Origin of the sequence: Streptomyces sp. NPDC048612 (assembly GCF_043199295.1) — a bacterium.
Lineage (GTDB): Bacteria > Actinomycetota > Actinomycetes > Streptomycetales > Streptomycetaceae > Streptomyces.
In genome coordinates this window covers 1-53,776 of the sequence record NZ_JBICVV010000036.1, presented here as the reverse complement: position 1 = coordinate 53,776, position 53,776 = coordinate 1, and the positions used below count along the sequence as shown (strand labels likewise).

The following is a 53,776-nucleotide window of genomic DNA, read 5'->3' as shown; positions in this document are numbered from 1 at the left end:
ACCCCCGCTTCCGCGCCGTCGGCAGCAGATTGTCCTGCCCCAGCAGACACGGCGTACGCGCCCCCACCAGCTCCTTGCCGTAGTCGAACGGCAGCTCCTCGATATCGCTGAACCCGGTGTTCGTCCGCCACTTGGTGACGAAGTCCATGGCCTGGGATATCTCCGAGTCCCACTGCGCGGGCGTCCAGTGCGCGACGGAACCGGAGGCGGTACCGCAGAAGTGACCGTTGAAGTGGGTGCCTATCTCATGGCCCTCCAACCAGGCCGCACGCAGGTTCTTGAGCGTCACCCTGATGTGGTCGTCACTCAGGTACGGGATGTCGGAGGCACCAACCGGATTGTTCGGCGGACGGTACAGCCGCTTCTTCGACTCGGGCAGCAGATACAGCCCCGACAGAAAGAACGTCATCGACGCGTTGTGATCCCGCGCGAGCTTACGAAACCGCGGAAACAGCCCGTTGCCGACCTCGCCCGCCCCGTCCCACGAGAACACCACGAACTGCGGCGGCTTCTGCCCCCGCGCCAGCCGCTCGGGCTTGCCGGGCTGCTTCGGCTGCTTCCCCGTATACGCCGTCGACCCGTCCCCGATCGGCTTGCTCTTCCTCGTCTGCCCGGCCCCGGTCCCGACCTTGTCGGAGCCCGACGACCCGAGGCCCGAACACCCGGCAACGGAGAGCGCGGCCGCCGCTCCTACCCCGAGTCCACATATGCTCCGGCGGCTGAATTCACGCATAACGATCCTGATCGCATTCGCTCGAAGTTCCTGGTACGCGAGACGCCAGAAAAAGGGAAAGACCCACCGGCCCCACCCACACACAACGCCCTTGCTCACCAAGACCCTCACGGAGATCGCTAGCGCACCGGTAACGCCTCACTAACAGCACTCACCGCGCCGCCCCTCGGCTACGCCCCCAGCAAACAGCCGAAGCAACAACCGGTGGCCCTCTTCACCTCTGCCGCAGCCACCGGCCGATCTCGGCATAGTCGTCATCCGTCAGCCCACGGCGGGCATCAACTCGATGAAGCAGAGCACGTCCCGGGTGATGCGCGGCGACCCACGCCCGGTCGGCCTCAGTAACCTCGTCATCGACCCAGACGAACGACCGCCCCGCCGCCCACTCGACAAGAGCACGGGTCTTCCAGTGCAATCCGTCGCGTTCGTCCTGCACATCGGCCTCGCCCGGCTCCGGCCAGACCACCACGGCCAGCCGCGGAAGACCGATCAACGGAGCGATGCACTCGTTCGCGTCATCCATCCACGTAGTGGCCCAGACCACCTCACACGGAAGCGCAGCCAGCCTGGCCCCGTGCCCAGGATCAACCCTGCCCAACAGCGGATTCGCATCAACTGCACGACCGACCGCATAGGTCGGACACCCCTCCGCCCCCGCCCCGAACGGAATAAGCGGCCCGTCAACATCAAGAAACAACAGCGGAAGCCGCACAGAGCCAGTCACAGCAACAAGATTAACGACGCCCGCTCACAGAAAACCCGTTCCCCCACTGGCAATTGCTGATGTCATCGCCGGAAGAGTTCAGGATGCGGACACTCCTCCAACGACTGACCGAGACCATCGGCCCACCCCCACCAGACGTGCCCCTGCTCGCACCGCCACAGCCCCCGGCAGGCCCGCTCACCGTCGCCCTCACGCCGGCCGAGCACAAACCCACCCGACTTCAACGGACGACGGCACCCGGGACACACCGGCGGCAAGACAGCCGCCGCACCGCACGAGTCACCCCCCATCCCGGCACCGTACCCGCCCGTCACACGACCGGGACCGAAAGTGACCGGAGGCAAGCGGAACACCCACGACGACGCGACACCCTGCCCCCTCCGCTCACCGCGACCCACCGACGCCATCCCCCCAGACGCCAGAAGCCCCAGGCCGCCACCGGCCCAGGGCTTCGTCGCTCTTCGAACTCAGAGCCCCCTGTCGGATTCGAACCGACGACCTTCGCTTTACAAGAGCGGTGCTCTGGCCAGCTGAGCTAAGGAGGCGTGCGTGAAGCAGTGTACCCAGGTGCGTCGGATGCCGGTTCCCATTTCGTGACTGCAGGGCTGCTGACACCGGGGCGGGGCGCGGGTAGCGTCACGGAGAGTCCACATGTCAGTGGACCACATCACTCCTTTTACTCGGATCGTCCGGCACGTTCCTGCCGGTGAAGGGACTTTTCACCATGGCTACGGTCACGTATGACCAGGCAACCCGTATCTACCCGGGTTCCGACAAGCCCGCCGTCGACAAACTGGACATCGCCATCGAAGACGGCGAATTCCTTGTCCTGGTCGGCCCCTCCGGATGCGGCAAATCCACCTCGCTGCGGATGCTCGCGGGGCTGGAGGACGTCGACGGAGGCGCCATCCGCATCGGGGACCGCGATGTCACCCACCTTCCGCCCAAGGACCGGGACATCGCCATGGTGTTCCAGAACTACGCGCTGTATCCGCACATGACGGTCGCCGACAACATGGGCTTCGCGCTCAAGATCGCCGGCGTGCCGAAGGCCGAGATCCGGCAGAAGGTCGAGGACGCGGCCAAGATCCTGGACCTCACGGAGTACCTGTCCCGCAAGCCCAAGGCGCTGTCCGGCGGCCAGCGGCAGCGCGTCGCCATGGGCCGGGCGATCGTCCGGGAGCCGCAGGTCTTCCTGATGGACGAGCCGCTGTCCAACCTGGACGCCAAGCTGCGCGTCCAGACCCGTACGCAGATCGCGGGGCTCCAGCGCCGGCTCGGGATCACGACCGTCTACGTCACGCACGACCAGGTCGAGGCGATGACGATGGGCGACCGGGTCGCCGTGCTCAAGGACGGCCTGCTGCAGCAGATCGACTCGCCGCGGAGCATGTACGACCGGCCGGCGAACCTGTTCGTGGCGGGCTTCATCGGCTCGCCCGCGATGAACCTCGTCGAGGTGCCGATCACCGACGGCGGCGTGAAGTTCGGCAACAGCGTCGTCCCGGTCAACCGTGAGGCGCTGGCCTCCGCCGCCGACAAGGGCGACCGGACGGTGACCGTGGGTGTTCGCCCCGAGCACTTCGACATCGTCGAGCAGAACGGCGACGCCGCGAAGTCGCTGTCCAAGGAGGCCGCGGACGCCCCGGCCGGCCTGGCCGTCACGGTCAACGTCGTCGAGGAACTCGGCGCCGACGGCTATGTGTACGGCACCGCGGAGGTCGGCGGCGAGGTCAAGGATCTCGTCGTACGGGTCAACGGCCGCCAGGTCCCGGAGAAGGGCAGCCGGCTGCACGTCGTGCCGCGCCCGGGTGAGACGCATGTCTTCTCCACCTCGTCCGGGGAGCGCCTCACCGACTGAGGAGGAGCGAGGCGCACTTAGCGCCGGCCGTCGCGGCGGCGGTCCCGGGACGCCCGGGGCCGCCGCCGCGACGCTTCCCCCGGCCTCAAGTCCCGTGAGGCGACGCCGAGTCGTCTCCATGACGCCGCACCGCCCGCCCTACCCACGCACCCTCCACCCATGACGCGAAGCGGGAGTCAGTGGGACATAACCCGACTTTCCACACCAGTGCGTCAACATCACAACCGCACCGACGAGCCATTGCGTCCCCCGATGAGGTGACCAAATGTCGCCAAATCATCACTCCTCGCTACGATCTCGACGTGAACTCCGCAGCCCGCCGCATCGGCAGAACTTTCGCCCTCGTCCTTCCCGTCGTCCTGGTGCTGTCCGGGACCCTCGCGGTCACCCGCGTCCCGTGGGCATCGACGGCCACCGACTCCCAGGTGCTGACCGCGTCCTCCGGGACGGCCACCACCAAGACCGCCGCCCGCGCCCCCGAGGAGGTGCTGCGCAAGCGCCTCCTGATCGAACTCCAGGAGAAGGACCCGGGTGTCGCCCTGACCCACCTCCAGGAGGCGACCACCAAGCGCCCCTCACTGGCCAAGCACTGCGTCTCCATCGCCCGTGACCTCGGCCGTGCCGCGGTCGCCAAGTACGGCGCCGCACACCGCGCCCAGGCCTTCTCCCGCCCGGTCTGCGACACCTCCTTCGCCACCGGCGTCGCCGGCGCCCAGTGAGCCCCGTTCGCACCGCATAGGGTGCGATCCATGACAGGTGCCCAGCATCCATATCCCACGCAGGCCGTGGTCCTGGCCGGCGGCCAGGGCTCACGTCTCCGCCCATACACCGACGACCGCCCCAAGCCGATGGTCGAGATTCCCGGCACCGGGACCCCGATCATCGGCCACCAGCTGAACTGGCTGGCCGAGGAAGGCGTCACCGACGCGGTCATCTCCTGCGGGCACCTCGCCGGCGTACTCCAGGACTGGCTGGACCGCTCCACCCTCCCGCTGCGCGTCACGACTGTCGTCGAGACCGAGCCGCTCGGCCGCGGCGGCGGGCTCAAGTACGCGGCCGGCTCACTGCCCCGCCCCGACGAGCCCTGGTACGCCACCAACGGCGACATCTGGACCCGCTTCCCGCTCCGCGAGATGGCCGCCTTCCACCACGAGCGCGACGCCGAGGCCACCCTCGCGCTGGCCCGCCCGCACATCCCCTGGGGCGCCGTGGAGACCGACGCGTTCGGCCATGTGCTGGACTTCATCGAGTCCCCGCCCTCGCCGTACCTCATCAACGCCGGCGTCTACGTCTTCTCCGCCGCCTTCACGGAGCTGCTCCCCGACCGCGGCGACCACGAGCGCACCACCTTCCCGCGCCTCGCCCGCGCACGCCGACTGGCCGGCTTCCCGCTCCCCCAGGGCGCCTACTGGCGCGCCATCGACACCGCCAAGGACCTCACCGAGGCCGCCAAGGAGCTGAGCGCCCAAGGGCGTTGAGCGGTCACCGGGGGCGCGGCGCGGCATCGTACGCCCGCTAGCGCGGAAGGCCCGGGAGCGGAGAGACCGGGACCCCGGGGGACCGGGAAGCCCAGTACGCCGGCCATCCCTCCCTCTCCCCGCTACGTCCTCTCACCCGCCGCACCGCCCCGGCCGTCCCCACCGCACCCGCAGCCGCCCGGCATCCGCTCCTCGGGCCTGCAGCCGGGCACGCCCCAGCTCTCCTCCCCCAAAAAACAACAGCCCCCGACCGCTCCCCTCCCCACAACAGCCGGTGCAGAAGAGCTGTGTGGGGAGGGTGGGGCGGTCGGGGACGGGGGGTGGGGCGGCGGTCAGCCGAGGAGGCCGCCCAGGGTGTTGCTGCCGCGGCCGGAGTCGCCTCCGGAGTCGCTGCTGCTGCCGCTGCTTCCGGTGGTGCCGCCGCCGGTGCCGCCGGCCGAGGGCGGTACCCGGCTCGGCAGCGGGGCCCGTCGGGTCGGCACGGTCTGCTGCGGTGCGCTGGTGGTCGCGCCGGGCTGCTCGGCGAGGCCGCTGCTGCTGCCCGTCGACCGTCCGGCGCCGGGGGTGGAGGCGGACGGGGTGCCGGGCTTGCGGGCCTTGTGGGAGGCGCCCGCGGTGGGCTTGCCGGGACGCGGGGCGGCGCTGCCGGTGTGCCGGTGGCCGGGCTTGGCGGTGCGCTTGCCGGGGCGGGGCAGCGGGGAGCCGGGCAGGTTGTTGATCGCGGGCTCACCGGGGCGGGGAACGGTCGCGACCGTCGCGGAGCGTACGGCGCCGCCGAGCAGCGAGCCGATGATCAGCGTCAGCCCGGCCACCATCGCGGTCATCACGGCGCCGCGGCGCAGCACCCGGCGCCGCAGGTCGGCCACCTCGACGCGGGGGCCGAGACGCCGCCAGGCCTCGCCGGCCAGCCGTCCGTCCACGGAGTAGACGGGGGCGCCCGCGATGATCAGCGGGCTCCAGGCGGCGAGGTAGATGATGTCGGGGGCGTCGTAGGCGGGGACCGTGCGCCAGGTGACGGTCATCAGCAGCGCCGCGGACAGCAGCGCGCCGATCGACGCGGCGACCCGCTGCCACAATCCGCAGATGGTCAGCACGCCGACGACGACCTGGAGGAAGGCGACGGTCAGTCCGGCGCCGACCGGGTGCGAGACGGCGAAGTCGCGCAGCGGCACCGCCAGCTCCCAGGGGTCGAGCGACTGCAGCCACTTGACCATCGAGCCCCGCTCACCGCCGTCGAAGTAGACGGGGTCGCAGAGCTTGCCCATACCGGCGTAGACGGAGATCAGGCCGAGGAAGATGCGCAGCGGCAGCAGGACGACGCCGAGGTTCATTCGGCGGCCGGGGTAGTACGCGTGCCGCACGGTGTCGGCACCGCGCCGCCTGCCGCTCGGGTCGTAGGGGTCCCGGGCCTCGAAGGGGTCGTCGTCGTAGCCGTCGTCGAGCGGCTCGTGGCCGCCGTACGAGGTGTTCCGGTGGGTGTCGCCGTACGCGCTGCCCACCGGGCGTACGCCGCGCAGCAGCTTGCTGTCGTCGGTGGGGCCGCGCTGGCCGATCACGGTCTGGGCGGGGGGCGCGTCGCCGAGGCGGACCCGGGGCAGGACCTGGGTCGTGCCGACGTCCTCGCCCGGGCCGCCGTCGAGGCCGATGCCCGCGTCGCGCACCGCGTGCAGGAGCTGGGTGGTGGCGCCGGCCGTGCCGCCCGGGGCGGTGCGGCCGCTCCACACCACGGGCGCCCGGCGTCTGGCACCGGCGGCCGAGCCCCGGACGGCGGGGATGTGCGCGGTGTCGGCCATGGCGCGGGCCGCCGTGGGCGTGGCGAGCTGTACGCGAAAGCTGGCGTGGTTGACGATGACCTGCGCGGGATCGCACGGCACCTTGACCGAGCTCAGGCCCGGCTCGTCATCGAAACCCGGCGAGCGTCCCCCCGTAGGCGTGCGGGGTGTTCTGGTGTCCACGCTCATCTAACCGAGTGACTCGCGTATAAGACACTGCCTTGACCGGGTCGATCTGTCCGAGACCCGTCAAAAGATCACGGGATACGGCGAAGACGTACGCAGGGTCAGGCCTTGCCCCGGGGTGGCACGGCGATGTGCCGGCCGCCCCGGGGCAGCGGGGCTCAGGCGCGGCGGCGGGCCGCCTCCCACAGGACGACACCGGCCGCGACACCGGCGTTCAGCGACTCCGCGCCGCCCGGCATCGGGATGCGGACCCGGACGTCGCAGGTCTCGCCGACCAGCCGCGACAGGCCCTTGCCCTCGCTGCCGACGACGATCACGACCGGGCCGTCCAGCGCCTCGACGTCCTGCAGCTCCAGCTCGCCGTCCGCGGCCAGGCCGACCACCGTCAGACCGGCCTTCTGGTACGACTCCAGGGTCCGGGTCAGGTTGGTGGCGCGGGCGACCGGCGTACGGGCCGCGGTGCCGGCCGAGGTCTTCCAGGCACCGGCCGTCATCCCGGCCGCCCGGCGCTCCGGCACGACCACGCCGTGGCCGCCGAAGGCACACACGGAGCGGACCACGGCGCCGAGGTTGCGCGGGTCGGTGACGCCGTCGAGCGCGACGATCAGCGGGTCGTCGCCGTTGTCGAAGGCCGCCGCGGCCAGGTCCTCGGGGTGCGCGTAGTCGTACGGCGGGACCTGGAGGACCATGCCCTGGTGGTTGAGACCGTTGGTCATCCGGTCCAGCTCGGGGCGCGGCGCCTCCATCAGATGGATGTCGCCGCGCTCCGAGGCGACCTGGAGTGCGGCGCGCACCCGCTCGTCGGTGTCGATGAACTGCTGGACGTAGAGGGTCGTCGCGGGCACGCCGTCGCGCAGCGCCTCGAAGACCGGGTTACGGCCGACGACCAGCTCGGCCGTGCCCTTGGCGCCGCCGCGGCGCGGAGCCGGGCGGCGCGAGGCGGCCTGCTTCGCCTTGGCGTTGGCAAGGCGGTTCTTGACGTGTCCCTTGCGTTCGGAGGCGGGCGGGGTCGGGCCCTTGCCCTCCAGGCTCCGGCGCCGCTTGCCGCCGCTGCCGACCTGCGCGCCCTTCTTGTTGGACGTGCGGCGGTTCCTGCGCTGGCTGTTGCCGGCCATGGGTCACCTGTTTCTTCACTGCTCTCGACGTCTCGCGACGTGGAGTGGGTACGTACGTATGGAATGAGTGTCGCCCGCGGCCACCGGGACGGTCGAATCCGGGTGGCCGGCGGCGAGCGGGACGGGGGTCAGGACAGCGACCAGCGCGGGCCCGACGGGGTGTCCTCGATGGCGAGTCCGGACTGCTGGAGCTGGTCGCGGATGGCGTCGGCGGTGGCGTAGTCCTTGCGGGCGCGGGCGGCCTGGCGCTGCTCCAGGACCAGGCGGACCAGGGAGTCGACCACGCCGTGGAGGTCCTCGCCGCGGTCCGTGCCGCCGCCGGACCAGCGCTCGTCGAGCGGGTCCAGGCCGAGCACGCCGAGCATCGCCCGCAGCTCCGCCAGCCGGGCCACCGCCGCTTCCTTGTCGTCGGCGGTCAGTGCGGAGTTGCCCTGGCGGACGGTGGTGTGCACGATCGCCAGCGCCTGCGGGACGCCCAGATCGTCGTCCATGGCCTCGGCGAAGGCCGGCGGGACCTCGGCCGCCGGCTCGACGACCCCGGCCTTCTCGACGACCCGCTGGACGAAGCCCTCGATCCGCGCGAACGCGGACTCGGCCTCGCGCAGCGCCTCCTCGCTGTACTCGATCATCGAGCGGTAGTGCGGGGTGCCCAGGTAGTAGCGCAGCACGATCGGACGCCAGCGCTTGACCATCTCCGAGACCAGCACGGAGTTGCCCAGCGACTTGGACATCTTCTCGCCGCTCATGGTCACCCAGGCGTTGTGCGACCAGTAGCGGGCGAAGTCGTCGCCGAAGGCCTTGGCCTGCGCGATCTCGTTCTCGTGGTGCGGGAAGACGAGGTCGACGCCGCCGCCGTGGATGTCGAAGACGGTGCCCAGGTACTTGTGGGCCATCGCCGAGCACTCCAGGTGCCAGCCGGGGCGGCCGCGGCCCCAGGGGGTCTCCCAGCTGGGCTCGCCCTCCCTGGCCGCCTTCCACATCGCGAAGTCGCGCGGGTCCCGCTTGCCGGTCTCACCCTCGCCCTCCGGCTGGCGGAGGTTGTCCAACTCCTGGTTGGACAGCTGGAGATACTCCGGGAAGGACCGCACGTCGAAGTAGACGTTGCCGTCGGCGGCGTAGGCGTGGCCGCGCTCGATCAGGCCGCGCATCATCTCGATCATCTCGGGGATGTGGCCGGTGGCGCGCGGCTCGTAGGTGGGACGCAGGCAGCCGAGGGAGTCGTAGGCCGTGTTGAAGGCGACCTCGTTCTCGTAGCCGATCGACCACCAGGGGCGGTCCTGCTCCTCCGCCTTCTTGATGATCTTGTCGTCGATGTCCGTGACATTGCGCACGAACGTCACGTCGTAGCCGCGGTGCTCGAACCAGCGGCGCATGATGTCGAAGTTCAGTCCCGACCTGATGTGCCCGATGTGCGGGGCGGCCTGCACGGTCGCGCCACACAGGTAGATCGAGACGCAGCCCGGCACGAGCGGGGTGAAGTCGCGAATCTGCCGGGCGCTGGTGTCGTACAGGCGAATCGTCACGGAACCAGGGTAGTCGGAACGAGGCAGTGCCCCGCGACCCATTGGGCCACGGGGAAACAGATCTGCCACAACCGTCCGGTTGGCCGGAAGTGTCGCTCCCTCCGGGCGGGCCCGGGGCCAGGTCAGATGCTGCCGACCACCTTGCGCGGGGTGATCCGTACCACGACCCGCTCGGCGTCGTCGGCCGACGCCGGATTGAACTCCGCGTACGGCTTGCCGGTGTACTTCTGCGACAGCTCGTCGATCAGCTCCTGGCCGCCCGCGGTGCTGAGCGAGGCAGCGCCGCGGACCTCGGCGTAGGTGTACGGCGCGTCGAAGGGCTGGACGAGGACGGAGACCCGGGGGTCGCGGCGGAGGTTCTTCTCCTTGCGGCGGCCGACGGTCGTCGAGAACAGCAGGTCCTCGCCGTCGCGCTTCACCCAGACCGGGGAGGCCTGGGGGCTGCCGTCGGGCTGGACGGTCGTCACGGTCACGAAGACCGGGGTGTCCAGGAGCTGCTTGAGGTCGTCGGACAGGGTGGCGGTCACAAGGGGTCCCTTCCTGCGGGCCGTTCCGAGAACACGAGTACTCCGATGGTCCCCCCAACACCCGTGCGGCGCCCGGCATTCCCGCGCCATACGGGGCAATGCCGGGCGCCGCGTCCGCCGCTCCGGGCTCTGCGGTACCGGTCAGGCCGTACGGAAGACGATCGCCGTGGCGACCGCGGCCAGGCCCTCGGCGCGGCCCGTCAGGCCCAGCCCGTCCGAGGTCGTGCCGGAGACCGAGACCGGCGCCCCGACGGCCGCCGATAGCGCCTTCTGGGCCTCGTCGCGGCGCTTGCCGACCTTCGGGCGGACGCCGATGACCTGCACCGCGACATTGCCGATGGTGAAGCCCTCGGCCCGCACGATCCGCGCGGCCTCGGCCAGCAGCGTCACCCCGGACGCGCCGGACCACTCGGGGCGGCCGGTGCCGAAGTGCGCGCCCAGGTCGCCGACGCCGGCCGCCGAGAACAGCGCGTCACAGGCGGCATGGGCGGCCACATCGCCGTCGCTGTGGCCGGCCAGGCCGTAGCCGTCGCTCTCCTCGGCGTCCCAGAGCAGACCGGCGCACCACAGTTCCCGGCCCTGCTCGAAGGCGTGCACATCGGTGCCGATACCGACGAGCGGGAGCACGGGGGCGGTGGGGAACGGTTCAGACATAGCCATCGGTGGCCCTCCTGCGGGCGAGTACGGCCTCGGCCAGGACCAGGTCCAGCGGCCGGGTCACCTTGAACGCTTCCTCGTGGCCCGGGACGACCACGACCGGCGATCCGAGCCGTTCGACCAGCCCGGCGTCGTCGGTGGCACCCTCGCCCTCGACGACGGTGTCGTGCGCCTTGCGCAGGGTCGCCAGGTCGAAGCCCTGCGGGGTCTGCACGGCGCGCAGCAGGGCCCGCTCCGGGGTGCCGACCACCGGCTCGGGGGTGCCCTGCGGCTGCGGATCGACCTGCTTGACGGTGTCGGCCAGCGGCAGCGCCGGGACGACGGCGGGCGCACCGGCGCGGACGGCGGCGATCACCGTGTCGACCGTGTCGACCGGGACCAGCGGCCGCGCGGCGTCGTGCACCAGCACGACGTCGATGGTGTCCGGAAGCGCCGCCAGACCGAGCTGTACGGACTCCTGGCGGGTCGCGCCGCCGGGAACGACCCGCAGGTCGGTGCGCTCGGGCAGCGGATGCTCGTCGAGCAGGCGGCTGACCTCGGCGGCGCCGTCGGGCGGGGCGACCACCACGATCACGGAGACCGCGCGGGAGGCGGCCATCGCGCGGACGGCGTGCACCAGCATCGGGGTGCCGCCCAGGGTGCGCAGCGCTTTGGGGGTGCCGGGACCGAGCCGGACGCCGCGCCCGGCGGCGGGAATCACCGCGGCGGTGCGGATCGGACGGGAAGGATCTGACATCGATGGCTCCGGAGTCCGGGCCGGGCCCGGAATTGACGCAGACAGGTTTGTTTCCTCGGGCGAGGTGGGTATGGCCTGGGCGTGCCCCCTACGGGGGGAGTGCCGGGCGCGACGCCTTGACCGGACCCTTCCGTGACAGCGGTCGAGACAGCTGCCCGGGCCCGGCACGTCACAGGGGGGCGGCGGTTCTCGCCAACACCGTCCGGCCCCCCGTGCATCCGTCGCAGCACCCGCAGATATGCCGCAGCGCCCGGCAACGGACCGCTCCCCTCGGGGAGTCGATCGTCACTCGGGCACCGCGGCATTGCTACGTCGTCGCCGTGTTGGATCTCAGGCGTTGGAACCTAGTCATCGGATCTCACCGCGTGGGTCTCGCTGGGTTCGATCCCACGGCATGCGATCCCGGTGGGCTGGATGTGTCCCACGCCGGACAGCGCCAACGCTCCGGCGTCGTTCAGGACGCGAGTACCTCGTCGAGCAGGGCCTCGGCCTTGTCCTCGTTGGTGTTCTCCGCGAGGGCGAGTTCGCTGACCAGGATCTGTCGCGCCTTCGCGAGCATGCGCTTCTCACCGGCGGAAAGTCCGCGCTCACGCTCACGCCGCCACAGGTCACGGACTACTTCGGCGACCTTGATCACATCGCCGGAAGCGAGCTTCTCAAGATTTGCCTTGTAGCGACGGGACCAGTTCGTCGGCTCTTCGGCATACGGTGCACGAAGCACCTCGAAGACCCGGTCCAGCCCGTCCTGACCAACCACGTCGCGTACGCCGACGAACTCCGCATTGTCCGCTGGCACACGAACAGTCAAGTCGCCCTGGGCGACCTTCAGCACCAAGTAGGTCTTGTCCACGCCTTTGATCTGGCGAGTTTCGATGGCCTCGATCAGCGCGGCCCCGTGATGGGGATAGACCACGGTGTCGCCAACCTTGAACGTCATGTGACAGGTACCCCTTCCGTGGCTATCCATGCTAACACGGGAACGGACCGTTCTGAATGGCGTTTTCGCAGGTCAGGGCATATCTCGGGGCTTGACAACAGTGACCGGAACGTGCTGCGAGGGGGCTTGTGAAGCGGGTATTCGCAGGTCGGAGGGGCTGCACGGGTGAGCGGAAACGTGCCCGCCACACACCGGGAACGTGGCGGCCGACAGGCCGAACGTCCCGTTTTGCACAGATCCACCCGAGCGAGTTCCGCTACTCCGTTCGGCTGCTCACGGGCCTCTCGGGACCGTTTCTCGAATTGATCACGAACCGGCGGACGAACCGCGTGATCAATTCCGCGGGCCCTTCACATTCCCTGCGAATACTGCTTTTCCCAGGAAGGAAACCGGCCGCCCGTCACCCGAACGGCCCCATGCCGAAAATTCCTGCCCGTTCTTGAGGAACGTTCTCGCAGTCCGGTTCTCGGAGGTCGCCGGTTCTCGGGACTCCCGGGGGCCGCCCGGCCGGCTTTCCGTCCGGGCGGCCGGAAGGGGCCGTGGAACGGCCTCCGGAGGGCGCCGGCGGGCCGCTGATCACGCTGGGGGCGGGTCGGGTGCGGCGGCGTGCGGGCGGCTCGGTAACCTAGCGGCGCTGACACACCCTTAGGGCGGCCTTACGCACCCGTCGTACGACGCGTACGGAGCGCCGCCCCAGCCGTCCATCCGCGACCGGGCACGAACGTTCGGCCGCCGTAGCTCGTCAAGGAGATGCCGCCGCCGTGAGCCGCAGCCTTCGACGCGGCGTCCTCGCCGCCACCGTCCTTTCGCTCTCGATCGCCACGCTGTCCGCGTGCGGGGCCGGGAACGACGCCCAGACGCTGGAGGTCAAGCCGGACAACGCCGCGACCTCCGTGGGCGACATCAAGATTCAGAACGCCAACGTGATCACCCAGCCCGAGGTGGACGCCAAGGGTCCGGCCGTGGTCGCCGCGACGGTGTTCAACAGTGGCGCCGAGGACCAGAAGCTGACCGCGATCTCCGTCGACGGCACCGGCCAGACGGCCAAGCTCGCGCGGGCGAACCACGGCGCCGGCGCGATCACCGTGCCCGCCGGCGGCTCCGTCGTGATCGGCGGCAAGGGCAACCCCTCGGCCGTCCTCGCGAGCGGCCGGGAGGCCGTCCAGGACGGCAACGCGCAGCCGCTGACCTTCAAGTTCAGCTCCACCGGCCAGGTGCGGATCAACGCCTTCGTCGTCCCGGCGAAGAGCTACTTCCAGGGCTACGGGCCCTCGCAGGTGCCGTCGCCGTCCGGCTCGCCGTCGGCGTCCGGTTCCGCCAAGCCCTCGGAGTCGGGCAAGCCCTCGGGGTCGGCGTCCCCGTCCGGGTCCGGCGAGCCGTCCGAGGCGGAGGGCGCCGGTCACTGAGCCGGCCTCCCAGCACGCGTCAGGGGCGCCCCTCCGGGATCGGAGGGGCGCCCCTGACGCGTACGGGCCCGGGCGCGCACGACGCCGCGCCGCTGAGCGGCTCAGCGGTGCACGGCGCGGTTTACGGCTCGAACTTGTAGCCCAGGCCGCGGACCGTGACGAGGTAGCGCGGTGCGCCCGGGTCGGGCTCGATCTTGGCGCGCAGCCGCTTGACGTGCACATCCAGGGTCTTGGTGTCGCCCACGTAGTCGGCGCCCCAGACCCGGTCGATGAGCTGCATACGGGTCAGCACACGGCCGGCGTTGCGCAGCAGCATCTCCAGGAGGTCGAACTCCTTCAGCGGCAGGTCGACCTTGCCGCCGGCGACCGTGACGACATGGCGGTCCACGTCCATCCGGACCGGGCCGGCCTCCAGGGCCTGCGGGGCCACCTCCTCCGGCTCGCCGCGGCGGCGCAGCACGGCGCGGATGCGGGCGACCAGTTCACGGGAGGAGAAGGGCTTGGTGACGTAGTCGTCGGCTCCTATCTCCAGGCCGACGACCTTGTCGATCTCGCTGTCCTTGGCGGTCACCATGATGACCGGGACGTTGGAGCGGCCGCGCAGCTGGCGGCAGACCTCGGTGCCGGGCAGACCGGGCAGCATCAGGTCCAGCAGCACGAGATCGGCGCCGTTGCGCTCGAACTCGTCCAGTCCGTCAGGGCCCGTAGCCGCGATGGCGACCTCGAAGCCCTCCTTGCGAAGCATGTACGACAGTGCGTCGCTGAACGATTCCTCGTCCTCGACGACAAGCACTCGGGTCACGGAAGGACCTCCGGGGCTGGGTGAGCAGGGAGCGGATCGTTGAAGGTCTCGTACGGGCGGTCCTCGTCGTCGAGGCCCTCCGCGGAGGGGTCGGCGGGCCGTTCGCGGTCGCGTACGGACCCGGCTTCCGGGAGACGCAGGGTGAAGGTGGAGCCTTGTCCCTCGGCGCTCCACACCGTGACCTCCCCGCCGTGCGAGGCGGCCACGTGCTTGACGATGGCGAGGCCGAGGCCGGTCCCGCCGGTGGCACGCGAGCGTGCCGGGTCCACGCGGTAGAACCGCTCGAAGATGCGGTCCCGGTCCTTCTCGGATATCCCGATGCCCTGGTCGGTCACCGCGATCTCGATCAGGTCGCCGCCGGGTGCGGACACCCGGCGTCCTGCGATCCCGACGCGGGTGCGCGCCGGGGAGTAGTTGACGGCGTTCTCGACGAGGTTGCCCAGGGCCGCGGCGAGCTGTCCGCGGTTGCCCCAGATCCGCAGGTCGGCGGGGTCGCCGGTGCGGCGCCCGGCGGCTGCCCTGGCGGCCGCCCCCTCGGGTCCGCCGATCGCGCTGGCCATGGTGATCTGCTTCGCGCCCGCCTGCTGGCGGCAGCGGTCCATGGCCTCGGCGACCAGCTCGTCGACCCCGACCGGCTCGGCGTCCTCCAGCGGGTCGTCGTTCTGCACCCGGGAGAGGTCGATCAGCTCCTGGACGAGGCTGGTCAGGCGGGTGGCCTCGTTCTGCATGCGGCCGGCGAAGCGCTCGACGGCCTCGGGGTCGTCGCTGGCGTCCATCACGGCCTCGGAGAGCAGCGACAGGGCGCCGACCGGCGTCTTGAGCTCATGGCTGACGTTGGCGACGAAGTCGCGGCGGACCGCCTCTATGCGGCGGGCCTCGGTGAGGTCCTCGACCAGCAGCAGGACGAGCCGGGAGCCGAGCGGGGCGACTCTGGCGGAGACCGCGAGGGCCTCGCCGCGGCCGGTTCCGCGACGCGGGAGGTCCAGTTCGACCTGGCGTATCTCGCCGTCCCTGCGGGTGTCGCGGGCCATCTGCATCATCGGCTCGACGGCGAGCTTGCCGCCGCGGACCAGCCCGAGGGCGTAGGCGGCGGAGCTGGCCTTGACGACGGCGTCGGCCTCGTCGAGCACCACGGCGGAGGAGCGGAGCACGGACAGCACGGTGTCGACGCCGGGCGGCAGGACGGCGTCGGTGTGCAGCGAGCTGCGGGTGGGCTTGGCCTGGTCGCGCTCGCTCCAGCGGAACGCCAGCATGGCGAAGACGCCGGTGCACAGTCCGGCGATCGCTGCCACTGCGGCGACGGCCGCGTCCACGTTCATGACTCCAGGTTATGCGCCGGGTCGGACACTTCCCCAGCCGTGCGAGGCCCCGCACGAACAGCCGTCGCCCAGAGTTCACCGTGGCGTCCGCGCGGGTTCACTCCGGAGGCCGGTCCGGCACGTGCGGCCGCCCGCCGGACGCCCCTAGGGAAACCGGCGCGCACGGCCCGCCGCTCCGGCGCACGGCCAGGTGAACCGCCCGGCCGCCCTCGGGGCAGCGGTCGCGTCGCCCAGAATTCACCTTCACGTCGGTGCCGGTTCACCCCCGGTGGCACCGCAGGTCGCGCGGTGCCCGCAGGGTGAGGGTGCGGGTGCCGGAGCGGTCCCGCACCGGCGCGCGACCGGACACCCTGAGCGACTGCGGACGGCCGGCCCTCCGGAACCCGGCACCGCGGCGTACGGGCTCCGCGGAGCCTCCGTCCGGGACACCGGCCGCGCGGGCACCGGCCGTGAGAGCGTGGGCACAGGTCACCCTGCACCCCGTTCCACCTCCCACCCCACGCCACACCACCACATCGAAGCGAGAGAAGGTCAAGATGCGGGACGCGTACCACGAGGAGCTGGATTCGATCGGCGAGGGCCTGGTCGAGATGGCCCGGCTCGTCGGCTCCGCGATCGGGCGCGCCACCACGGCGATACTCGACGCGGACCTCAAGCTGGCCGAGAACGTCATCGCCGCCGACGAGAAGGTCGACGACCTCCAGCGCGACCTGGAGGCCCGTGCGATCGCCCTGCTGGCGCGGCAGCAGCCGGTCGCCACCGACCTGCGGATCGTCGTCACCTCGCTGCGGATGAGCGCCGACCTGGAGCGCTCCGGCGACCTGGCCCAGCACGTGGCCAAGCTGGCCCGGCTGCGCTTCCCGGAGACGGCCGTGCCGCAGGACCTGCACGCCACCATCCTGGAGATGGGGCAGCTGGCGCAGCGCCTCATGGCCAAGGCGGCCGAGGTCATCATCACCAAGGACGTCGACCTCGCGCTCCAGCTGGAGCAGGACGACGACGCGATGGACATGCTGCACCGCACCCTCTTCCAGCACCTGATGGACGACCGCTGGAAGCACGGCATCGAGACGGCCGTGGACGTGACCCTGCTGGGCCGCTACTACGAGCGCTTCGCCGACCACGCGGTGTCCGTCGCCAAGCGGGTCGTCTACCTGGTCACCGGCGAGCACGCCGACGAGATCGCCCCGCCGACGGCGGTGGAGGGCGCGTAACGGCGTCGGCGAGCGGAGGGCACGAGTCCGCCCCCTGAGCCACCGTGCGCCGTTGACGTGTGCTTCCGCGCGCCGTTGACGCGCCTCGCCACCCGGGCTTGCAATGGGCGGCAGGTGACCCCTAGGAGGCAATGCATGGCACCCATGGCGGACTCCCCCAACCCCGCGGCCCAGGACGCCCCGACGGCTGTCGAACGCCCGCGGCTCCCTGTGCTCGGCGCCTGCGGCTGCGGCTCCGGCTGCAGCTGCGGCTGCCAGGCCGGCGGACCGTGCCAATGCGGCGGCGGCTGCTAGCGACCCCGACGGCACAGCGCCACGGCGGCCCCGGCCGGACGGTTCTCCGGCCGGGGCCGCCGCCCTGTGCCTGAGCTACGGGTCTCCCCGTAAGGGCCGGCTCGCGGCCCGGTCACATCATGAGCGCGAGCGGATGGATCTCGTCCGCCTTGTGGCCCGCGCGCTCGTGGATGCGCTGCACCGCTCCGGCCGACGGCGCCTCCGACAGACAGAACACGTCCCCGGACTCGGTGTCGGCCCAGGCGTGCTCGAAGGTCACGCCCTCCTCGCTCTGAATGGCGAGGTCGGCCTGGTGCGCCGCGTTGAACTCGTCGGCCGTGAGGCCCTTCATACCGTGGTGGATGTCCATGAACTTGGGCATCGGGCTCATCCTTCCGGTTGCAGACGATCAGTGCCCCCGGCGCTCCCCGCGCCCCTCCCTCCATGCTGCATCCGGACGCCGCGGGCTTCGCCCCCACGGCTCCGCTCCCGGCGCCCGGCCGCACCCGGCCGGATGCGACCCTTGCAGCCGAACTCCCCGGGGCCGGCTCCCCGGGCGCCCGACGGGAGTGTGGAGATCCATGATCCGTACGGCCTTCGCCGAACCGCGCCCCCTCCTCGTACGGGCCCGCTCCGAGCCCTCCCCCCTCTACGCGCCGCCCGGCCCCGCCGCGTATCCCGGAAACGAAGCCCGCGCCGAGGCCTTCACCGACGGCGTGCCCCTGGACGACGCCGCCCTGGCCCTGCCGGACGACCTGATCGCCACGCTCCGCTCCTGGTCGCTCTCCCGCCCGCCGGACGGCTTCGGCTCCCGCGCCGGCCTGCGCGGGCACGCCGCCCAGGGCCTGGCGGCGGCGCAGCGGCTGGCCCGGCACCTCGGCCCGTCGTGGGCGGTGTGCCACTGGGACGAGCGCCACCGGACGACGGCCTGGGTGTGCTGGGGCTGCCCAAGCCTCCACCGGGAGCGCGACAGTCATGGCACGCCTCCGCACCCGGTGGACCTCGTCGTCGAGGGCGAGTTCCGGTTCGGCCCGCTGCGTTCCGACGGCTTCGGGGACTTCTTCCCCGACGACCCGGCAGCCGCCCTGGACCTGTCCGACGCCCTCGTCGCCGCCTTCCATGCCTGGGCGGAGGAGATCGACGCCACCCTGAACCTGGACCTGCGCGACCGGGTGGCGGGCAGGTACGACGCCACCTGGCAACGCCTCTTCCACGAGGGCCGCGCCCTGGCCGGCCGGCTCGCGCACGAGCTCGGCCCCGCCCGGACGGTGACCTACAAGGGCCTGGCGAACGGCGGCCTGGACGCGATCACGTGTGTGGTGTGGCAGGGGGGCCAGGAGACATAGGGGCGGGGACGCGCCCGTGCGGCGCGTCCCCGGCTGAGGCGTCACTTCCCGGCGGACCGTCAGAAGTCGTACGGCTTCGTGGTGCTCCAGTTCAGCACGTCGGCCTCGTTCCAGCTGAACTGCTGCTTTCCGCCCTTGAGGGCGACGGAGTAGGAGGGGCCGTCCTGACCCTCCGCGCCGCGCAGCGCGAGGGCGAACGACTGCGCCGTGTGGTGCTTCGAGCCGTAGTCGAAGAGGTTCACCGCGCTGTACGCCGTGCCGCCGGGCTGGAGCGTGATGCGCTTGCCGGTGCCCGTCTTGTCCTTCTTGGAGTGCGGCAGCACGGTGCCGGCGTCGCCGAGCTTCACGGCCGGGTAGGAGGTGACCCAGCAGGGCTTGCTGCCCTTGTTGGACGCGGTGACGAGCAGGTGGTCGCCCTGCTGCCCGGCGAACCGGTGCACCGCGGTGAGCAGCATCTCGTCGCCGCGGCACTGCTGGGCGCCGGCCGTCGTGCCCTTGCTCCCGGCCTCCGTACCGCCCGAGGCGGTCGTCGAGCGCGTGCCCTCCTTGCCGTCCCCGCTGGACATGGCCCGGCTCTGCGCGGTGGCGGCGTCGTCGCCGCCCGCCGCCTTCGAGTCGCCGTCGGCGCCGCCACAGGCGGTCAGGCCCAGCGCCAGCGCGGCGGTGACGGCGGCCAGGGTGGCGGTACGAATCCGGGAAGTGCGCATGATCAGGTCCCCCTGTGGTCCGTGCGGGAGTCCTCTTCGGCCGTTCCCGCGGTGTGGACACCACTCTTCCCGGCGCCGCTGACGTTCCGGAAACGCCTCACTCACGTCCCGCAAACGCACCGCACGAACGGGCGGGGGTGAGCTGCGGGCGGCCTGGTTCCGCACCGTGGGCCTGGGTCCCGAGCCCTCCCCCGCACAGCATCGAGCCCCCCCCGCCCGCCGGAGAATCCGCGGGCAGGGGGCTCGGGAGCGTCGGGCCTACTTCTTCTTGCCCTGGTTCTTCACGGCCTCGATGGCGGCCTTGGCGGCCTCGGGGTCGAGGTAGGTGCCGCCGGGGTTGACCGGGCGGAAGTCGGCGTCCAGCTCGTAGGCGAGCGGGATGCCGGTGGGGATGTTCAGGCCGGCGATGTCCTCGTCGGAGACGCCGTCGAGGTGCTTGACCAGGGCGCGCAGGCTGTTGCCGTGGGCGGCGACCAGGACGGTGCGGCCGGCGAGGAGGTCCGGGACGATGCCGTCGTACCAGTACGGCAGCATGCGGACGACGACGTCCTTGAGGCACTCGGTCCGCGGGCGCAGCTCCGGCGGGATCGACGCGTAGCGCGGGTCGTCCGACTGGGAGAACTCGGTGCCGTCCTCCAGGGCGGGCGGCGGGGTGTCGTACGAGCGGCGCCAGAGCATGAACTGCTCCTCGCCGAACTCGGCCAGCGTCTGCGCCTTGTCCTTGCCCTGCAGCGCGCCGTAGTGGCGCTCGTTCAGCCGCCAGCTGCGGTGGACCGGGACCCAGTGCCGGTCGGCGGACTCCAGGGCCAGCTGCGCGGTGCGGATGGCGCGCTTCTGGAGGGAGGTGTGCACTACGTCGGGGAGCAGGCCGGCGTCCTTGAGCAGCTCTCCGCCGCGGACTGCCTCCTTCTCGCCCTTCTCGTTCAGATTGACGTCCACCCAGCCGGTGAACAGGTTCTTCGCGTTCCACTCGCTCTCGCCGTGGCGGAGGAGGATCAGCTTGTACGGTGCGTCGGCCATGGCGTCGAGCGTAATCGACATCCGGAATCACCCCTCCGCGGGTCCAGGAGCTGGGCATCCCGCCGGCGTTTGACGTGTCCCGTCAATTGGGTGGCGGCTAAAGCCGGGCTCTCAGTAGCGTGCGGAATCGGTCCACACCACTTACGCGCCTAGCCTTTCCGCGCCCGTCCTTCCATCACACGGCGCGGCCGCCCGCCCGTATCCCTGCCACCGCCACACCGCCGCACCACCACGCCACTCGACGGGGGAACTGTCATGTCCGCATCCACTTCCGGGCCCGCTTCCGGACCCTCCGGACCCACCCGGCGGTCCGGTCTCCGGCGGGCCGCCGTGGAGAGCGTCTCCGGCCTCCCCCGGCAGTTCTGGTGGCTGTGGACCAGCACCCTGATCAACCGGCTGGGCGCCTTCGTCGCCACCTTCCTCGCCCTCTACCTGACCGTCGAGCGCGGCTACTCGGCCTCGTACGCGGGGCTGGTGGCCGCGCTGCACGGGCTGGGCGGGGTGATCTCGTCCGTGGGCGCCGGGGTGATGGCCGACCGGCTCGGGCGGCGGCCCACCATGCTGATCGCGCAGCTGTCGACGGCGGCGTCCGTGGCGCTGCTCGGCTTCATGACGGACCCGGTCGCCATCGCGCTGGTCGCGGGCCTGGTCGGGATGGCGAGCAACGCCTCCCGCCCCGCCGTCCAGGCGATGATGGCGGACATCGTCGCCCCGAAGGACCGGGTCCGCGCCTTCTCGCTCAACTACTGGGCGATCAACCTCGGCTTCGCCATCTCCTCCACCGCCGCCGGACTCATCGCCGAGCACGGCTATCTGGCCCTCTTCCTCGGCGAGGCCGCGCTCGTGCTCGCCTGTGCGCTGGTCGTCTACCGGAAGCTGCCGGAATCGCGCCCCACCACGAACGCGCAGGGCGGGGCGGACGGCGGCGCCGGCGGCCCGGCCCCCGCGCCGGTCTCCATGCGGACCGTCCTGCACGACGGCCGGTTCATGACCGTCGTCGGCCTCAACCTGCTGCTCGCGCTGCTCTTCCAGCAGGCCTATGTCTCGATGCCCGTGGCGATGGGTCAGGACGGCTTCTCCAGCACCGACTTCGGCCTGGTCATCGGGTTGAACGGCGTGCTCGTCGTGCTGCTCCAGATCCCGGTGACGCGTTTCATCGAACACCGCAGCCCAGCCCTGCTGCTCATCGGCTCCGCCCTGCTCGCGGGTTACGGCTTCGGGCTGACCGCGCTCGCCGGTTCGGTCGCCATGTACGCGGTCGCCGTCACCGTCTGGACCCTCGGCGAGATCATCAACTCGCCCACCCAGATGGGCCTGGTGGTACGGCTGTCCCCGCTGCACGGCCGCGGCCGCTACCAGGGCATGTACGCGCTGTCCTGGTCCGTCGCCTCCCTGACGGCCCCTCTGCTCGGCGGCGTGGTGATCGACCACTACGGCGCCGATGCGTTGTGGGGCGGCTGCGCGGTCGTGGGCACGGTGGCGGCGGTGGGGTACGGGGTGCTGCTGCGGGGGCTGTCGGGGCGGCCGGGGGCAGGGGCGGTGGCCCGGGGGACAGCGGACGCGGGGGCGTCGGCGGGGGCCGGGGCGAGCGAGCCGGTGGCGTGAGGCCCGGCGCCGGGCGCGGCGCGCGCTCCCCGTACCGCTAAGCCGAAGGCCGCCGCGTCAGATGCGCGAAGGCGTCCAGATTGCGGGTGGATTCGCCGCGGGACACGCGCCAGGCGTACTCCTTGCGGATGGCCGTGGCGAAGCCCATCTCCAGCAGGGTGTTGAAGCTGCCGTCGGCGTTCTCCAGGACCGTGCCGAGGATGCGGTCGAGTTCGTCGGGGGTGACGGCGGCCAGCGGGAGCTTGCCCACGAGGTAGATGTCGCCGAGCTTGTCGATGGCGTAACCGACGCCGTAGAGGCGGGTGTTGCGTTCGAGGAGCCAGCGGTGCACGGCCTCGTGGTTCTCGTCGGGGCGGCGGACCACGAAGGCGTTCACGGAGAGGGAGTGCCGGCCGACGATGAGCGAGCAGGTCGTGGAGAGCTTGCGGGTGCCGGGGAGCTTGATGACGTAGCTGCCGTCGGAGGGGGACTCCCATTCGAGGCCGGCGTCCTTCAGCGTCTCCTCGATGACGGTCCGCGCGGCCGCCCCCGGGGGCACGGCCGCCCCGGCCTGCCCCGTCGTCCCGCTCACACCGTGCTCCTCGCCCGTGTCACCCATGGAGCGATCGTAGGTGACGGCGGTGTTCCTGCATGGCGGCGGTGTAGACGTCGCCGGTCGCCGCGGCGGCGGTGTCCCAGCCGAAGGACTGGGCGTGGCGGGCGGCGTCGGTGCCCATCCGGGCGGGCAGGCCGGGGTCCGCGACGAAGCGGGTGAGCGCGCGGGCGTAGTCGGCCGGGTCGTGGCCGCTGACGAGGAAGCCGCTGACGCCGTCGCGCACCGCCACCGGCAGCCCGCCGACCGCGGCCGCGACGACCGGGGTGCCGCAGGCCTGGGCCTCGATGGCGACCAGTCCGAAGGACTCGCTGTACGAGGGCATGACCAGCACGGAGGCGGCGCGGTACCAGTCGGCGAGCTGTTCCTGGCCGACCGGCGGGTGGAACTGCACCAGGTCCGCGATGCCGAGCCGGGCGGCCAGCTTCTGCAGGCCCTCCGGCTTGGCCAGTCCGCTGCCGCTGGGCCCGCCGACCACGGGCACCACCAGGCGGGAGCGCAGCGAGGGGTCCCCGTCCACCAGGGCGGCGGCCGCGCGCAGCAGGATGTCGGGGGCCTTCAGCGGCTGTATGCGGCCGGCGAAGAGCGGGATGACCGCGTCCTGCGGCAGACCGAGGCGGGCGCGGGCGGCGGCCCGGCTCGCGGCGACATCGCCGCCGGACGGGCGGAAGCGGTCGAGGTTGACGCCGGGGTGCACCACCGCGATCTTGCCCGGCTCGGCCTCGTAATGCCGGGCCAGCTCGCCGGCCTCTTCGGCGGTGTTGGCTATCAGCCGGTCCGCGGCCCGGACGATCTGGGTCTCGCCGATCACGCGCGCGGCCGGCTCGGGGGTGTCCCCCACGGCCAGCGCGGCGTTCTTGACCTTGGCCATGGTGTGCATGGCGTGCACCAGCGGGACGCCCCAGCGTTCGCCGGCCAGCCAGCCGACGTGGCCGGAGAGCCAGTAGTGGGAGTGCACCAGGTCGTAGTAGCCGGGGCGGTGGCCGGCCCAGGCCTGCATCACGCCGTGGGTGAAGGCGCACAGCTGGGCGGGCAGCTCCTCCTTCGCCAGGCCCTCGTACGGACCGGCGTCCACATGCCGTACGAGGACGCCGGGGGCCAGCTCGACGGCGGGCGGGAGGGTGCCCGTGGTGGCGCGGGTGAAGATCTCCACCTCGATGTTGAGCGAGGCGAGCTTCCTGGCCAGCTCGACGATGTAGACGTTCATGCCGCCGGCGTCGCCGGTGCCGGGCTGGTGCAGCGGGGAGGTGTGCACGCTGAGCATCGCCACCCGGCGCGGGCGGCGGGCGCTGCCGGGCAGCCGCAGCCGGGCCTGGCCCGGGAACTGGCCATGGGGACGACTGCGGAGCCGGGACACGTATTGGCTCACGTCGGGCTACCTCCTAGGCGGGGCGGGCGGCGCGCCTCCGACCCCGTCCAACAAAAGACCCCGGCCATCCATTTCCGTCCGGCGCACACTCCGCGCACTTTGCCAAAGCGTGACCAAGCGGGGCCCGCGGGACCTCGGCGGACCGTGCACCCGCGGCCACCCCATACTCTCAAGAGCATGGCCCGCCGCCCCTCCGTCCCCGCCGCCGCCCCGGCGACCGCACCGTCCCGACCCGTCGGAAACGCCACCCGCGGCACCACCAACCCCAACCGGCTGCGCCGTATGGACCGCTGGATCGCCGCGGAGCACGGCGCCGCGCTGCGCCGCGCCGCCGACCCCGTCGCGGTCGACCTCGGCTACGGCGCCGCCCCCTGGACCGCGGTCGAGCTGCTGGGCCGGCTGCGGACTGTCCGGCCGGACGCCCGGGTCGTCGGCGTCGAGATCGACCCGGCGCGGGTCGCGGCCGCGCGGGTCCACGAGCGGCCGGGGCTGGAATTCGTCCACGGGGGCTTCGAGGTGCCGCTGCCGGGCCGGGGGCCGCGGGCGCCGGTCCTCATCCGGGCGGCGAACGTGCTGCGGCAGTACGACGAGGACGAGGTGGCCGCCGTGTGGCGGCGGCTGTGCGGCCGGCTGGCGCCCGGCGGGCTGCTGGTCGAGGGCACCTGCGACGAGATCGGGCGGCGGCACGTCTGGGTGGCGCTGGGTCCCGAGGGCCCGCGCACGGTCACCTTCGCCGCCCGCCTCAGCGCCCTGGAAACCCCCTCCGACCTGGCTGAACGCCTCCCCAAGGCGCTGATCCACCGCAATGTTCCGGGTGAGCCGGTGCACGCCTTCCTCCGCGACTTCGACCGCGCCTGGGCCACCGCCGCCCCGCTGGGCGCACTGGGCGCCCGCCAGCGCTGGCGGGCCGCCGTGGCGGCGCTGGGCGTGGACTGGCCGCTGGCGGGTGACCCGCGGCGGCGCCGTCAGGGCGAGGTCACCGTGCGGTGGGAGGCGCTGGCCCCCAGGGGGTGAGGCCGGGCGCCGCGGCCTACGCGGTGAGCGCCGGCTCCGCCAGCGCCCCCAGCTCCCGGATGCGGCGCTCCGTCTCCGAGCCGACCGGGGCCGTGTACGTCACCAGCGCCTGGTCCGGATCGGTGCTCAGCCGGAAGCTCTCGAAGGTGACGAGCAGCTCGCCCACCCGCGGGTTCCGGATGCGCTTGGTGCCGCGCAGACACTCGTTCACCGACTGCGTCTCCCAGATCCGCCGGAATTCCGGGCTGTGGGCGAGGAGTTCGTTGACCACCTCGCAGATCCGCGGGTCGTCGGGGTGCCGGCCGCTGTCGGCGCGAAGATTGCCGACCATTTCCACGGCCTTGGCCTCCCAGTCCGGGTGCAGGGCGCGCGCCGCCGGGTCGAGGAAGACCAGCAGCGCGGTGTTCCGCCGCTCCGGGGCGAGCGCCTCCAGGTCGAAGGCGATCCGCCCGCCCAGCCTGTTCCAGGCCAGGATGTCCAGCCCGCGGCCGACCACCATGGCCGGGACGGTGTCCGCCATCGCGTCCAGGACCTGCTGGATCTCGGGGCGTACGGTCCGTCCGGGCGCCGGAACGGTGCAGTCCGCACCCGGCCGCCGGTGCACGGCGATGTTCCGCAGATACGTCACCTCGCCGCCGGACAGCCGCAGCGCCCGCGCGATGGCGTCCAGGACGGAGTCGGAGATGGCAGGCGCCCGCCCCTGCTCGATCCGGGTGTAGTAGTCGACGCTGATGCCGGCGAGCTGGGCGACCTCCTCGCGCCGCAGCCCGCGCACCCGGCGCCGGTTCACCCCGCCCGGCAGGCCCAGGTCGGCCGGGTCGAGCGCCGCACGGCGCGCCTTGAGGAACGCGCTGATCTCGATTTCCGCGTACAGCATCGGTCCAGTATGCGGCGCACGGCCGGTTGGGTGGTTCCCGCCGGCCCAGGTTGCGACGGGCCTGGTCCGCTCCCCATACGGACAGCAAGGTGGTGCCCGGAAGCCCCCGGGGCGCCCCCGGCGTCCGCTCCGGCACGCCCCCGGGGACGCCGTACGGGACTACCCCGAAACCTCGGCACTCCAAGGCCTCCACACCTCGACACCTCCCCACCTCGACACCTCGCAGAAGGAGCACCTCATGCAGCGCAGAATCCTCGGCGGCACCGGCATCTCGGTCAGCGAGTACGCGCTCGGCGCGATGATGCTCGGCGCCTGGGGCAACACCGATCACGACGACTGCGTACGGATCGTGCACCGTGCGCTGGACGCCGGCATCAACTTCGTGGACACCGCGGACGTGTACGCCGCCGGGGAGTCCGAGGAGATCGTCGGCAAGGCGCTCAAGGGACGCCGCGAGGATGTCGTCCTGGCCACGAAGGCCGTCAGCTCCATGGGGACGGACGCCAACCACAGCGGCAGTTCCCGGCGCTGGCTCGTGCGGGCGGTGGAGGACAGTCTGCGCCGTCTGGGCACCGACTACATCGACCTCTACCAGATGCACCGCCCCGACCCGGCGACCGATATCGACGAGACGCTCGCCGCGCTCTCCGACCTGGTACGCGCCGGAAAGGTGCGGGCCATCGGCTCCTCCACCTTCCCCGCCGAGCAGATCGTCGAGGCCCAGTGGACCGCCGACCGCCGCGGCCACTCCCGCTTCCGCACCGAGCAGCCGCCGTACTCGATGCTGGCGCGCGGCGTCGAGAACGCGGTGCTGCCGACCGCGCAGCGCTACGGCATGGGCGTGCTGACCTGGGGCCCGCTCAGCGCCGGCTGGCTGTCCGGCCGGGACCTCTCGGCCAGCTCCCGGGCCGGCCTGGAGAGCCAGAAGTTCGACCTCTCGATCCCCGAGAACGCCCGGAAGGCCGAGGCCGTCCACGCCCTCTCCGAGGTCGCGGCGGAGGCGGGCCTGCCCCTCCCCCACCTGGCCACCGCCTTCGTCCGCTCCCACCCCGCCGTGACGTCCGTGATCATCGGCCCGCGCACGCTCGACCAGCTCGACAGCATGCTCACCGGCTCCGAGGTGACCCTGGACGCGGACATCCTGGACCGCATCGACGCCATCGTCCCCCCGGGCACCGACCTCAACCGGGCCGACAACTACTACCTGCCGCCGGCCATCACGGACGCTTCGCTGCGGAGGCGGTGAGGGGGGTGGGGCGGGTGCGGTCCCGCCCCGTTCTCAGCCACGCTCGACCGCGCATCACACGCACGTTCAGCGCGTTGACCCACTCTCCAGCCCGGTAATCCTGCCGTTGCCCGAACTCGTCTCGCAGGGACCGGAGTCCATGAGTGACGTCATACGACGAGGAATCCCTTGCCCAGCTCGCGGGCGGCTCCTCTGAGATGCTTGGCCCCCACGCGAGAAGGGGCGGCATCCATGCTGTGGAAGACCCATGGGGAACGGCAGATCTACACCAACCAGTGGGTGAACCTGTGCCTCGTCGATGTCGAACAGCCGGATGGGCGACGCTGGGAGCATCACGTCGTACGTCTGCGTCACCTGGCCGTAGCCGCAGTGGTCAATGAACGCCATGAAGTCCTGATGATGTGGCGGCACCGATTCATCACGGACTCCTGGGCATGGGAGTTGCCCATGGGTCTGATCGAGGCGGGCGAAACGCCGGAGGAGGCAGCGGCTCGGGAGGTGGAGGAGGAGACCGGCTGGCGTCCCGGCCCGATGAAGCCGTTGATCTATGCGGAGCCGGCGAATGGAATCACCGACTCCCAGCACTACGTGTTCCGGGCAGACGGCGCGACGCACATCGGCCCGCCCACGGAGAAGAACGAGTCCGACCGTATCGAGTGGGTTCCCTTGGAGCGGGTGCGCGGAATGATCGACCGCCGTGAGGTCGTCAGCAGTGGTTCGCTCGTCGGTCTGCTGTATGTCCTCATGGAAGAGTCGATCCGCTGACGCCCGAGGGAACTACCTGCCGCAACTGCGAGTCGAAGGCTACTGCGGCAGGTTCAGCGCGGTATGGCGTCAACTGCAGTGAGAATTCCCGCAGATGTCCGGTGACCCGTTCGGATGTCACCACCGAGGCAGGGGTGAGGGCATTCACGGCCGTGTGACACGCCTGCTCTAATTTTCCCCGCTGAAGCTGCGTACGGGCCAGCCAGATTGCGTGAAAGGCGCGACCGCGCTGGTTGGTACTGCGCTCCGGGTGAAGCGCTTGGGCCATGAGGGGTTCCGCAACACCCGCCTCGCCCAATTGGGCGTGCGCGATACCGGTATCCACGGTGAGCTTGTGCTCATCGAAGTACATCACCCACGACGGGTCGGAGTCGCTTTCGGAGATCCGCTCGAACTGTCGGTGCGCCTCACCGATAGCTGCATGCGCCCCACTGCGGCTGCCCAGGGTGGCATGGGCGAAGGCCTCTCGCATAGACAGCATGGACAGCACGCGGGGAGTGCCACTGGCCCGTGCGTGGTCCTGAGCCGCGGCAGCCAGGGCAAGGGCATCCGTCGGTCGGTCCTGATATGTGGCTTGCAGGCTCATACAGGCCAATACGTTGGCCATGAACTGGCGGTCGTCAACGTCCTTCGCAAACCCCAATGCCTGGCCGAAATAGAGGCGGGCTTGACTGAACTGACGGGCGTCGAAATAGGTCCATCCAGTAAGTCGTGACAATTCAGCTGCCACGCCCAGGAGTTCACGCCGGACGCCGCCTCCGCGACATTGCGTGAGCAGGCTCTCGACGTAGCGAAGCTGCCCGACAACGGCCGGACGCAGGGCTTCGCCGCCATGTTCGTCATCACGGCGCCAGTAATCTTCGATGGATGACCGGAGCGCTTGCGCAGTCAATGTACTGGGGCTGGCGCACGCGACCGATGCAAGGGTGTCCTCTACATCGTGCGTGGGCACTGAGCCGACGGGAGCCAGCTCAGTCCGGCGCGAGGAAGGCTCTCGGTCAGTTGCGTAAGGTGCTGGCGGCGACTCCCATGCACGTGACGAAAGTCCGAGCATGTGCCCAGGAATCCGCAGGCCATCCGAGATGCGCTCGACGACGTCCATGTGCAGCAACCTGCGCCTATCGGACATGACCTCGCCGACACGGCTCGGAGTCAGATCGCAGCGCCTGGCGATCATCGAGGGATAGATCCCGGCATGCTTCTTGACCATTCGGAAGACGCGAGCGAAGTCGCGCAGTCGACACGCCTCGATCATCTCCGGATCTGTGAGGAGCCGGACGGGAAGTTCTGGCGGATGGGGTGACTCGGGCATCGGACACGCTCCAGCGGAATGCTGATCTACGGATCGTAGCTGCTCCATGACCTCAAGTGATGTTACCCAAGTTGGGTAATCAGTCTGACCTTTCAGCAGCACCGCTCAAATCGCCACTCTGATGCGCATGCCCCGTCCATGTCCGCCCCTGGCGAACGATCCGACGAGGCCATCCCCCGACCCCGAGGAGGAGACACGTTGTGATCTCACACATCACGATTGATCAGCGGGACATCGCCTATGACTTCCGCGCCCAACAGGCCGCGCTGTCTGTGACCATCCACCACCGCGACGGCGCCACGGAACCATCCTTGCTCGTCATGGACCCGGGCCAGGTGGAGCTGTACGCCATCCAGTTGGACCGGGCGATTGCTGAGCGGAAGAGGGCGCAGGAAGGCGCCTCGCGGTGAATCCCCTTCCCGAGGTCGGTGACGAGGTGGAATACGAGGGCCGCCGGGCGATCGTGACCGACATCTGCCAGGGCATCTACCTGCTGCGACATGGGCCGCGCGTGTGGCCCGCTTCGGAGGCCACAGGACTGCGGGTCATTCGGACGCGGGCACAGCGGAACACGGACGGTGACTCCCGGTGAGAGATTCCCGCACGCATAGCTGAGGGCAGTCGGCCAGCGGCGGGCTGCCGGCCGGCCCCGCAAAGCGACTGCCACCCCCAACCACAAGGGCCTCGTCCCCGCTGCTCCCCGCACAGACCACAGGAGATGTCATGTCGTTACTCACCCCGCGATTCGTCTGGTTCGAAATCACCGGTTTCTGCAATCTCAACTGTCGGCACTGTTATGCCGACTCGTCTCCGCAGGGGGACCACGGCACGATGGCGCTCGACGACTGGTTTCGTGTCATCGACGAACTAGCCTCCCTCGGAACCGAACACGGGCAGCTCATCGGCGGCGAACCCACCCTGCATCCGAACTTCCCGGAGATCGTCAGGCACGCCCGTGCCCGTCATCTGCAAGTTGAGGTCTTCAGCAACCTCACACACGTCACCGAAGAAGCGTGGGAAGCACTACGGATGCCGGGCGTCAGCCTGGCCTTCAGCTACTACTCCGATAGCGATGACGACCACGACGACGTGACGGAGAACCGCGGTTCCCGGCACCGCACTCGAGTCAACATCGACCGTGCCAAGGCATTCGGCATCCCGATGCGCGGCAACGTGATCAATGTTCTGGAGGGCCAGCGCGGCATGGAAGGACGTCGCGAACTGTTGGATATCGGGATGCGTGACGTACGTACCGACAACATCAGGCCATTCGGCCGGGCCTCACAGGGCGCTGCCCCGGACATCAAGAAGCTGTGCGGCAGGTGTGGCCGGAACAAGCTCGCCATTTCCCCGACCGGAGACGTGTGGCCATGCGTGTTCGCCCGCTGGATGCCCGTCGGCAACGTGCACGAGCGAAGTATTCGGGAGATCTACAGCGGCGTGCCCATGCAAGGCGCGCGGGCGGAGCTGGCCTGCGCCTTCCCAGAGAAGGCCACGACCGGTGGCGACCCGAGTTGCCTGCCGGACTGCGGTCCGAGCTTTGAAACCTGCGCGCCGCAGCTCGCTTGCGCTCCAGATGCGGCCTGCGGCCCGACCGAAGAGTCGGGCCAGTTGACACCCCCGATCACGTCGCCGCATCGGTCGGTGCGGTACCGCAGTCCGTACGTCGCAGGTACTGACTGCTGACGCCCTACCGCATTCCAAGAGAGAAACATCTGGCGGATCTCTCCCGGCTGGGACGCATCCAAGTAGCGTGAGTGCGTCCCAGTTCTCGGACGCTCGGAGTACGTCATGAGCACCCCCACCACTCTCACGCTGTACCTGGCGCGACGCGACGCCTACACCGCCTTTCTGAGCGCGGCCGACCAGGAATCGTCCGTGTGCTACTGGGAGGCTGAGGAGCGCTACGAGACGCCGGAAGCGGCCGTCACCGCGCGCGATGAGGCCTACGCCGTGACGCGCGACGCCTTCAACCGGATCACGGTCGAACCCACTGGCCCCCACAAAGAGGCTGAGGCCCTCGTGGAACAGCTTCGTTGTCTAGGGCGAGCCGACACCCAGGAACAAGACTGGGTGTCGTTCAAGAAGGCACGCGAGGTGTTTGTGAACGCATGCCGGATGCACCTCAAAGAAGTGCTGAGTTCCTGACCCACAGCAATCCGTTCAATACCGGACGGCGCCCACTGAGCAACGGGCCAGACCTCACGCCACATGCAAAGCCGCCAACAGCGCGTCCACCAGCGGCCGGTCGCGTTCCTGGGTGAGGCGGTGGCGGGCCTCCGTGGGGGAGAGCCAGGCCAGGCGGTCCACTTCGGTGTTGGGGGTGAAGGCGCCGGCGAGGGCCTCGGCGGCCCAGTAACGGACCGTCTTGGGGCGGCCGTTGGCGTAGTAGTAGGACGTGGGGAGGGGGGCGTCGGGGCGGCAGTCCATGCCGGTTTCCTCCGCCACCTCGCGTACGGCTCCGGCCAGGGCGCCCTCGCCGCGTTTCAGCTTGCCCTTGGGGTGCGACCAGTCGTCGTACTTGGGCCGGTGGACCAGGGCGATCTCCAGGCCCTCGTCCGTCGTCGCGCGGCGCCACAGGACGCAGCCCGCGGCCCGTACCGGCTTCTGGGGGGAGGTCACCTCGGCGCTCCTTTGCATGCGGTCGTCACGGCCATCCTCCCCGTCCCGGCCGTCTCCCGTCCGCGTGTTCATGGTCCGTGTCTCCTCAGCCCTTGCGGTCCGGGGTCCGGGGCAGCCAGACGCGGCCGAAGGCGAAGCGGGCCGCCTCGACCTCGTGTCGCTGGTCGGCGTGGAGCACGCCCAGGGCGTAGGCGGTGGCGGGGGCGATACGGGGGGTGCGGGCCGCGGTGGCGGCTGCGGCGGCGGCCTCGGCGGCGTCTCGGTGCCACTCCAGGGCCCGGCCGGCCTCCGCGAGCCGGAGGTCGCCGGTCTCCGGCGCGAGCAGCTCGCGGGCGTAGCGGCTGAGCCGCACCAGCATCCGGACCTGGTGCCAGGGCGCGTCCTGGCGCTGGTCGGCGGCGAGCGCGGCGGCGTTGTACGGGTAGCCGGCGCGGGACAGCGGGAGTGCGGCGACCGCCTCCGTGAGCCGTCGGTGCGCCTGCTCGGCGAGCGGCGGCAGGGCCTCGGCGGCCGCCAGCTCGGCGGTCCTGGGGGCCAGTGGCACCTCGGAGGCGAGCACCGCCACGGAGTCGGCGACGGCGTGGAAGCGGGAGGAGCCCAGGGCCTGCAGCGCGGCGGAGTGCGCGCGGGTGCGGGCGAGGGTGAGCTGGCGGTCCAGCAGCGCCCCGGCGCGCGCCGCACCGGCCGACAGTGCGCCGTCGGGGTCCGGGTCGGTGGAGGGAGCGGAGGGGGTGGCGGAGGTGGGGGCCGGGGACTTGGACGGGCGGTCGCCGCGTTTGGGGCGTTCGGTCCGGCCGGGGCGGTCGCCGCGTTCGGGGCCGCGGCCGGTGAGGCGCTGGAGGGCCGCCATCAGCCGTTCGCGGCGGGCCGCGCAGGCCTGTTCGCGGGCCAGGGTGCCGGACAGCCAGCCCAGTTCGGAGCGGAGCTGGTCGGCCCAGTCCTCCTCAGTCAGCGGCCGGAAGGTGTGCAGGGTGGCGCTGATCCGGCGGGCGGCGCGGCGCAGCTGCCGGGCGGCCTCACCGGCGCCCTCGGCGTCCGAACCGCTCTCCCGGTGCAGCCGCAGACTGCGCAGGAAGTCCGCGGACTGCTGGTGCAGGTAGGCGGCGAGCACCTCGTCGGCCGTACGGGAGCCGAGGCCGTCCTCGGTGTCGGGACCGGGGCCGAGGCCGTGGTCACCGCCGGGGCCGTGGTCACCGTCGGGGCCGCTGCCACCGTCCGTGGCGCGGTCGCGGTCCCTGCCGCGGTCGCCGCCGCCGTCGTCGCCGGCGCGGGCGGCCGTCACCGGTCCGTACGCGGCGTCGTCCGGCCCGTACGTGCCGTCGGGCCCGCCGTACGGCGCGTCCACCACCGCGGAGCGGGCTCCGGGGGTCCGGCCGGGCTCGTATCCGATTCCGAGGAGACCCGCCGGCCCTCCGGTCGGCTGGTCATGTCGCTGGGCCACGCCGGCGCCTCCGGGCGTCAATGAGCATTTCCTGTACGTTGCGCAGCGGCGCGCCGTCCGCGTCCACCGCCTGCCGGGTCCAGTCACCGTTCTCGCCCAGATGCCAGGACGAGGTGGAGTCCGAGGTCCCCATCTCCAGCAGCCGGTTGAGGGAGGCCCGGTGTGCCGGGTCGGTGACCCGCACCAGCGCCTCGATCCGGCGGTCCAGATTCCGGTGCATCATGTCGGCGCTGCCCAGCCACACCTCGGGCTCCCCGCCGTTGCCGAAGATGAAGACCCGGGAGTGTTCGAGGAAGCGGCCGAGAATGCTGCGGACCCGGATGGTCTCGCTCAGACCGGTGACACCGGGCCGGAGCGCGCAGATGCCGCGGACCCAGATGTCGACCGGCACACCGGCCTGGGAGGCGCGGTAGAGCGCGTCGACGACGACCTCGTCGACCATCGAGTTGACCTTCATGCGGACGTAGGCGGGCCGACCCGCGCGCTGGTTCGCGATCTCCTTGTTGATCCGCTGGATCAGGCCGTCCCGCAGGGACTTGGGGGCGACCAGGAGACGGCGGTAGGTCTCGCGGCGCGAGTAGCCGGAGAGCCGGTTGAAGAGGTCGGAGAGGTCGGCACCGACCTGGGGGTCGGCGGTCAGCAGCCCGAGATCCTCGTAGAGCCGTGCCGTCTTGGGGTGGTAGTTGCCGGTCCCCACATGGGAGTAGCGGCGCAGCATCTCGCCTTCCTGACGGACCACGAGCGAGAGCTTGCAGTGCGTCTTGAGGCCGACCAGGCCGTAGACGACATGGCAGCCGGACTCCTCCAGCTTCCGCGCCCACTTGATGTTGGCCTGCTCGTCGAAGCGGGCCTTGATCTCGACGAGGACGAGGACCTGCTTGCCGGACTCCGCGGCGTCTATCAGGGCGTCCACGATCGGTGAGTCGCCGGAGGTGCGGTAGAGCGTCTGCTTGATCGCGAGCACGTCCGGGTCGGCGGCGGCCTGTTCCAGGAAGGCCTGCACGGAGGTGGAGAAGGAGTCGTAGGGGTGGTGGAGGAGGACGTCGCGGGAGCGCAGGGCGGCGAAGATGTCGGGTGCGGAGGCGGACTCCACTTCGGCCAGGTCGCGGTGGGTGCCCGCCACGAACTTGGGGTACTTGAGCTCAGGCCGGTCCAGGGCGCCGATGCCGAACAGGCCGGTCAGATCCAGCGGGCCGGGCAGCGGGTAGACCTCGGCGTCGGAGATCTTCAGCTCCTGGACCAGCAGGTCGAGCACGGCCGGGTCGATGGACTCCTCGACCTCCAGACGGACCGGCGGCCCGAAGCGCCGCCGCATCAGCTCCTTCTCCAGCGCCTGGAGGAGGTTCTCCGCGTCGTCCTCCTCGACCTCCAGGTCCTCGTTGCGGGTCACCCGGAACATGTGGTGCGCCCGCACCTCCATGCCCGGGAACAGCTCCTCCAGGTGGGCCGCTATGACGTCCTCGATGGGGACGTAGCGCTGCGGGGAGGCCTCCAGGAAGCGGGAGAGCAGCGGCGGCACCTTGACCCGCGCGAAGTGGTCGTGGCCGCTGACCGGGTTGCGTACGACGACGGCGAGGTTCAGCGAGAGGCCGGAGATGTACGGGAAGGGGTGCGCGGGGTCCACCGCCAGCGGCGTCAGCACCGGGAAGATCTGCTGACGGAAGAGGGTGAACAGGCGGGCCTGCTCCTTCTCGGTCAGCTCGGGCCAGCGGATCAGATGAATGCCCTGGTCGGCCAGCTCCGGGGCGACGTCCTGCTGGAAGCAGGCGGCATGCCGGGCCATGAGCTCGCGGGAGCGCGTCCAGATGAGGTCCAGCACCTCACGGGGCTGCAGCCCGGAAGCAGAGCGGGTGGCGACGCCGGTGGCTATGCGGCGCTTCAGTCCCGCGACCCGGACCATGAAGAACTCGTCCAGGTTGCTGGCGAAAATCGCCAGGAAATTAGCCCGTTCGAGGAGGGGGGTGGCCGGGTCCTCGGCCAGTTCCAGCACCCGCTCGTTGAAGGCCAGCCAGCTCCGCTCGCGGTCCAGGAACCGGCCGCTGGGCAGCTCCTCGCCGTCCGCGCCCACCACGCCCTCGTCCTCGTACGCGTCGGGATCGGCGTCCAGGTCGGGCTCCAGGCCGGGCACCGTGCCCCGGACCGCGTGCGGGCGGTGCGCAGCGATCGAGCCCACGGAAGGCTGGGCCGAGGGGGCCGGGGCCTGCGGGGGCTTCGTGGTGGGCACCTCGGGCTGGGCCGGTGCCTGAGCGCTGGGCTGCTGGTTCATGGCCTTATTCTTCCGCGTTCCGGGGGTTCCAGGCGCGTCGGAAGGTGGCGGCGCGAGACGGAGCCTCGGGTTCGGGACGTTCGGCACAGCGGGCTGCATTCAGCGATGCTCGCAAGCGACGTTGAATCGCCGGTAACGCGGATATGGCGGACAGGCAAGCGGGGTGTTGCCCCCAGGGGTGTCCGGACCGGCCGGGCCCGCTGCCACGCCGGGGCGGCGAGGCGGGGAGTCCGGGACCGGAGGCCGCACGGCGGGCCGCGTCCCTTGTGATTCCCGCTGGACTGTCTTTGTAACACGTGCGGTGGGGCGGGAGAACTTTCCGGCTTTCCTGATCAAGGAATGGGGAGCGGTGAGGGCGGGGAATACGGGCGGAAGGCGGGTGGGGAATGCGGGCGGGGAATTCGGCTCGGCGGAATGTGATCGGGTGGAATGTGATCGGGTGGAATGTGACCCGGTGGGGTGCGATCCGGTGCGCTGCGGGCTCCGGCAGGGGAATGTGGTCGAGGCGCCCGGGAGTCCGTGTTCTGCGGCGCTTCGGTTGGGCGAGCCGTGCAGGCTGGGGGCTGTCCTTCCGGGGAGGACCGGCGTCACTGCCGGTTCGCGGCCGCACGGTACGGGCCGGTGGCCGTGAGGCGCCGCCCCCGCGCGCCTTTCCCTCCCCTCCCACCGGAGCCGGAATTCCCTGAGCGCGGAATGCCACGGCGACCACCACGGCGAATGCCACGGCGAATGCGACGACGGGCGGGAGGGGAACGGAATGGCCGGACGGCCCGGGAATGGCCAAGAGGGGCGATCAAGGATCGCCCCTCTTGGCCCGCCACCGGCCTCCCCCGGCCGCCTTTCAGCCGTGCCGGCGCCGCATGACCCGGAAGGCGATCACGGTCAGCGCGGCCGCCAGGGCGAGCACGATGCCGCTCTCGATCCACGCCAGCGGCCAGTGGTGCGACGCCGGCTGGTAGTCCATGTACTGACCGACGACGCCCCGTGCACGCAGGCAGGACTCGTAGTCGCCGAAGGAGTCACAGACGTTGTCGGGCAGATGGGCGCCGGAGCGGGTGTAATGCCCCTGCCCCACCAGCCAGGCGTTGTCCGGCAGCTGGGCCGCCTCCTCGGGCCCGAACTCGGCGGTCCTGATCGGCATCAGATACGGCCTGATCTGCTTCAGCACGAAGGGTGCCAGGATCATGGCGCCCAGCGTCACGCCCATGGTCGGCACCGTACGGCGCAGCAGCAGACCGGCCAGCACACCGACCGCCAGGCCCAGCAGCGCGTAGGCGACCGGCACCGGGCCGAGGACGGCGAAGTCGGTGGTCGAGTACCAGTAGGCGCCGGAGACCTCGTCGCCTGCGGCCTGCCACATCCAGGTGAACACCGCCGAGAGCGCCGTGACACCGCTCAGCACGACCAGCGCGGGCAGTGCGGCCTTCGCCGCCAGCCAGCGCAGCGGGCCGACCGACTGGGTCAGCACGAGCTGGTGGGTGCCGGCCTCCAGCTCGCGGGCGATCAGCGGTGCGCCGAGGAACAGGCCGATCAGCACGGGCAGCAACAGCAGCCCCATCTCGGCGAGTTGCAGGGCCCAGCCGTAGGTGCCGCGGAATTCGGTGACCGCCTCCTGGGTGCCCTCGCAGCGCGGGACGAGGGAGATCAGCGAGCAGCCGTCGATGTGGTGGGACGCGATGAACCCGGCCATCCGGCCGCGCAGGACCACGCACCAGGCCGCGCCGCCGACCACTGCGGCAAGCAGCAGGCCGAAGAACAGCCGGTGCTGCCGCCAGACCAGCCAGCCGAGACCGCGCAGCCGTCCGCGGCCGCCCGGCTCCCGGCCCGCGCCGGGACCGCCCGTGACGGGACCGGTCCCGTTCGCCCCGAGGTGTGCTGTGGTGGTCATGCCGCCGCTCCCTTGCCGCTGTGTTGGGTGTGCCGTGTGCGTGCCGGGCCGTCCGGCGGGTTCTTCCAGGTGTTGCGCCGGCCGGCCGGGCCGGGCGGTCCGTTGCGCGGCATGCCGGGGATGCCGGGCTTGTGGCCGGGCCGGCGGCGCGGTGGCGCCGGGGCCGGCTCCGCGCTCGGTGCGATCAGGCCGGGCGCGTCGTGCGCATCGGGCGCGCGCAGATAGGCGAGCAGGAGTTCCTCCAGGGACGGCTCGGCGACCTCCCAGGGACCGGTGGCGACCGGGCCCTTCCGCCGTACGACCGCGGTGAAGTGACGCCCCGACAGCTGTGCCTCGACGACCGGATGCGCGGCGATCTCGGGCGGCAGTGCCTCGCCCCGGCGCTGCCCCATCACCAGGGCGTGCGCCCCGATGACGTCATCGACCTCGCCCGCGAGCCGCACCCGGCCGCCGCTCAGCACCAGCACGTGGTCACAGACCCCGTCGAGCTCGGCGAGCAGGTCCGAGGACAGCATGACCGTGGTGCCGTGCTCGGCGGCCTGGGCCAGCAGCAGTGCGGTGAGCCGGTGCCGGGCGAGCGGGTCGAGACCGGCGAACGGCTCGTCGAGCAGCAGAAGTTCGGGGCGCCGGGCGAAGGCGAGGGCGAGCGCGAGCCGGGTGCGCCGGCCGCCGGAGAGAGTACCGACCCGGGCGTCGAGCGGGAGGTGGCCGTCCCGGACGATCCGTTCGGCGCACCGCCCGCTCCAGCGGCCGGGGTTGAGTTCGCGGCCCAGCCGCAGGGTCTCGGCGACCGTCAGCCGGGGGTAGAGCGGCTTGTCCTGGGCGAGGTGGGCGACCCGGACGCGGGCCGGGGCGGCAGCCGGGGACTCGCCCCAGACCCGTACGGACCCTTCGCGGGGGCGGGTCAGCCCGGAGACGAGCGAGAGCAGGGTGCTCTTGCCCGCGCCGTTGGGCCCGACCAGCGCGCAGATACGGCCGGCCGGCAGCCGGAAGGTGCAGTCGCGCAGCGCCCAGCGGCGGCGGTACCGCTTGCCGAGGCCGACCGCCTCGACGGCCGTACGCCCCGAAGCCGCCCGGCCGGTCGCCTGATCCATGGCCATCGGCCGCATCCCGCCCCCCCTTGATGCATTCCACTAATTAAGTAGTGAAAGGGTGGGGGAAATGGGCTGCGGCTGTCAACCTCGGCTGTCTACGCTCCCGGCGTGGCCACCTCTTCCGCACCCGCGACGCCGCCCCTGCCGTACACCCCCGCCTATCCGCTACGCACCGAGCGCCTGGACCTGCGCCCCGTCACCGACGAGGACTTCGCGGCGATCCACGCCTACCAGCGCCTCCCCGAGGTCTGCCGCTACCTCTACTGGGGCCCGCTCGACGAGGCCGGCTCCCGGGCCTCCGTCGCCGCCAAGGCCGCGCGGACGACGCTGCACGAGTCCGGGGACGTCCTCCAGCTCGCCGTCGTCGTCCGGGACGGGGGCGCCCTGATCGGCGATGTCACCTTCGTCTGGACCAGCCGCGAGCACCGCCAGGGCGGTATCGGCTATGTCTTCCACCCCGGCCACGCCGGCCACGGCTACGCCACCGAGGCGAGCCGGGCGCTGCTGAAGCTGGGCTTCGAGGAGCTTCGACTGCACCGCATCCAGGCCGAGTTGGACGGCCGCAACACCGCCTCGGCCCGGCTGCTCGAACGGCTCGGGATGCGCCGGGAGGGCCATCTGCGGGAGAACGAGTTCCTCGACGGGGAGTGGAGCGACGAGGTCGTCTACGCGATGCTCGCGCGCGAGTGGCGCGACCAGCAGGAGGAGGAGCGGCGGCGGGAGTAGGCCGGCGCCGCAGAAACGGGGAACGCGGTGGAGGGGGCCGCCCCCTCACGGGACCGCCCCCTCCACCACGCTCCGGCGCACGCCCGGCCTCCGGCCGCCGCGCTCAGGGCCCGAGCCGCGCCCAAGCCCTCCGCCGCACTCAGGTCTCCGACCCGTACATCAGGTCTCCGACCGGTACCTCACGTCTCCGACCGGTACATCAGGTCCGTCTCGTGCGTCGCGAACCCCATCCGCTCGTACACGGTCACCGCCGCCTTGTTGTCCGCGTCCACGTACAGCATCGCCGTCGGCAGCCCCTGTCCGGCCAGATGGCGCAGCCCGAGCGAGGTCAGCGCCTTGCCCAGGCCGCCGCCCTGGGCGCCCGGCCGCACCCCGAGCACATAGACCTCGCCGAGGCCCTCGTCGGCATGCACCTTGGTCCAGTGGAAGCCGACCAGCCGCCCCTCCTTCTCCGCCAGGAAGAAGCCCTTGGGGTCGAACCACGCCTCGGCCTTGCGGTCGTCCAGATCGCGCTGGATCAGCGAACCCTGCTCCGGGTGGTGCGCGAACGCCTCCGCGTTCACCTCCAGCCAGGCCGCGTCATCGGTGCCCGGCTGGAAGGTCCGTACGGACACCCCCTCCGGGAGCACCGGCTCCGGCAGCTCCAGGTCCGTCAGCGAGCGCCGCATCTGCCGCAGCTCCCGGAACATCGTCAGCCCCAGCGTCTGGGCGAGGTGCCGGGCGGCCGGATGCCCGCCGTGCGCCCAGACCCGCAGCCGGCGCCCGGACTGCTCCAGCAGCTCACCGCCCAGCGCCCGGCCGTGCCCGCGGCCGCGGTGCCCCGGGTGGACCACCAGTTCGGCGGCCGGTGCCTCCACCGGGTCGGTGTCCTCCAGCTGCCCGTAGGCGACCAGCTCCTCACCGTCGTCGACCCGCGCGTACACCAGCACATGCCGCACGCCCTCGCGCGCGCCCCCGCGCAGCTGCAGCCGGCCCTGCTCGGACACGGCGGGCTGCCCGTCCGTCCGCGCCGCCCGCTCGATCAGTTCGAGGACGGCCGCGCCCGCTTCCGGTGCCGGCTCGTCGACCACCTGAATCCTGCGGGCGGCCCGGCCCATCTCCTGTCCAGCGTCATTCATGTGTGCAGCGTACGACCCCACCGGGCGCTTGGAGGGGCATCACCCGCCCCAGGATTGACCAGCTACGAGACTGCGGCCCTGGGAGGGAGGGTTCACCAGCGGGCAGACGTGGCCGACCGCTGTCCACGGAAGGCGCGGACCGGCGATCTCATCGTGGCGGTGTTGCAGCACAGAAAGCCACAGGTCCACGCATGAGGAACGGACAGTGCCTACCAGTTCCCGTCGGTCCACCAGCGGCCATGAACCACAGCCGTACGTTGATCGGCATGAAGCTCAGGTACAACTTCCGCGTGTACCCGGACGCTTCGCAGTGTGCGGCTCTGGCGAGGGCGTTCGGGTGTGCCCGCGTGGTGTTCAACGACGCGCTCCGCCTTCGTCGTGACGCCTTCACCCAGGGCCTCCCCCGGCCCACTGCGGGCGAGTTGTCGAAGACGGTCATCACCGAGGCCAAGCACACCCCCGAGCGGGCCTGGCTGGGCGAGGTGTCCGCGGTGGTGCTCCAGCAGTCCCTGCGGGACCTGGAGAGTGCCTACAGCAACTTCTTCGCCTCGAAGAACGGAACCCGAAAGGGCCCGAAGGCAGGCCCGCCCCGGATGAAGAAGAGGGCGGCCCGTCAGGCGATTCGCTTCACCGCAAATGCCCACTGGTCCCTCACCGGGAGTGGGAAGCTGCGGCTCCCGAAGATCGGCGATCTCTCCGTACGCTGATCCCGCGAGCTGCCGTCACCTGCTTCGTCGGTCACCCTTGTCAAGGACTCAGCCGGCAGGTACTTCGCCTCGTTCGTGGTCGAAGTGGAGGGCAAGCCGCTGCCGGAGCTCGATCCGGTCGAGGCTGACACCGGCATCGACCTCGGTTTGTCCTCCTACGCCGTGCTGCGGGGACGGAAGATCGCCTCGCCCAAGTTCTTCCGCAGACAGGAGAAGAAGCTCAAGCGGGCGCAGCGCAAGCTGTCCCACTGCCGCAGAGGCAGCAAGAACCGGCACAAAGCCAAGCAGGCCGTCGCCAGGCTCCATGCCCGCATCGCAGACCAGCGGCGCGACTTCATCGAGCAGGAAACCACCCGCATCGTCCGTGAGAGCCAAGCGGTCTACGTGGAGGACCTGAACGTGAAGGCCATGGGCACCCGGCGCGGCAGGCTCGGCAAGTCCGTGCATGATCAGTCCTTGGGCATGTTCACCCGCACCCTCGAAGCCAAGTGCGCACGGTACGGGCGCGGCTTCGTGAAGGTATCCCGGTGGTTCCCCTCCACCCAGCTGTGCTCCAGGTGCGGGGCACTCTCCGGGCCGAAGGGGCCTGCCCGGCTCTGCGTACGCACCTGGCGATGCGGCTGCGGAGTCGTGCACGACCGCGACGAGAACGCCGAGGCCAATCTACGCGCCGAAGGGCGCAGACTGCTCGCCGCTGGGAGCGCGGAGAGGTAAAACGCCTGTGGAGGCCATGTAAGACCCCGCGCGCCGGGGCAACGGCTCGATGAAGCAGGAACCCACCCGGAGCCTCACCCTGCACCGCAACGAGGCAGACGGGAGTCTCTCTTCCAAGAGAGGGAGGACTTCAAGCGCGTCGACAATAGGCTGTGGTCCGCTCATGACATTCCAGGAGGGGACCCCATGCCAGCGACACCGCAACGGCGCCGCACCGTACGAAGATTGACGATCGGCGCCGCCGTACTGGCCGCCGCAGGAATCGCCGCCACCGCCCTGCCGGCCGGCGCCGACACCGGCGGGGCCGCCCGCCACGGCCGCACGGTCGATGTACAGCTGCTCTCCTTCAACGACTTCCACGGCAACCTGGAGCCGCCGCAGGGCTCGTCCGGCACGGTCGAGGAGCTGCAGGCGGACGGCAGCAAGAAGAGTGTGCCGGCGGGCGGTGCCGAGTACCTCGCGCAGTCGCTGCGGACGGCACGTAAGGGTCACCCCTACTCGGTGACCGCCGCGGCCGGTGACCTGGTCGGGGCCAGCCCGCTGCTGTCCGGGCTGTTCCACGACGAGCCGACCGTCGAGGCGATGAACAAGCTGGGCCTCGACGTCACCTCCGTCGGCAACCACGAGTTCGACGAGGGCCGCACCGAGCTGACCCGCCTTCAGAAGGGCGGCTGTCACCCGAAGGACGGCTGCTACGAGGACGGCCGGAAGTACCGGGGCGCCGCGTTCCCCTACCTCACCGCGAACGTCACCGACGAGAAGTCCGGCAAGCCGCTGCTCAAGCCGTACACCGTCTGGAAGCACAAGGGCGTCAAGATCGGCTTCATCGGCGTGACGCTGGAGGGCACCCCCGACATCGTCAACGCCGAGGGCATCAAGGGCCTGAAGTTCCACGACGAGGTCGCCACGATCAACAAGTACGCCAAGGTGCTGAACAAGCAGGGCGTGAAGTCGGTCGTCGCCCTCATCCACGAGGGCGGCCTGCCCGCCTCCACCTCGTACAACTACAACTGCGACAGCCCCGGCCCCGGCGACGGCATCTCCGGCCCGATCACCGAGATCGCCCAGCACGTCACGCCGAAGGTCGACGCGCTGGTCACCGGTCACACCCACCAGGCCTACGCCTGCACCATCCCGGACCCGTCCGGCCGGCCGCGCACCGTCACCTCCGCCGCGTCGTACGGCAAGCTCTACACCGACACCACGCTCACCTACGACCGCCGCACCCGCGACATCGTGCGGACCACCGTCAAGGCACCCCACGCGGCCAACCACGTCGTCGACCGGACGCAGCCCAAGGCCGCGGACCTGACGTCGCTGATCACCCGCTGGAACAAGCTGGCCGCGCCGGTCGCCGGCCGCCCCGTCGGCCACATCTCCGCCGACATCGCCGGCCGCGGCGCGAACGCCCCCGAGGCCCCGCTCGGCGACATCATCGCCGACGCCCAGCTCGAAGCCACCAAGGCGGACGGCAAGGGCGGCGCCCAGCTCGCCCTGATGAACCCCGGCGGCATCCGCTCCGACCTCGCCTTCAAGGCCTCCGGCTCGGAGGGGGACGGCGTGGTCACCTACGGCGAGGCGTTCACCGTCCAGCCGTTCACCAACATGACGAACGTCGTCGACCTCACCGGCGCCCAGCTGCTGACCGCCCTGCAACAGCAGGTCAGCGGCCCCAATGAGGCCTCCCCCAAGATCCTCCAGGTCTCCGAGGGCCTCACCTACACCCTCGACATGACCAAGAAGGGCGCCGACCGCGTCGTCAAGGACTCGGTGAAGCTGAACGGTGCGGCCCTCGACCCGGCCAAGACCTACCGCGTCGCGATGAACGAGTTCCTGGCCGGCGGCGGCGACGGCTTCCCCGCCTTCAAGGACGCCAAGAACAAGTACGTCGGCCCCTCCGACCTCGACGCCTTCACCGCATACCTCACGGCCCACTCCTCCAAGGACAAGCCCCTCACCCCGCCGAAGGCCGACCGGATCACGGTCGTGAAGTAGCACACGAGAGCCGACCGGCCGCCCTCAACCGGGGGCGCCAGGCGGCTCCCTCTCGCTAGACACAGGCGTCCCCGCTCCGGCGATTTTCCGGGGCGGGGACGTTTGTCCGAGGCAGGGCCCTCACCCCACCCCGAACCACGTTTCCGCCAGGGACTCCAAGGTCGGTTCGGGTGGGGTGGGGAGTTCGCGGAGGTAGCGGGGGAGGTTGCCGTAGACGTGGAGGAGGGTGTGGGCGAGGAGGTCGGTGGGGGTGAAGGTCTCGCCGTAGGCGCGGAAGATGCGGGCGAGGAGGCGGGGGTCGGCGCGGGAGACGTAGAGGCCGACGGCGACGAAGTCGTAGGTGCGGCGGCCGAGCATCGCGGGTTCGAAGTCCAGGAGTCCGGTCAGCCGCCAGTCGTCGTGTGCGTCGACGGTCAGGTGCTGGCGCATGAACTCGGTGTGGAGGAGGACGTCGGGCCCGGGGGCCGAAGGGGGCGCGGCGGCGAGGAAGGCGGGGATCTGTTCCAGCCAGGGTTCGGGCAGGCCGTGGGCGCGCTGGCGGTCGACCGCCGAGGTGCGCTGCCGGTCGAGGAAGGTGTCCCAGTCGCCGGGGCCGAGGAGCCCGGTGAGCGGTGCCGGGTCCAGGGCGTGCAGGGCGGCCAGGGTCTCGCCGGCCTCGGTGGCGATCCGGTCCTGGTCGGCGCGGGGGATGCGGGGCCAGCTGACGGCCAGGTCGGTGCCGCGCAGCCGGGACATCAGGACGTAGCGCCAGCCGTTCTCGTACGCGCCGGCGTCGTGGACGTACGGGGTGGGGACGGGGAGCCGTCCCTGGAGGTGGGTGAGCACCCTGGCCTCGGTCTCCCCGTCGTCGGCGGCTGCGGCGGGGAAGAGCTTGAGGACGTAACGCCGCCCGACGGCGTAGACGGGCTGGGAGCCGGCCGGATAGCGGGTCAGGGGGTGGGCACCGATGCCGAGCCGGGCGCAGAGCGCCTCGGCGCCCGGCCGCATCACCGCTTCGTCGGGGACGACCGCGTCCCACTCGTCGTCCGTGTCCACGCGAGGCAGCATGCGCGGACGGTATGGCGGAGGGCCGGGCGGCGGCAAAGGATTTTCGGCGGGGAGGGGGCGATGGGGGATTGCCCTGGGGGGCGAGTTGGCGGTTGCCCTGAGGGGAGTTGGGGTTTGCCCGGAGGGGGCGAGGGCCTCGCCGCGGGCCGCGGGCCGCCGGAGTTCGTAGCCCGCCGGAGCCCGCGGGCCGCCGGGCGCGGTCGCACCGGCGGCCCGGCACCAGTGGCCGGCCCCGCCCGCCCGGTCAGGAGAAGTCGGCGGCGTGGTCCCGCGCCCACTCGGCGAACGTCCGGGGCGGGTGGCCGGTGATCCGCTCGACGGCGTCCGAGGCCGGGAACGCCGGGGCGTCGACCGAGCGGCCGAACATCCGGATCAGCTCCAGCGCGGCCTCCTTGGGGAAGTGCGGCCCGGTCATCGCCTCGGCCGCCGCCTCCTCGGAGATCTGCTCGACCCGGGTCTCCTTGCCGGTCGCCCGCCCGATCTCGGCGACCTGCTCGGCCACGGTCAGCTCCTCCGGGCCGGTGACGAGATACACCTGGCCGAGGTGGGTGCCGCTGCGGTCCAGCAGGGCGGCGGCCGCGACGTCCGCGAGGTCGGCCTCGTGGACGGGGACGCCCCGGGAGCCCGGGTGCGCGTCGCGGACCACTCCGGTCGCGCGGATCGACGGGGCCCAGGACAGCGCGTTGGTGGCGTAGTTGCCGCCGCGGACGAAGGTCCACTCCAGGCCGGAGCCCCGCACCGCGCGCTCCAGACCGGCGTGCAAGCGGGCGATGTGGTGGGTGTCGTCGGCCGGGGTGTCGGTCACCGCCATCGAGGAGTTGAGGACGATCCGGCGGACCCCGGCCCGGACGGCGGCCCCGGTCAGCGCGACCGCGGCCCGGTCGCCGCCGGCCGCGAGGTTGAGGAACAGGGCCTCGGCGCCGGTCAGCAGCGGTACGAGGTCCTCCGTGTCGGTGAGGTCGGCGCGGACGGTCTCGGCCGCTGCGGGCAGTCCGGCGCGCTCCGGGTCGCGGGTCAGCGCGCGTACCGCGGCGCCGTCCGCGAGGAGCCGGCCGACAAGTCGGCGGCCGATATTGCCTGTTGCGCCGGTCACAACGATCATGGGAGCAGCTTCCTGCGACTTCATGGGATGACGACCGTCTTCCGTTTGTTGGGTGAATGCACTGAATGCGAGGAAGGAAACGAAAAAGCCGGGCAATGGCGCGGCGAGTCCTGGTATGGATCAATGGAGACGGACAAGCCGCACACTGTTGCACGGGTCACCAAGAGATGTGACGGTAGTTCAAGTCACCCTGGATGTACGGCAATTTTTTGCCAAGACCGCCGGGACAAGCCTCATGTATCCGACTTACTTCCGGTACGACTTGCGTTCCAGGGACCCGCTCGTGGTGAGATGAGCGGATGCGAACCCCCACACGCATATCTTCACCCTCGCCCACGCCCTCCGCGACGCACCCCGATTCCGTCGCGCCGGGCGCCCCGGACGACCCCTCCGGCGACACCAGAAGCTTCGCACCGGTCAATCCGTACGCGGACCTGGCAGCCCTCGCCGACCCCGAGCCGGAGCCGGAGCCCGAGGCGGAATTCGGCGCGTTCGACACCGCTCCCCGGCGCCGCAGCTACCTCAACGAGCGCGATGACAGCGATGACCCGCTGGGCCTCGGACTGCGCTCGGACGAGGAGAGTGCCGAAGCGTGGAAGCCGCCGAACCACCGCCGGAAGAACCGGCGCAAGAAGCGCGGTCTCAGCAGCTTCGCGGCCATGTCGATCACCCTGAAACTGCTGGTCACGGCACTTGTGGGGGTGTCATTCCTGACGCTCTTCGACCGTTTCGCGGTGCTGTACGTGCAGAACGCGGCGGCGAAAAAGGTGAAGGACGCCCTGCATCTGAACGCCACTCCCGAGGTCGACATCAAGGGATTCCCGTTCCTCACCCAGGTCCTCGACAAGCACGTTGACCAGGTGAAAGTCACGATTCCCGACCTGGCTGCGGACCGTGTTTCGCTGGCGAAATTCGAGGCCACCGCGAACGACGTGCGGATCGACGGCGATCTGCCCAGTTCCATCAAGGGCGCCACGATCGGCACCATGGACGGCAGCGTGCTGCTCGCCTTCGACGACATGAATCGCGAACTGGGCGCCTCGCAGGTGAAGTTCAGCGAAAGGGGACCGAACGCGGTGCGCGCGGTCGGTCAGCTGCCGATCGCCGGCCATGAACTGGGCGTACGGGCCGAGGCGCGCATCCAGCGGGCCGGTGACCGCGGTGTCTCCACCGACATCAGCCGGATGCGCCTGGACATCGGCGACATCGCCACCTACCGCCCCGGCACCGGCAAGGAGGAGGGCCTGCGGCTGACCCGCAAGACCGCCGCCGAGCTGAGCCGGCAGGCCGCCAAGGTCAGGTCGATGCTGAGCATCCCGGCGATCGTCGACCGGATCGGCATCCCCAAGCCGTACATCCAGGCGGCGCTGCACAACGAGGAGAAGCTGCACGAGCTGACCGGCTCGCCGCGCTTCGTCCAGAAGCTGATGAAGGTCAACCTGGTCGACGTGGTGGCCGACCACCCGTGGCTGCTGCAGAAGGTCGGCATCGACCCGAAGATCCTCGGCGCGCTGACCGGGCTCACCAAGCCGCAGCTCGCCGACCAGCTCTCGCTGTCCTTCCAGCTTCCCAAGACGCCGGGGAACGTCCGGCTGCGCAACATCTCCGTGGAGGAGGACGGCATCCGCGCCGACATCACGGGGTCGGAGCTGCCGTTCGGGGACGCGGCGAAGAAGCAGCCGCAGAAGGAGAAGTAGCCGCAGAAGCAGGGGACGCGCGGCCGGGGCCGCGGTGACGGGCGCCGTAGGGGGCGGGTCCGGCGCCGCGGCCCCTGTGCATGGCGGCGGGGTTTGGCACCGCGGCCCCGGCCGCGCCCGGCGGGCCCGCTACCGCGCCCCCTGGCCGCCCGGCGGCTCCGGCATCCCGGGCGGCGGCGTCGCGGCGCCCGGCAGCGTCAGCACCGCCTCGGTGCCGCCGAGGTCGGCGGACCGCAGCCGCACCGCGCCGCCCGCCTGCTCCGCCGTCCGCGCCACGATCGACAGCCCCAGGCCGCTGCCCGGCAGGCTACGGGCGGACGGGGAGCGCCAGAACCGCTCGAAGACATGCGGCAGTTCGTCCTGCGGAATGCCGGGGCCGTGATCGCGTACGGTCAGCTCGCCGCCGGACAGCCGCACCTCGACGGTCCCGCCGGGCGGGCTGAACTTCACCGCGTTGTCCAGCAGGTTCACCACCGCCCGCTCCAGCGGGGCCGGCTCGGCCCGGACGTACCAGGGCGCGAGGTCCGCCGCGATGGTCAGCGACGGGCCGCGCAGCCGGGCCCGCTCCAGCGCCGCCCCGACGATCTCGTGCAGCGCCACCACCGCGATGGCGCTCTGTCCAGGCGCCGGTGGCCGGGACAGCTCCTGGAGATCGCCGATCAGCGCCGCCAGCTCCCCCATCTGCGCCTTCACCGAGGCCAGCAGCGCCTCCTTGTCGGCGGGCGGGATCGGCCGGCCGGCCCGCTCGCTGCGCACCAGCAGATCGATGTTGGTACGCAGCGAGGTCAGCGGCGTCCGCAGCTCATGGCCGGCGTCCGCGATCAGCTGCTGCTGGAGATCGCGGGAGGCGGCCAGCGCTGCGGTCATGGAGTTGAAGGAGCGGGAGAGCCGGGCGATCTCGTCCTCGCCCTCGGCCGGGATACGGATGGCCAGGTCCTCGGTCCGCGCGACATGCTCGACCGCGTCGGTCAGCCGGTCCACCGGCTTGAGGCCGGAGCGCGCAATGACCAGACCGGCCGTGCCCGCGCCGACGACGCCCAGCCCCGCGACGGCCGCCAGCAGCAGCGCGAGGCGGTTCAGCGCGCTGTCGACCTCGGTCAGCGGACGCGAGATGGACACCGCGAACTGCACGCCCTGGACGCCGATGTGCTTGGTCAGCACCCGCACGTCCGTGCCGCCGGTGGTGACCGCGTCGTGCAGGGTGTCCCGCGCCACGCCCTGCGCCACCGCGACATCCGCGCGCTGCACCTGCACCGGCTGGGAGTTGGGCCCGATACAGCGCGAGCCGTCGACCTGCACGATCTGGACGTTGTAGTACGAGGGCGGGGCGTTCTTGCTCTCGTCCGGGTCGGTGCGCTGGCAGTTGGCGTAGGTCAGCTGGAGGTAATCCGCCGGGACGCTGACGTTCTGCAGCGAGCTGTCCACCTCGTCGCGCAGCTGGGCGCGGGCGAGCAGCCAGCAGGCCAGCGCGGAGACCGCCACCGCCACCGCCACCGCGGCCGCGGTCAGCAGGGTCAGCCGCTGGCGCAGCGGCAGCCGCGCCATCCAGGCGCCGAGCCGGCTGCGCGCACCGACCGCCGCCGCTCCCCCGTACGTGGTCGCCGTGCTCATTCCGCCCCGCCGTCCGTCCGCAGGACGTAGCCGACCCCCCGCACGGTGTGCACCAGCCGCGGCTCGCCGCCCGCTTCCGTCTTCCGGCGCAGATACATCACATACACATCGAGGGAGTTGGAGGTCGGCTCGAAGTCGAAGCCCCAGACGGCCTTCAGGATCTGCTCACGGGTGAGCACCTGGCGCGGATGCGCGAGGAACATCTCCAGCAGCGTGAACTCGGTACGGGTCAGCTCGACGTTCCGGCCGCCCCGGGTCACCTCCCGGGTCGCCAGGTCCATCCGCAGATCGGCGAAGCTCAGCACCTCGCCCTCCTCGGGCGGCGCACCGGCCGCCGCCGCGTACGAACTGCGGCGCAGCAGGGCACGGATGCGGGCCAGCAGCTCGTCCAGCTCGAAGGGCTTGACGAGGTAGTCGTCGGCGCCGGCGTCCAGCCCCGTGACCCGGTCGCCGACGGTGTCCCGGGCGGTCAGCATCAGGATCGGCACGGTCATCCCGCTCGCCCGCAGCCTGCGGGCGGCGGTCAGGCCGTCCATCCGGGGCATCAGGACGTCCAGCACGATCAGTTCGGGGTCGTAGGCCGCGACCTTCTCGACCGCGTCGAGCCCGTCGACCGCCTGCTCGGTCACATACCCCTCGAAGACCAGCGAGCGCTGCAGGGCCTCACGGACCGCGGGCTCGTCGTCGACGATCAGGATGCGGGCGGGGTGGTCACCGTGCTCGGCGGGGCTCATGTGCGTGGATACCTCGGACCTCGGATGGCTGCGGAGGGGTGCGCTTAACCCTTACACGAACCAGGGGAATGTGTGAGGGTGACGCCCGGCCTCCCCGTGCGGCGGCCGGCGGGTGGTCAGACCCCGCCGTTGCCGCCGCCGCGCAGCGTGTCGAGGTCGTCCTTGACGGTGTTGATCGGGATGGCGAAGCCGAGGCCGACGCTGCCCGCGCTGCTGCTCGACGCCGAACTCGGCGAGTACATCGCGGAGTTGATGCCGATGATCTGCCCCTGCATATTGATCAGGGCGCCGCCGGAGTTGCCGGGGTTGAGCGAGGCGTCGGTCTGGATGGCCTTGTACGAGGTCTTCGACGAGCCGGTGTCGCCGTTGTACTCGTTGCCGCCGAACTCGAACGGCCAGCCCCCGCGGTCGCCCGGATTGCGCTGCTGCCCCTGGCCCTCCTCCTTCGGGACGGTGACGTCCCGGCCGAGGGCGGAGACTATGCCGCTGGTCACTGACCCGGTGAAGCCCTCGGGCGAGCCGATCGCCACCACCTGGTCGCCCACCGTGATCTTGTCGGAGTCGCCGAGCGAGGCCGCCGTGAGGCCCTTGGCGCCGCGCACCTTCACCAGCGCCAGGTCCTTGTCCGGGTCGGTGCCCACGACCTCGGCGGTCTTCCGGCTGCCGTCGTTGAAGGTGACCGTGACGGTGTCCGCCCCGGACACCACGTGGTTGTTGGTGACGATCTCGCCGTCGCTGGTGACGACCACGCCCGAGCCGGTGGACTCGCCGCCGGCGGTCTGCGCCTTGATCTCCACGATCGCCGGGCTGACCGCCTTGGCCACGCCCGAGACCCCGCTGCCGCTGGTCTTGCCCGCGTTGACGAGCGGGGTGGAGGAGGTGTTCTGCGCCGAGGTGCCGGTGGCGCCGGCTATCAGTGCCGCGCTGCCGCCCCCGACGAGACCGGACGCGAGCGCCACCGCCGCGATCAGCGCCACCGGCCGCCGGGCCCGGCGCCGCGGTGCGGGAGCGTACGGGGGCGGCGGCGGAGCCGTCTGCTCGCCGAAGGCGGCGTACGGGGCGCCCGGGGCACCGGCGGTCGCCCCGTACGGCTCGTGGCCGTACTCCTGCGCCGGGCCGGGGCCGTAGCCCTGGCCGTGCTCCTCGCCGTACGCGTACGGCCGGTCCTGTGGCATCTCATCGCCGCTTCGGCGGTGGCTCTGGGTCATGGAGACGACTCTGCTGCCGCTCCATGAGAGCTGCCTGAGAACGTCCTGAGAGACCCGACAGAAGTGGGTATGCCCGGTATAAGGACGCCTGGATCAGCGGCTCTTGCCGGGCTCTCTCAGCCGCCGCAGCCGCAGGAGCGCCGTACCACCAGCCGCGACGGGAACTGCCGCAGCCGCTCCCGCCGGGAGCCGACCACCCGCAGCCCGTCGTCCAGCACCAGGTCCACCGCGGCGCGCGCCATCGCCTCGCGGTCCGAGGCGACCGTGGTCAGCGGCGGATCGGTCAGCCCGGCTTCCTTCACGTCGTCGAAGCCCGCGACCGCCAGCTCACCCGGCACATCGATGCGCAGCTCACGGGCCGCCCGCAGCACCCCGATCGCCTGGTCGTCCGTCGCGCACATGATGGCCGGCGGCCGGTCCGGGCCGGCCAGCAGCTTCAGCGCGACCTGATAGGCGTCGTAACGGTTGTACGGCGCCTGGAAGTAGCGCCCGTCCGTCGGCTTCCCGGACTCCAGCATGGCCCGCCGCCAGCCCTCGACATGGTCGGTGACCGGGTCGCCGGACTTCGGGGTCTCCTCCGTGCCGCCGAGGAAGGCGACGTACGGATGGCCGTGCTCCAGCAGATGCCGGGTCGCCAGCTGGGCGCCCCACACGTCGTCCGTCATCACCGCGACATCGTCGATGGCGTCCGGCCGCCGGTGCAGCAGCACCACCCGGGCGTCCCAGGCGTCGATCTCGGCGGCGGCGTGCTCACTGGGCCCCTGGCTGATCAGGATCAGGCCGGAGACCCGCATCCCGAGGAACGCGCGCAGATAGTGCACCTCGCGCTCGTCGAGGTAGTTGGCGTTGCCGACCAGCACCATCTTTCCGCGCTCGGCGGCGGCCTGCTCCACGGCGTGCGCCATCTCCGCGAAGAACGGCTGCCGGGTGTCCGGCACGATCAGACCTATGAGATCGGTACGGCGGGACGCCATCGCCTGGGCGACGCGGTCCGGCCGGTAGCCGAGCTCCTTGATGGCGGCGAGCACCCGCTCGCGCGTGGCCGGGGCGACCGGCCTTGGTCCGTTGTTGATGACGTAGCTGACAACGGCGGTGGACGTACCCGCCAGTCTTGCCACATCATCCCGCGTCACCTTGGCCACGCGCGGCAGTCTACGCGGGTGGTGCTACCGGCGGGCAGGCCGCGCGTCCCGGGATTCCACGCCCGCGGTGACCGCCTTCCCGGAGCCGTCACCGTCCCCGGGCGCACGGTCCGCGGCGGGTGCGGACTTCGCCGCCTTCGCCGCGTCCTCCTTGGCCTTGGCCTCCGCCGCCCGCTCCACCTTCTCCGGCGTCACGAAGCGGTAGCCGACGTTACGGACCGTCCCGATCAGCGACTCGTGCTCGGGCCCGAGCTTCGCCCGCAGCCGCCGCACGTGGACGTCGACCGTCCGCGTACCGCCGAAGTAGTCGTAGCCCCAGACCTCCTGCAGGAGCTGGGCGCGGGTGAAGACCCGGCCGGGGTGCTGGGCCAGGTACTTCAGCAGCTCGAACTCCTTGAAGGTCAGGTCCAGGACCCGCCCCTTCAGCTTCGCGCTGTACGTCGCCTCGTCCACCGAGAGATCACCGTTGCGGATCTCCATCGGGCTGTCGTCAGTGGTGATCGACTGGCGGCCCATCGCCAGCCGCAGCCGCGCCTCGACCTCGGCGGGGCCCGCGGTGTCCAGCAGTACGTCGTCGATGCCCCAGTCCGCGGTGACGGCGGCGAGCCCGCCCTCGGTCACCACCAGCACCAGCGGGCAGCCGGGCCCGGTGGACCGCAGCAGCTGGCACAGCGACCGCACATGCGGCAGGTCACGGCGCCCGTCGATCAGTATGACGTCGGCCCCCGGGGTGTCGATCAGGGCCGGACCCTCGGCGGGCGCCACCCGCACGCTGTGCAGCAGCAGGCCCAGCGCCGGGAGCACCTCCGTCGACGGCTGGAGTGCGTTGGTCAGCAGCAGGAGCGAACTCATGTCCGACCACCTACCCGTTTCTCGGGGCTTTCGGCCCTCCGTTGCGTGCGGTCCTGCCTGCTTCGCTCGCCCATGACGTCTGGTTCCTCCTCGGTCCCTGCGACGGGGGCACCACCCGGCCCTGGCCGGGGGAGTCTGCGGCACTGCTTCGTACGGTCCTGACAGCCCCGGAAGCACCTGGCTGAAAGCACAAAAGGACCCGGGGGCTACGCTGCCCGGATCCTTCTTGCCCAGCAGAATAGCTCAACCGGCGTCCGAACCGGAGGGCGCTTTTGCAGCTTTTTGTATTCCGCCGATCACTTCGGGTGGTCATCGGGGGCGGTCGTTGACCGCCCCCGGTCCCCCGTCCGTGGGTGCGCGGCACCCCCCGAAGCCCCCATTTGAAGCGGCGCGGCCCGCCTTGGCCGGGTACCGGCCGGTAGCCCCCCGAGGGCGTGCGCACACGCGGTGGGGGGCCCGCGAATTTTTGACGCCTCGTCCCACGATGTGGACGCCTTCCCACGTTTTCGGCTTTCCCGCCGTGGTGGCTCGCGCCGTTTCGGGTCCGCTGCGCGGGGCGTGGGTTCGGGTGATGTTTGTGCGTTCCTCGCCGTGGCGCCTGGCGGCGGGCGGGTCCGCTGCGCGGGGCTGTCGGGGTGCGGTGACGGGCCTCCGCGGGTGGGGTGTGCCGGACTGCTTCGCTTTACGTCCGGCACA

The 53,776-nt window shown here is 71.3% G+C and carries 49 protein-coding genes, 1 tRNA gene and 1 pseudogene; 19 read left to right on the top strand and 32 right to left on the bottom strand.

Going from position 1 to position 53,776, the window contains the following annotated elements; translation table 11 throughout:
• From ACGFN2_RS33935 to ACGFN2_RS33925, 3 genes and pseudogenes are all read right to left on the bottom strand, one after another.
• Positions 1–733, bottom strand: a pseudogene (locus ACGFN2_RS33935) (hypothetical protein); the annotation flags it as partial.
• A 214-nt stretch (positions 734–947) separates the two neighbouring features.
• On the bottom strand, positions 948–1,457 hold the full coding sequence (locus ACGFN2_RS33930) for an HAD domain-containing protein (protein WP_393366672.1): 510 nt from the start codon (positions 1,455–1,457) through the stop codon (positions 948–950).
• Positions 1,458–1,928: 471 nt separating this feature from the next.
• A tRNA-Thr gene (locus ACGFN2_RS33925) sits at positions 1,929–2,002 on the bottom strand.
• A 179-nt stretch (positions 2,003–2,181) separates the two neighbouring features.
• Here ACGFN2_RS33925 and ACGFN2_RS33920 point away from each other — a divergent pair.
• From ACGFN2_RS33920 to ACGFN2_RS33910, 3 genes are all read left to right on the top strand, one after another.
• The gene (locus ACGFN2_RS33920; protein ID WP_362615211.1) at positions 2,182–3,318 is read left to right on the top strand and encodes a sn-glycerol-3-phosphate ABC transporter ATP-binding protein UgpC; all 1,137 of its coding nucleotides are present in this window, start codon (positions 2,182–2,184) and stop codon (positions 3,316–3,318) included.
• Between the two features lie 302 nt (positions 3,319–3,620).
• Positions 3,621–4,037, top strand: coding sequence for a hypothetical protein (locus ACGFN2_RS33915; protein ID WP_362609892.1), 417 nt, complete (start codon positions 3,621–3,623; stop codon positions 4,035–4,037).
• Between the two features lie 30 nt (positions 4,038–4,067).
• The gene (locus ACGFN2_RS33910) at positions 4,068–4,796 is read left to right on the top strand and encodes a nucleotidyltransferase family protein (protein WP_362609894.1); all 729 of its coding nucleotides are present in this window, start codon (positions 4,068–4,070) and stop codon (positions 4,794–4,796) included.
• Between the two features lie 332 nt (positions 4,797–5,128).
• Here the strand turns inward: ACGFN2_RS33910 and ACGFN2_RS33905 are convergent, their stop codons facing one another.
• The 7 genes from ACGFN2_RS33905 to ACGFN2_RS33875 all read right to left on the bottom strand — a co-directional run bounded on the left by ACGFN2_RS33905 (position 5,129) and on the right by ACGFN2_RS33875 (position 12,249).
• Entirely contained in the window at positions 5,129–6,757 is a 1,629-nt protein-coding gene (locus ACGFN2_RS33905; RefSeq protein ID WP_362609896.1) for a DoxX family membrane protein, read from the bottom strand.
• Between the two features lie 155 nt (positions 6,758–6,912).
• A complete protein-coding gene (rlmB, locus tag ACGFN2_RS33900; RefSeq protein ID WP_362609898.1) occupies positions 6,913–7,869 on the bottom strand; it encodes a 23S rRNA (guanosine(2251)-2'-O)-methyltransferase RlmB in 957 nt (318 codons plus the stop codon).
• A gap of 128 nt (positions 7,870–7,997) precedes the next feature.
• Positions 7,998–9,392 carry a cysteine--tRNA ligase gene (gene cysS / locus ACGFN2_RS33895; RefSeq protein WP_393366668.1) on the bottom strand — a complete coding sequence of 465 codons (1,395 nt, stop codon included), beginning with the start codon at positions 9,390–9,392 and terminating at the stop codon, positions 7,998–8,000.
• Positions 9,393–9,514: 122 nt separating this feature from the next.
• The gene (locus ACGFN2_RS33890) at positions 9,515–9,919 is read right to left on the bottom strand and encodes a PPOX class F420-dependent oxidoreductase (protein ID WP_362609901.1); all 405 of its coding nucleotides are present in this window, start codon (positions 9,917–9,919) and stop codon (positions 9,515–9,517) included.
• A gap of 141 nt (positions 9,920–10,060) precedes the next feature.
• The gene (gene ispF, locus ACGFN2_RS33885) at positions 10,061–10,573 is read right to left on the bottom strand and encodes a 2-C-methyl-D-erythritol 2,4-cyclodiphosphate synthase (RefSeq protein WP_362609980.1); all 513 of its coding nucleotides are present in this window, start codon (positions 10,571–10,573) and stop codon (positions 10,061–10,063) included.
• Positions 10,566–11,312, bottom strand: a complete 747-nt coding sequence (gene ispD / locus ACGFN2_RS33880) for a 2-C-methyl-D-erythritol 4-phosphate cytidylyltransferase (protein ID WP_362609904.1) — start codon at positions 11,310–11,312, stop codon at positions 10,566–10,568. Before ispD ends, ispF begins: the two co-directional genes overlap by 8 nt.
• Positions 11,313–11,766: 454 nt before the next feature.
• On the bottom strand, positions 11,767–12,249 hold the full coding sequence (locus tag ACGFN2_RS33875) for a CarD family transcriptional regulator (protein WP_003953493.1): 483 nt from the start codon (positions 12,247–12,249) through the stop codon (positions 11,767–11,769).
• Positions 12,250–13,010: 761 nt separating this feature from the next.
• Here ACGFN2_RS33875 and ACGFN2_RS33870 point away from each other — a divergent pair.
• Complete coding sequence (locus ACGFN2_RS33870; RefSeq protein ID WP_362609906.1) at positions 13,011–13,655, top strand: DUF461 domain-containing protein; 645 nt, start codon at positions 13,011–13,013, stop codon at positions 13,653–13,655.
• Between the two features lie 121 nt (positions 13,656–13,776).
• Here ACGFN2_RS33870 and ACGFN2_RS33865 read toward each other — a convergent pair whose 3' ends face one another.
• On the bottom strand, positions 13,777–14,457 hold the full coding sequence (locus ACGFN2_RS33865) for a response regulator transcription factor (RefSeq protein WP_018089768.1): 681 nt from the start codon (positions 14,455–14,457) through the stop codon (positions 13,777–13,779).
• The gene (locus ACGFN2_RS33860; protein WP_362609909.1) at positions 14,454–15,776 is read right to left on the bottom strand and encodes an ATP-binding protein; all 1,323 of its coding nucleotides are present in this window, start codon (positions 15,774–15,776) and stop codon (positions 14,454–14,456) included. Before ACGFN2_RS33860 ends, ACGFN2_RS33865 begins: the two co-directional genes overlap by 4 nt.
• A gap of 536 nt (positions 15,777–16,312) precedes the next feature.
• Between ACGFN2_RS33860 and phoU the strand changes: the two genes are divergently transcribed.
• On the top strand, positions 16,313–16,990 hold the full coding sequence (gene phoU, locus ACGFN2_RS33855) for a phosphate signaling complex protein PhoU (RefSeq protein ID WP_168480876.1): 678 nt from the start codon (positions 16,313–16,315) through the stop codon (positions 16,988–16,990).
• A 406-nt stretch (positions 16,991–17,396) separates the two neighbouring features.
• On the opposite strand, the gene ACGFN2_RS33850 is transcribed toward phoU, so the two are convergent.
• Entirely contained in the window at positions 17,397–17,645 is a 249-nt protein-coding gene (locus ACGFN2_RS33850; protein WP_362609912.1) for an SCO4226 family nickel-binding protein, read from the bottom strand.
• A 199-nt stretch (positions 17,646–17,844) separates the two neighbouring features.
• On the opposite strand from ACGFN2_RS33850, the gene ACGFN2_RS33845 reads away from it, so the two are divergent.
• Complete coding sequence (locus tag ACGFN2_RS33845) at positions 17,845–18,609, top strand: hypothetical protein (protein ID WP_393366663.1); 765 nt, start codon at positions 17,845–17,847, stop codon at positions 18,607–18,609.
• 59 nt (positions 18,610–18,668) lie between these two features.
• Here the strand turns inward: ACGFN2_RS33845 and ACGFN2_RS33840 are convergent, their stop codons facing one another.
• Together ACGFN2_RS33840 and ACGFN2_RS33835 are read right to left on the bottom strand one after the other, a co-directional pair.
• The gene (locus tag ACGFN2_RS33840) at positions 18,669–19,316 is read right to left on the bottom strand and encodes a DUF4232 domain-containing protein (protein WP_393366661.1); all 648 of its coding nucleotides are present in this window, start codon (positions 19,314–19,316) and stop codon (positions 18,669–18,671) included.
• Between the two features lie 258 nt (positions 19,317–19,574).
• Positions 19,575–20,336: a phosphoglyceromutase gene (locus tag ACGFN2_RS33835; protein WP_362609919.1), complete on the bottom strand. Its 762-nt coding sequence runs from the start codon at positions 20,334–20,336 to the stop codon at positions 19,575–19,577.
• 255 nt (positions 20,337–20,591) lie between these two features.
• Here ACGFN2_RS33835 and ACGFN2_RS33830 point away from each other — a divergent pair, with 255 nt between their 5' ends.
• Positions 20,592–21,941, top strand: a complete 1,350-nt coding sequence (locus tag ACGFN2_RS33830; protein WP_393366659.1) for an MDR family MFS transporter — start codon at positions 20,592–20,594, stop codon at positions 21,939–21,941.
• Positions 21,942–21,978: 37 nt separating this feature from the next.
• Here the strand turns inward: ACGFN2_RS33830 and ACGFN2_RS33825 are convergent, their stop codons facing one another.
• Positions 21,979–22,539 carry a YbjN domain-containing protein gene (locus tag ACGFN2_RS33825; protein WP_362609925.1) on the bottom strand — a complete coding sequence of 187 codons (561 nt, stop codon included), beginning with the start codon at positions 22,537–22,539 and terminating at the stop codon, positions 21,979–21,981.
• Positions 22,532–23,902: a D-inositol-3-phosphate glycosyltransferase gene (gene mshA, locus ACGFN2_RS33820; RefSeq protein ID WP_362609928.1), complete on the bottom strand. Its 1,371-nt coding sequence runs from the start codon at positions 23,900–23,902 to the stop codon at positions 22,532–22,534. The genes ACGFN2_RS33825 and mshA overlap by 8 nt, the downstream gene beginning before the upstream one ends.
• Positions 23,903–24,079: 177 nt before the next feature.
• On the opposite strand from mshA, the gene ACGFN2_RS33815 reads away from it, so the two are divergent.
• Complete coding sequence (locus ACGFN2_RS33815; RefSeq protein ID WP_393366657.1) at positions 24,080–24,916, top strand: class I SAM-dependent methyltransferase; 837 nt, start codon at positions 24,080–24,082, stop codon at positions 24,914–24,916.
• A 16-nt stretch (positions 24,917–24,932) separates the two neighbouring features.
• Here ACGFN2_RS33815 and ACGFN2_RS33810 read toward each other — a convergent pair whose 3' ends face one another.
• The gene (locus ACGFN2_RS33810; RefSeq protein WP_362609934.1) at positions 24,933–25,793 is read right to left on the bottom strand and encodes a helix-turn-helix transcriptional regulator; all 861 of its coding nucleotides are present in this window, start codon (positions 25,791–25,793) and stop codon (positions 24,933–24,935) included.
• A 238-nt stretch (positions 25,794–26,031) separates the two neighbouring features.
• On the opposite strand from ACGFN2_RS33810, the gene ACGFN2_RS33805 reads away from it, so the two are divergent.
• Together ACGFN2_RS33805 and ACGFN2_RS33800 are read left to right on the top strand one after the other, a co-directional pair.
• Positions 26,032–27,039, top strand: a complete 1,008-nt coding sequence (locus tag ACGFN2_RS33805) for an aldo/keto reductase (protein ID WP_393366654.1) — start codon at positions 26,032–26,034, stop codon at positions 27,037–27,039.
• Between the two features lie 231 nt (positions 27,040–27,270).
• Positions 27,271–27,804 (top strand): NUDIX domain-containing protein, encoded by a 534-nt coding sequence (locus tag ACGFN2_RS33800; protein WP_393366652.1) that lies wholly within the window; start codon positions 27,271–27,273, stop codon positions 27,802–27,804.
• Here ACGFN2_RS33800 and ACGFN2_RS33795 read toward each other — a convergent pair.
• On the bottom strand, positions 27,782–29,116 hold the full coding sequence (locus ACGFN2_RS33795; protein ID WP_393366650.1) for a hypothetical protein: 1,335 nt from the start codon (positions 29,114–29,116) through the stop codon (positions 27,782–27,784). The genes ACGFN2_RS33800 and ACGFN2_RS33795 overlap by 23 nt on opposite strands.
• A 200-nt stretch (positions 29,117–29,316) precedes the next feature.
• On the opposite strand from ACGFN2_RS33795, the gene ACGFN2_RS33790 reads away from it, so the two are divergent.
• The 4 genes from ACGFN2_RS33790 to ACGFN2_RS33775 all read left to right on the top strand — a co-directional run bounded on the left by ACGFN2_RS33790 (position 29,317) and on the right by ACGFN2_RS33775 (position 31,264).
• Complete coding sequence (locus tag ACGFN2_RS33790) at positions 29,317–29,526, top strand: hypothetical protein (protein ID WP_393366648.1); 210 nt, start codon at positions 29,317–29,319, stop codon at positions 29,524–29,526.
• Entirely contained in the window at positions 29,523–29,708 is a 186-nt protein-coding gene (locus tag ACGFN2_RS33785; RefSeq protein WP_393366646.1) for a hypothetical protein, read from the top strand. Before ACGFN2_RS33790 ends, ACGFN2_RS33785 begins: the two co-directional genes overlap by 4 nt.
• 131 nt (positions 29,709–29,839) lie before the next feature.
• Complete coding sequence (locus ACGFN2_RS33780; RefSeq protein WP_393366644.1) at positions 29,840–30,802, top strand: radical SAM/SPASM domain-containing protein; 963 nt, start codon at positions 29,840–29,842, stop codon at positions 30,800–30,802.
• A gap of 105 nt (positions 30,803–30,907) precedes the next feature.
• Positions 30,908–31,264 carry a hypothetical protein gene (locus ACGFN2_RS33775; RefSeq protein WP_393366642.1) on the top strand — a complete coding sequence of 119 codons (357 nt, stop codon included), beginning with the start codon at positions 30,908–30,910 and terminating at the stop codon, positions 31,262–31,264.
• 54 nt (positions 31,265–31,318) lie between these two features.
• On the opposite strand, the gene ACGFN2_RS33770 is transcribed toward ACGFN2_RS33775, so the two are convergent.
• The 5 genes from ACGFN2_RS33770 to ACGFN2_RS33750 form a co-directional block, all read right to left on the bottom strand.
• Entirely contained in the window at positions 31,319–31,738 is a 420-nt protein-coding gene (locus ACGFN2_RS33770; RefSeq protein ID WP_393366640.1) for an NUDIX hydrolase, read from the bottom strand.
• A gap of 85 nt (positions 31,739–31,823) precedes the next feature.
• Positions 31,824–33,200, bottom strand: a complete 1,377-nt coding sequence (locus tag ACGFN2_RS33765; RefSeq protein WP_393366638.1) for a CHAD domain-containing protein — start codon at positions 33,198–33,200, stop codon at positions 31,824–31,826.
• The gene (locus ACGFN2_RS33760; protein ID WP_362609951.1) at positions 33,163–35,445 is read right to left on the bottom strand and encodes an RNA degradosome polyphosphate kinase; all 2,283 of its coding nucleotides are present in this window, start codon (positions 35,443–35,445) and stop codon (positions 33,163–33,165) included. Before ACGFN2_RS33760 ends, ACGFN2_RS33765 begins: the two co-directional genes overlap by 38 nt.
• An 841-nt stretch (positions 35,446–36,286) precedes the next feature.
• A complete protein-coding gene (locus tag ACGFN2_RS33755) occupies positions 36,287–37,333 on the bottom strand; it encodes an ABC transporter permease (protein WP_393366636.1) in 1,047 nt (348 codons plus the stop codon).
• The gene (locus ACGFN2_RS33750) at positions 37,330–38,442 is read right to left on the bottom strand and encodes an ABC transporter ATP-binding protein (protein WP_393366634.1); all 1,113 of its coding nucleotides are present in this window, start codon (positions 38,440–38,442) and stop codon (positions 37,330–37,332) included. Before ACGFN2_RS33750 ends, ACGFN2_RS33755 begins: the two co-directional genes overlap by 4 nt.
• A gap of 93 nt (positions 38,443–38,535) precedes the next feature.
• Here ACGFN2_RS33750 and ACGFN2_RS33745 point away from each other — a divergent pair, with 93 nt between their 5' ends.
• The gene (locus tag ACGFN2_RS33745) at positions 38,536–39,153 is read left to right on the top strand and encodes a GNAT family N-acetyltransferase (RefSeq protein ID WP_393366632.1); all 618 of its coding nucleotides are present in this window, start codon (positions 38,536–38,538) and stop codon (positions 39,151–39,153) included.
• A 179-nt stretch (positions 39,154–39,332) separates the two neighbouring features.
• On the opposite strand, the gene mshD is transcribed toward ACGFN2_RS33745, so the two are convergent.
• Positions 39,333–40,250, bottom strand: a complete 918-nt coding sequence (gene mshD, locus ACGFN2_RS33740; protein WP_362609983.1) for a mycothiol synthase — start codon at positions 40,248–40,250, stop codon at positions 39,333–39,335.
• 287 nt (positions 40,251–40,537) lie between these two features.
• Between mshD and ACGFN2_RS33735 the strand changes: the two genes are divergently transcribed.
• The 3 genes from ACGFN2_RS33735 (at position 40,538) to ACGFN2_RS33725 (ending at position 43,687) form a co-directional block, all read left to right on the top strand.
• A complete protein-coding gene (locus ACGFN2_RS33735; protein WP_393366630.1) occupies positions 40,538–40,978 on the top strand; it encodes an RNA-guided endonuclease InsQ/TnpB family protein in 441 nt (146 codons plus the stop codon).
• A 75-nt stretch (positions 40,979–41,053) separates the two neighbouring features.
• On the top strand, positions 41,054–41,692 hold the full coding sequence (locus ACGFN2_RS33730) for an RNA-guided endonuclease InsQ/TnpB family protein (protein WP_393366628.1): 639 nt from the start codon (positions 41,054–41,056) through the stop codon (positions 41,690–41,692).
• A gap of 186 nt (positions 41,693–41,878) precedes the next feature.
• Complete coding sequence (locus ACGFN2_RS33725; RefSeq protein WP_393366626.1) at positions 41,879–43,687, top strand: bifunctional metallophosphatase/5'-nucleotidase; 1,809 nt, start codon at positions 41,879–41,881, stop codon at positions 43,685–43,687.
• A 120-nt stretch (positions 43,688–43,807) separates the two neighbouring features.
• Here the strand turns inward: ACGFN2_RS33725 and ACGFN2_RS33720 are convergent, their stop codons facing one another.
• The gene (locus ACGFN2_RS33720) at positions 43,808–44,734 is read right to left on the bottom strand and encodes an aminoglycoside phosphotransferase family protein (protein ID WP_393366623.1); all 927 of its coding nucleotides are present in this window, start codon (positions 44,732–44,734) and stop codon (positions 43,808–43,810) included.
• 244 nt (positions 44,735–44,978) lie between these two features.
• Positions 44,979–45,836, bottom strand: a complete 858-nt coding sequence (locus ACGFN2_RS33715) for an NAD(P)H-binding protein (protein ID WP_393366621.1) — start codon at positions 45,834–45,836, stop codon at positions 44,979–44,981.
• Positions 45,837–46,135: 299 nt separating this feature from the next.
• On the opposite strand from ACGFN2_RS33715, the gene ACGFN2_RS33710 reads away from it, so the two are divergent.
• Entirely contained in the window at positions 46,136–47,533 is a 1,398-nt protein-coding gene (locus ACGFN2_RS33710) for a DUF2993 domain-containing protein (RefSeq protein WP_393366619.1), read from the top strand.
• A 129-nt stretch (positions 47,534–47,662) separates the two neighbouring features.
• Here ACGFN2_RS33710 and ACGFN2_RS33705 read toward each other — a convergent pair whose 3' ends face one another.
• From ACGFN2_RS33705 to ACGFN2_RS33685, 5 genes are all read right to left on the bottom strand, one after another.
• Entirely contained in the window at positions 47,663–49,144 is a 1,482-nt protein-coding gene (locus ACGFN2_RS33705; RefSeq protein ID WP_393366617.1) for an ATP-binding protein, read from the bottom strand.
• Positions 49,141–49,878, bottom strand: coding sequence for a response regulator transcription factor (locus ACGFN2_RS33700; RefSeq protein WP_362609969.1), 738 nt, complete (start codon positions 49,876–49,878; stop codon positions 49,141–49,143). Before ACGFN2_RS33700 ends, ACGFN2_RS33705 begins: the two co-directional genes overlap by 4 nt.
• A 116-nt stretch (positions 49,879–49,994) precedes the next feature.
• On the bottom strand, positions 49,995–51,086 hold the full coding sequence (locus ACGFN2_RS33695) for a S1C family serine protease (RefSeq protein ID WP_393366614.1): 1,092 nt from the start codon (positions 51,084–51,086) through the stop codon (positions 49,995–49,997).
• A gap of 116 nt (positions 51,087–51,202) precedes the next feature.
• Positions 51,203–52,228 (bottom strand): LacI family DNA-binding transcriptional regulator, encoded by a 1,026-nt coding sequence (locus tag ACGFN2_RS33690; RefSeq protein WP_362609975.1) that lies wholly within the window; start codon positions 52,226–52,228, stop codon positions 51,203–51,205.
• Positions 52,229–52,252: 24 nt separating this feature from the next.
• A complete protein-coding gene (locus tag ACGFN2_RS33685) occupies positions 52,253–53,080 on the bottom strand; it encodes a response regulator transcription factor (protein WP_362609977.1) in 828 nt (275 codons plus the stop codon).
• Positions 53,081–53,776: the final 696 nt, after the last annotated feature.

Excerpts from the sequence above, each read along its gene's own strand:
- rlmB (WP_362609898.1), bottom strand. The coding sequence starts at position 7,869 with ATGGCCGGCAACAGCCAGCGCAGGAACCGCCGCACGTCCAACAAGAAG.
- ACGFN2_RS33715 (WP_393366621.1), bottom strand. The coding sequence starts at position 45,836 with ATGATCGTTGTGACCGGCGCAACAGGCAATATCGGCCGCCGACTTGTC.
- ACGFN2_RS33805 (WP_393366654.1), top strand. The coding sequence starts at position 26,032 with ATGCAGCGCAGAATCCTCGGCGGCACCGGCATCTCGGTCAGCGAGTAC.
- ACGFN2_RS33860 (WP_362609909.1), bottom strand. The coding sequence starts at position 15,776 with ATGAACGTGGACGCGGCCGTCGCCGCAGTGGCAGCGATCGCCGGACTG.
- ACGFN2_RS33695 (WP_393366614.1), bottom strand. The coding sequence starts at position 51,086 with ATGACCCAGAGCCACCGCCGAAGCGGCGATGAGATGCCACAGGACCGG.
- ACGFN2_RS33755 (WP_393366636.1), bottom strand. The coding sequence starts at position 37,333 with ATGACCACCACAGCACACCTCGGGGCGAACGGGACCGGTCCCGTCACG.
- ACGFN2_RS33760 (WP_362609951.1), bottom strand. The coding sequence starts at position 35,445 with ATGAACCAGCAGCCCAGCGCTCAGGCACCGGCCCAGCCCGAGGTGCCC.
- ACGFN2_RS33840 (WP_393366661.1), bottom strand. The coding sequence starts at position 19,316 with ATGCGCACTTCCCGGATTCGTACCGCCACCCTGGCCGCCGTCACCGCC.
- ACGFN2_RS33780 (WP_393366644.1), top strand. The coding sequence starts at position 29,840 with ATGTCGTTACTCACCCCGCGATTCGTCTGGTTCGAAATCACCGGTTTC.
- ispD (WP_362609904.1), bottom strand. The coding sequence starts at position 11,312 with ATGTCAGATCCTTCCCGTCCGATCCGCACCGCCGCGGTGATTCCCGCC.
- ACGFN2_RS33685 (WP_362609977.1), bottom strand. The coding sequence starts at position 53,080 with ATGAGTTCGCTCCTGCTGCTGACCAACGCACTCCAGCCGTCGACGGAG.
- ACGFN2_RS33845 (WP_393366663.1), top strand. The coding sequence starts at position 17,845 with ATGATCCGTACGGCCTTCGCCGAACCGCGCCCCCTCCTCGTACGGGCC.
- ACGFN2_RS33825 (WP_362609925.1), bottom strand. The coding sequence starts at position 22,539 with ATGGGTGACACGGGCGAGGAGCACGGTGTGAGCGGGACGACGGGGCAG.
- ACGFN2_RS33835 (WP_362609919.1), bottom strand. The coding sequence starts at position 20,336 with ATGGCCGACGCACCGTACAAGCTGATCCTCCTCCGCCACGGCGAGAGC.
- ACGFN2_RS33850 (WP_362609912.1), bottom strand. The coding sequence starts at position 17,645 with ATGCCCAAGTTCATGGACATCCACCACGGTATGAAGGGCCTCACGGCC.
- ACGFN2_RS33700 (WP_362609969.1), bottom strand. The coding sequence starts at position 49,878 with ATGAGCCCCGCCGAGCACGGTGACCACCCCGCCCGCATCCTGATCGTC.
- ACGFN2_RS33815 (WP_393366657.1), top strand. The coding sequence starts at position 24,080 with ATGGCCCGCCGCCCCTCCGTCCCCGCCGCCGCCCCGGCGACCGCACCG.
- ACGFN2_RS33795 (WP_393366650.1), bottom strand. The coding sequence starts at position 29,116 with ATGCCCGAGTCACCCCATCCGCCAGAACTTCCCGTCCGGCTCCTCACA.
- ACGFN2_RS33705 (WP_393366617.1), bottom strand. The coding sequence starts at position 49,144 with ATGAGCACGGCGACCACGTACGGGGGAGCGGCGGCGGTCGGTGCGCGC.
- ACGFN2_RS33800 (WP_393366652.1), top strand. The coding sequence starts at position 27,271 with ATGCTGTGGAAGACCCATGGGGAACGGCAGATCTACACCAACCAGTGG.
- ACGFN2_RS33710 (WP_393366619.1), top strand. The coding sequence starts at position 46,136 with ATGCGAACCCCCACACGCATATCTTCACCCTCGCCCACGCCCTCCGCG.
- ACGFN2_RS33810 (WP_362609934.1), bottom strand. The coding sequence starts at position 25,793 with ATGCTGTACGCGGAAATCGAGATCAGCGCGTTCCTCAAGGCGCGCCGT.
- ACGFN2_RS33720 (WP_393366623.1), bottom strand. The coding sequence starts at position 44,734 with ATGCTGCCTCGCGTGGACACGGACGACGAGTGGGACGCGGTCGTCCCC.
- mshD (WP_362609983.1), bottom strand. The coding sequence starts at position 40,250 with ATGGGCCGGGCCGCCCGCAGGATTCAGGTGGTCGACGAGCCGGCACCG.
- ACGFN2_RS33920 (WP_362615211.1), top strand. The coding sequence starts at position 2,182 with ATGGCTACGGTCACGTATGACCAGGCAACCCGTATCTACCCGGGTTCC.
- ACGFN2_RS33910 (WP_362609894.1), top strand. The coding sequence starts at position 4,068 with ATGACAGGTGCCCAGCATCCATATCCCACGCAGGCCGTGGTCCTGGCC.
- ACGFN2_RS33775 (WP_393366642.1), top strand. The coding sequence starts at position 30,908 with ATGAGCACCCCCACCACTCTCACGCTGTACCTGGCGCGACGCGACGCC.
- ACGFN2_RS33875 (WP_003953493.1), bottom strand. The coding sequence starts at position 12,249 with ATGACGTTCAAGGTTGGCGACACCGTGGTCTATCCCCATCACGGGGCC.
- ACGFN2_RS33725 (WP_393366626.1), top strand. The coding sequence starts at position 41,879 with ATGCCAGCGACACCGCAACGGCGCCGCACCGTACGAAGATTGACGATC.
- ispF (WP_362609980.1), bottom strand. The coding sequence starts at position 10,573 with ATGTCTGAACCGTTCCCCACCGCCCCCGTGCTCCCGCTCGTCGGTATC.
- ACGFN2_RS33750 (WP_393366634.1), bottom strand. The coding sequence starts at position 38,442 with ATGCGGCCGATGGCCATGGATCAGGCGACCGGCCGGGCGGCTTCGGGG.
- phoU (WP_168480876.1), top strand. The coding sequence starts at position 16,313 with ATGCGGGACGCGTACCACGAGGAGCTGGATTCGATCGGCGAGGGCCTG.
- ACGFN2_RS33735 (WP_393366630.1), top strand. The coding sequence starts at position 40,538 with ATGAAGCTCAGGTACAACTTCCGCGTGTACCCGGACGCTTCGCAGTGT.
- ACGFN2_RS33830 (WP_393366659.1), top strand. The coding sequence starts at position 20,592 with ATGTCCGCATCCACTTCCGGGCCCGCTTCCGGACCCTCCGGACCCACC.
- ACGFN2_RS33905 (WP_362609896.1), bottom strand. The coding sequence starts at position 6,757 with ATGAGCGTGGACACCAGAACACCCCGCACGCCTACGGGGGGACGCTCG.